The organism is Pseudomonas saxonica (genome assembly GCF_007858365.1).
GTDB classification, from domain to species: domain Bacteria; phylum Pseudomonadota; class Gammaproteobacteria; order Pseudomonadales; family Pseudomonadaceae; genus Aquipseudomonas; species Aquipseudomonas saxonica.
Map to the genome: position 1 here is coordinate 230,686 of NZ_VFIO01000002.1, position 57,671 is coordinate 288,356.

37 protein-coding genes (2 of these 37 only partly in view) are annotated in these 57,671 nt (G+C 57.5%); 15 read left to right on the plus strand and 22 right to left on the minus strand.

What is annotated here, in order from left to right; all coding sequences use genetic code 11:
- Positions 1-2,222 carry the 3' portion of a dermonecrotic toxin domain-containing protein gene (locus FJD38_RS08200; protein ID WP_146384795.1) on the plus strand. 2,464 nt of this gene lie to the left of the window's left edge, so the window shows 2,222 of its 4,686 coding nt (coding positions 2,465-4,686); its start codon lies off the left edge, out of view; the stop codon is at positions 2,220-2,222.
- 19 nt (positions 2,223-2,241) lie between these two features.
- Here FJD38_RS08200 and waaA read toward each other — a convergent pair whose 3' ends face one another.
- The gene (gene waaA, locus FJD38_RS08205) at positions 2,242-3,519 is read right to left on the minus strand and encodes a lipid IV(A) 3-deoxy-D-manno-octulosonic acid transferase (RefSeq protein WP_122785111.1); all 1,278 of its coding nucleotides are present in this window, start codon (positions 3,517-3,519) and stop codon (positions 2,242-2,244) included.
- A 166-nt stretch (positions 3,520-3,685) separates the two neighbouring features.
- Here waaA and FJD38_RS08210 point away from each other — a divergent pair, with 166 nt between their 5' ends.
- The 4 genes from FJD38_RS08210 to FJD38_RS08225 all read left to right on the plus strand — a co-directional run bounded on the left by FJD38_RS08210 (position 3,686) and on the right by FJD38_RS08225 (position 7,154).
- The gene (locus FJD38_RS08210) at positions 3,686-4,018 is read left to right on the plus strand and encodes a DMT family transporter (RefSeq protein WP_095004291.1); all 333 of its coding nucleotides are present in this window, start codon (positions 3,686-3,688) and stop codon (positions 4,016-4,018) included.
- An 87-nt stretch (positions 4,019-4,105) separates the two neighbouring features.
- A complete protein-coding gene (locus tag FJD38_RS08215; protein ID WP_146384797.1) occupies positions 4,106-5,281 on the plus strand; it encodes an NAD(P)/FAD-dependent oxidoreductase in 1,176 nt (391 codons plus the stop codon).
- Positions 5,278-6,090, plus strand: coding sequence for an aldo/keto reductase (locus FJD38_RS08220; RefSeq protein WP_146384799.1), 813 nt, complete (start codon positions 5,278-5,280; stop codon positions 6,088-6,090). The genes FJD38_RS08215 and FJD38_RS08220 overlap by 4 nt, the downstream gene beginning before the upstream one ends.
- 41 nt (positions 6,091-6,131) lie before the next feature.
- On the plus strand, positions 6,132-7,154 hold the full coding sequence (locus tag FJD38_RS08225) for a metal ABC transporter ATPase (RefSeq protein ID WP_146384801.1): 1,023 nt from the start codon (positions 6,132-6,134) through the stop codon (positions 7,152-7,154).
- A gap of 105 nt (positions 7,155-7,259) precedes the next feature.
- On the opposite strand, the gene hldE is transcribed toward FJD38_RS08225, so the two are convergent.
- Together hldE and msbA are read right to left on the minus strand one after the other, a co-directional pair.
- Entirely contained in the window at positions 7,260-8,681 is a 1,422-nt protein-coding gene (gene hldE / locus FJD38_RS08230; RefSeq protein WP_122785115.1) for a bifunctional D-glycero-beta-D-manno-heptose-7-phosphate kinase/D-glycero-beta-D-manno-heptose 1-phosphate adenylyltransferase HldE, read from the minus strand.
- 165 nt (positions 8,682-8,846) lie between these two features.
- A complete protein-coding gene (msbA, locus tag FJD38_RS08235) occupies positions 8,847-10,655 on the minus strand; it encodes a lipid A export permease/ATP-binding protein MsbA (RefSeq protein WP_122785116.1) in 1,809 nt (602 codons plus the stop codon).
- Between the two features lie 156 nt (positions 10,656-10,811).
- On the opposite strand from msbA, the gene FJD38_RS08240 reads away from it, so the two are divergent.
- Positions 10,812-12,680, plus strand: a complete 1,869-nt coding sequence (locus FJD38_RS08240) for a bifunctional O-antigen ligase/aminoglycoside phosphotransferase family protein (protein WP_146385074.1) — start codon at positions 10,812-10,814, stop codon at positions 12,678-12,680.
- Positions 12,677-13,885 carry an acyltransferase family protein gene (locus FJD38_RS08245; protein ID WP_146384803.1) on the plus strand — a complete coding sequence of 403 codons (1,209 nt, stop codon included), beginning with the start codon at positions 12,677-12,679 and terminating at the stop codon, positions 13,883-13,885. Before FJD38_RS08240 ends, FJD38_RS08245 begins: the two co-directional genes overlap by 4 nt.
- 44 nt (positions 13,886-13,929) lie before the next feature.
- Here FJD38_RS08245 and FJD38_RS08250 read toward each other — a convergent pair whose 3' ends face one another.
- The 6 genes from FJD38_RS08250 to FJD38_RS08275 form a co-directional block, all read right to left on the minus strand.
- Positions 13,930-14,814, minus strand: a complete 885-nt coding sequence (locus tag FJD38_RS08250) for a glycosyltransferase (protein WP_122785119.1) — start codon at positions 14,812-14,814, stop codon at positions 13,930-13,932.
- Positions 14,811-15,962: a glycosyltransferase gene (locus FJD38_RS08255; protein WP_146384805.1), complete on the minus strand. Its 1,152-nt coding sequence runs from the start codon at positions 15,960-15,962 to the stop codon at positions 14,811-14,813. The genes FJD38_RS08250 and FJD38_RS08255 overlap by 4 nt, the downstream gene beginning before the upstream one ends.
- A 2-nt stretch (positions 15,963-15,964) precedes the next feature.
- Positions 15,965-17,401 (minus strand): PIG-L deacetylase family protein, encoded by a 1,437-nt coding sequence (locus tag FJD38_RS08260; protein ID WP_146384807.1) that lies wholly within the window; start codon positions 17,399-17,401, stop codon positions 15,965-15,967.
- Positions 17,402-17,473: 72 nt separating this feature from the next.
- Entirely contained in the window at positions 17,474-18,370 is an 897-nt protein-coding gene (locus FJD38_RS08265; protein WP_146384809.1) for a GNAT family N-acetyltransferase, read from the minus strand.
- Positions 18,370-19,500, minus strand: a complete 1,131-nt coding sequence (locus FJD38_RS08270; protein WP_146384811.1) for a glycosyltransferase — start codon at positions 19,498-19,500, stop codon at positions 18,370-18,372. Before FJD38_RS08270 ends, FJD38_RS08265 begins: the two co-directional genes overlap by 1 nt.
- Positions 19,484-21,241: a carbamoyltransferase family protein gene (locus tag FJD38_RS08275; protein WP_122785124.1), complete on the minus strand. Its 1,758-nt coding sequence runs from the start codon at positions 21,239-21,241 to the stop codon at positions 19,484-19,486. Before FJD38_RS08275 ends, FJD38_RS08270 begins: the two co-directional genes overlap by 17 nt.
- A gap of 301 nt (positions 21,242-21,542) precedes the next feature.
- On the opposite strand from FJD38_RS08275, the gene FJD38_RS08280 reads away from it, so the two are divergent.
- Positions 21,543-25,850, plus strand: coding sequence for a membrane-targeted effector domain-containing toxin (locus tag FJD38_RS08280; protein ID WP_146384812.1), 4,308 nt, complete (start codon positions 21,543-21,545; stop codon positions 25,848-25,850).
- Between the two features lie 166 nt (positions 25,851-26,016).
- The gene (locus FJD38_RS08285; RefSeq protein ID WP_146384814.1) at positions 26,017-28,101 is read left to right on the plus strand and encodes a TonB-dependent receptor family protein; all 2,085 of its coding nucleotides are present in this window, start codon (positions 26,017-26,019) and stop codon (positions 28,099-28,101) included.
- A 9-nt stretch (positions 28,102-28,110) separates the two neighbouring features.
- Here the strand turns inward: FJD38_RS08285 and FJD38_RS08290 are convergent, their stop codons facing one another.
- The 9 genes from FJD38_RS08290 to glnE all read right to left on the minus strand — a co-directional run bounded on the left by FJD38_RS08290 (position 28,111) and on the right by glnE (position 39,103).
- The gene (locus tag FJD38_RS08290; RefSeq protein WP_146384816.1) at positions 28,111-29,550 is read right to left on the minus strand and encodes a lipopolysaccharide kinase InaA family protein; all 1,440 of its coding nucleotides are present in this window, start codon (positions 29,548-29,550) and stop codon (positions 28,111-28,113) included.
- Positions 29,550-30,302 (minus strand): lipopolysaccharide kinase InaA family protein, encoded by a 753-nt coding sequence (locus FJD38_RS08295; protein ID WP_146384818.1) that lies wholly within the window; start codon positions 30,300-30,302, stop codon positions 29,550-29,552. The genes FJD38_RS08290 and FJD38_RS08295 overlap by 1 nt, the downstream gene beginning before the upstream one ends.
- A complete protein-coding gene (locus FJD38_RS08300) occupies positions 30,299-31,033 on the minus strand; it encodes a lipopolysaccharide kinase InaA family protein (RefSeq protein ID WP_122785129.1) in 735 nt (244 codons plus the stop codon). The genes FJD38_RS08295 and FJD38_RS08300 overlap by 4 nt, the downstream gene beginning before the upstream one ends.
- The gene (rfaP, locus tag FJD38_RS08305) at positions 31,033-31,839 is read right to left on the minus strand and encodes a lipopolysaccharide core heptose(I) kinase RfaP (protein WP_122785130.1); all 807 of its coding nucleotides are present in this window, start codon (positions 31,837-31,839) and stop codon (positions 31,033-31,035) included. Before rfaP ends, FJD38_RS08300 begins: the two co-directional genes overlap by 1 nt.
- Entirely contained in the window at positions 31,839-32,960 is a 1,122-nt protein-coding gene (locus tag FJD38_RS08310; RefSeq protein WP_146384820.1) for a glycosyltransferase family 4 protein, read from the minus strand. The genes rfaP and FJD38_RS08310 overlap by 1 nt, the downstream gene beginning before the upstream one ends.
- Entirely contained in the window at positions 32,960-34,021 is a 1,062-nt protein-coding gene (gene waaC / locus FJD38_RS08315) for a lipopolysaccharide heptosyltransferase I (RefSeq protein WP_122785132.1), read from the minus strand. The genes FJD38_RS08310 and waaC overlap by 1 nt, the downstream gene beginning before the upstream one ends.
- Positions 34,022-35,056 (minus strand): lipopolysaccharide heptosyltransferase II, encoded by a 1,035-nt coding sequence (gene waaF / locus FJD38_RS08320; RefSeq protein WP_146384822.1) that lies wholly within the window; start codon positions 35,054-35,056, stop codon positions 34,022-34,024. It lies immediately after the preceding gene.
- Positions 35,057-35,114: 58 nt separating this feature from the next.
- Positions 35,115-36,038, minus strand: a complete 924-nt coding sequence (locus FJD38_RS08325) for a branched-chain amino acid transaminase (protein ID WP_122785134.1) — start codon at positions 36,036-36,038, stop codon at positions 35,115-35,117.
- Positions 36,039-36,160: 122 nt separating this feature from the next.
- Positions 36,161-39,103, minus strand: coding sequence for a bifunctional [glutamate--ammonia ligase]-adenylyl-L-tyrosine phosphorylase/[glutamate--ammonia-ligase] adenylyltransferase (gene glnE, locus FJD38_RS08330; RefSeq protein ID WP_122785135.1), 2,943 nt, complete (start codon positions 39,101-39,103; stop codon positions 36,161-36,163).
- 385 nt (positions 39,104-39,488) lie between these two features.
- On the opposite strand from glnE, the gene aceE reads away from it, so the two are divergent.
- From aceE to msrA, 4 genes are all read left to right on the plus strand, one after another.
- Entirely contained in the window at positions 39,489-42,134 is a 2,646-nt protein-coding gene (aceE, locus tag FJD38_RS08335; protein WP_146384824.1) for a pyruvate dehydrogenase (acetyl-transferring), homodimeric type, read from the plus strand.
- Between the two features lie 11 nt (positions 42,135-42,145).
- Entirely contained in the window at positions 42,146-43,783 is a 1,638-nt protein-coding gene (gene aceF, locus FJD38_RS08340) for a dihydrolipoyllysine-residue acetyltransferase (RefSeq protein WP_146384825.1), read from the plus strand.
- 392 nt (positions 43,784-44,175) lie between these two features.
- A complete protein-coding gene (locus FJD38_RS08345) occupies positions 44,176-46,857 on the plus strand; it encodes a sensor domain-containing phosphodiesterase (protein ID WP_146384826.1) in 2,682 nt (893 codons plus the stop codon).
- Between the two features lie 70 nt (positions 46,858-46,927).
- Entirely contained in the window at positions 46,928-47,578 is a 651-nt protein-coding gene (gene msrA, locus FJD38_RS08350) for a peptide-methionine (S)-S-oxide reductase MsrA (protein ID WP_122785139.1), read from the plus strand.
- Between the two features lie 160 nt (positions 47,579-47,738).
- Here msrA and FJD38_RS08355 read toward each other — a convergent pair whose 3' ends face one another.
- The 3 genes from FJD38_RS08355 to putP form a co-directional block, all read right to left on the minus strand.
- Positions 47,739-48,575 carry a 23S rRNA (adenine(2030)-N(6))-methyltransferase RlmJ gene (locus FJD38_RS08355; protein ID WP_122785140.1) on the minus strand — a complete coding sequence of 279 codons (837 nt, stop codon included), beginning with the start codon at positions 48,573-48,575 and terminating at the stop codon, positions 47,739-47,741.
- A gap of 89 nt (positions 48,576-48,664) precedes the next feature.
- Positions 48,665-49,006: a hypothetical protein gene (locus tag FJD38_RS08360; protein WP_122785141.1), complete on the minus strand. Its 342-nt coding sequence runs from the start codon at positions 49,004-49,006 to the stop codon at positions 48,665-48,667.
- A 229-nt stretch (positions 49,007-49,235) separates the two neighbouring features.
- On the minus strand, positions 49,236-50,723 hold the full coding sequence (gene putP, locus FJD38_RS08365) for a sodium/proline symporter PutP (protein WP_146384827.1): 1,488 nt from the start codon (positions 50,721-50,723) through the stop codon (positions 49,236-49,238).
- A gap of 448 nt (positions 50,724-51,171) precedes the next feature.
- Here putP and putA point away from each other — a divergent pair, with 448 nt between their 5' ends.
- Positions 51,172-55,116: a trifunctional transcriptional regulator/proline dehydrogenase/L-glutamate gamma-semialdehyde dehydrogenase gene (gene putA / locus FJD38_RS08370; RefSeq protein WP_146384828.1), complete on the plus strand. Its 3,945-nt coding sequence runs from the start codon at positions 51,172-51,174 to the stop codon at positions 55,114-55,116.
- Between the two features lie 71 nt (positions 55,117-55,187).
- Here putA and FJD38_RS08375 read toward each other — a convergent pair whose 3' ends face one another.
- Complete coding sequence (locus FJD38_RS08375) at positions 55,188-55,769, minus strand: hypothetical protein (RefSeq protein ID WP_122785144.1); 582 nt, start codon at positions 55,767-55,769, stop codon at positions 55,188-55,190.
- A gap of 291 nt (positions 55,770-56,060) precedes the next feature.
- Here FJD38_RS08375 and FJD38_RS08380 point away from each other — a divergent pair, with 291 nt between their 5' ends.
- Positions 56,061-57,671, plus strand: partial view of a potassium/proton antiporter gene (locus tag FJD38_RS08380; RefSeq protein WP_122785145.1) — the 5' portion only. Its footprint extends 132 nt past the window's final position; only the first 1,611 of its 1,743 coding nucleotides appear in the window; it begins with the start codon at positions 56,061-56,063; the stop codon falls past the right edge of the window.

Below are 57,671 nucleotides of genomic sequence, written 5' to 3' on the forward strand. Positions count from 1 at the left end.
CTCCACCCCTGATCGATGCGGGGCTGGTGGCGCTGCCGGGGGTATTCCCCAACACCGAAAGTACCCCGGTCGACTTCAGCTTCGCCAGTGCCCGCAACCAGCTGACACCCAGCCAACGGGAACGTCTGGCGGGTTTTAAAGCGACTCCCCCGCAGCCTCTACCGCCCGCACAACCCAATGGTCTGCACAAAGGGCTTTATCGCTTTGATGACAAGTGGCACGTACTGATTGGGGAAGACCTTTTCCCCGTGGACGTGGACCCTAGTGGCGCAGCCGTGATCGTCAGCGCTTCGGACACCAGTCTGTACGGCCCCGGTGTAAAACCAGACGGTCGAGGCAAATGGTCGTTGGATCTGCGACTGCGCCTGCAAGGTGGTATGCCGCCCCGGCGGATCGCCTCCCGCCAGCGAGAAAATGAAGCACGAATCCTTGAACTGAGGGGTGAGCTGAACGATTTTTATGCAGCAGAAGAATCGCTGTTCAGAAAGGTTAAAGTCACCTCCGAAGCGCTTCAATCTGCCTCAGCGGACCTACGTTTCCCACGGGCGCAGATTGCATCCCTGCGAGAAAGGCTCAACACAGCGTTGCAGGAACAACTGAATGCTTACTTAAAAATGCTCAACACCACAGAGGAGCGCATCCGGCTACATGTTCCTTTTACGACCTCCTCCTTAAACACGCTGCTTGAGAAAGCCTTCAATAACAGAGTCGTGGCCTTGTACCTGTCATCACTTGAGCGAAAAGCACTGACAGACAAATGGCCACAGTTCAGCACTCCCGGTCCCGAGCTTGACTGGGCGGGAGAGGACGACCCACAAGGCTTCAACCAGTTCCTTCACGAGTTGATAAGCCTCAACGGGCGCGCGATTGAGCGTGTTGAAAAAAGAAACTCATTGCTGGACGAGTTGTTTAACCAGGGCCCATCCGGCGTGACCTCTGCCACGCCCCTGCTCGAAGAAATTTCCAGAGAAGGTCTTACGCCGTTGAGCCTGAAAGCTGTTCAACTGAGTTGCCTTAAATTGGCCAGCACCAAAATACGGGTAGAAATCGCTGTTGAAGAAAGCTTGGACCATACGATCGATCCCCTTCAGGAACACGTGCAAACCCACAATGAACTCAACGTGCAGACGTTAGATAGCCACAAACGCCTCGAAGTCCTGGACAGCCTCGTGGAAAACTACGGTCAGGCGCTGGATGCTTTGCATGGCATCCGCATCGTGAACGCCGAGGACCTGGAGCCAGAATACTTCAATAAACTGGTGCAATTGCTGACAGAGCTTTACCAGGACGCCAGAACGTTACTGGCAGCCGAAATCAAACCTGAACCGAAAGCGCGAAAAAAGCCTCGTAGCCGTCCCTCCTCAGGGGGTACGCCCAAGAAGAAAGTCATCAGCGTAAAGGGTAGAGGCAAATTGATTGGCGAAATCAAACCCGCGGGTAAGGACTGGCCCATCGAGGTCATAGAAATACGCGATGGTTTCGAAAATAAATTGCTGTCGACTTACTCCCAGCATGGCGACGAATGGCGAGAAATCAAAGAAGCGGTGCGCCCTGTCACGGCCCCCTCACGCGCACTCAGCCTCATCAAGGGTGAAGCCCGCAAACTCTATCGCTTGTATGACGAAAATCTGTTCAAAGCCCGAGAGTTTCAAAAGCTCTGCCGGTATCCGGTAGAAATTGAAGAGCTGTTCACTAATGAAGGCAAAAAACTCGACAAACTGGCAACCGAAATGGACGTCGCCATGCAGAGTATCCCTGCCGAATCCCGCCGAGCCGATGATGTGTCACTGGTGGACAACATGCGCACAGCAGCCCGTAACTTTTTCAGCGAGGGCAAGGCTTTTCGTACTCAATTAAGCAGGGAACTCCCGCCCACCCACAGCAACCTTCAATATCTGCTTGGCGAGAACCTTGTACAAATTGCAGGTCTTGGGAAGCGCATCAAGTTACAAGGACCACGCCAAGACTTTATCCAGGAATACGCCGTCAATGACAGGGGAGGTTTTACGCTGTGGTATGCCCATTTTCACTACGCCGAAGCCCGAACACCAAAGCTCGAATTTGAAGTCGCTCACCTTAAAACAAAGGAACAGCGCAAATTGAGCTATTACTCGCAATTGGCGGACGCGCGTAGCGAGCAAGCGGTTGTCGATGTGCACTATGGCCGGATCGGCAAGGAGCTGGCTGAACGCTGGTTTCTGCCTTTGGCGGGTGATGAATAGCCCTGTTTAACTCGATGACTCAAGGTGGCAATAAGCGCCCCAAAGCATTCAGTAAACGTTGAAGTGCGCCTTGGTTGGCCTGCATTACCTTCAGGCCCGCCTCGGCCATTCGGTGGGCGTCTTGCGGCAGCTCAAACAAGCGCTGCACCGCCAAGGCCAAGCCTTGGGCATCTTCCACTTCCAGCAACGCACCGGCATCGCGTAACAACGCAGCGATGTCGAGGAAATTGAACAGATGCGGTCCGCTCAACACAGGCAAGCCCAAGGCGGCGGGCTCCAGCAGGTTGTGCCCGCCGTTGGGCACCAGACTGCCGCCGACAAAGGCGCTGTCTGCCAATGCATAGAGAAACAGCAACTCGCCCATGGTGTCGCCCAGCATAACCTGCGTTAGAGGGGTCACTGCGTCGCCACTGGAGCGGCGCACCGTGGCAAAACCTTCCCGCTGGCACAGCTCAAACACCGCGTTAAACCGCTCGGGATGACGCGGCACCAGAATCAATAGCGCATCAGGGTAACTGACCCGTAACTGCCGATGAGCCGCGAGCACGATTGAGTCTTCACCTTCGTGGGTACTGGCGGCGATCCAGACAGGACGGGCTTGTGCCTGCCAGTGTTCGCGCAATGCCCGGGCCTTGACCACCAACTGCGGATCAATACTCAAATCGAACTTGATGGACCCTGTCACCTCAACGCACTCAAGACGCGCGCCGAGCTCACGGAATCGTTGCGCTTCAGCTTCTGTCTGCACGGCGATGAGGCTCATTTCCTCAAGCATCGGGCGAGTCAGTTTGGCAAACCGTGCGTAGCCTTTAGCCGAACGGGCCGACAGCCGCGCATTGGCCAGCGCCACCGGAATGCCTCGTTTTGCGCATTGGTGAATATGATTGGGCCACAACTCGGTTTCCATGATGACGGCCAGTATCGGCTGCACGCGATCCAAAAAGCGCGCCGCCGCCCAAGGCAAGTCATACGGCAGGTAGCAATGCTGGATTCGCGGCTCATCGGCAAACAGGGCCCGAATGCGTTCTGATCCAGTGGGCGTCATGCAGGTCACTGTAATGGGCAACTGCGGGTAACGCTTGAGCAGCGCACGAATCATGGGCGCGGCGGCGATGCTTTCGCCCACGGATACCGCATGAACCCAAATTCCGCCCGGCTGCATAACCGGCAGATTGAGGGCGAAGCGTTCACCGATACGTTTGGCATACGCTGGCGCCTTGCGCGCCCGTAGCCACAACCGAATCGCCACCAATGGCAGCCCCAGATGAAACAGCAAGGTGTAGAGGGTTCTATTCATGGGCGCAGAGTTTACTTGAAAACGGGCGTTACGATGATGGCGCTTGATGGGCAGTCGTATTGTCGGAACGGCCCCTGAACAGGTCGCAATTAAAACCCGTACAGACTTTTACAAACACTAGACTGCCTTGCTGGTAAATTGCCCCGCCCCCATTCAGGACTTCTCCATGAACGCTTACTACTATCTGGCTATCGCCATTTGCGCCGAAGTGATTGCCACCGTTTCGATGAAAGCGATCAAGGGGTTCAGCACGCCACTGCCACTGGTGCTGGTGATTGCCGGTTACGCCACCGCGTTCTGGATGCTGACGCTGGTGGTGCGCACGATCCCGGTCGGTGTGGCATATGCCGTCTGGGCAGGCATGGGGATTGTAATGGTGAGCGTCGCCGCACTGTTTATCTACGGCCAGAAACTCGATGTTCCGGCCATGCTCGGTATGGGTTTGATCGTGCTGGGTGTGGTGGTGATCCAGTTGTTCTCTAAAACAGCGGGGCACTAAGCCTGCCCCTCAGCGGCGCCGACAGAACGTCAGACTCTGGATCACGTTGTATACTCCCGACCTTGTCTTTTAACACTGAGGTCGCCCATGCCATCCGTTATTTCCACCGACGTGCTGATTGTCGGCGCTGGTGTTGCCGGCCTCTGGCTCAATGCCCGCCTGCGTGGTCAAGGCTTCTCCACAATTGTGGTCGAGCGCGAAAGTCTGGGCGGCGGGCAGAGTGTGAAGTCCCAGGGCATCATTCATGGCGGTGCCAAATACGCGTTACATGGCGCGCTAACCGGCGCGTCCGAAGCCATTGCCGATATGCCGCGCCGCTGGCGCGAAGCCCTGGCCGGTGAAGGCGAACTGGATCTGCGCGGTGTGCGCATCCTTTCCCAAGCCCATTACCTATGGTCGCCCGGCACGCTAGCGGGCAATCTGACCAGCTTCTTCGCCAGCAAGGCTGTGCGCGGCCGGGTTGATCAGGTGAAAGGCGATGAACTGCCCCCGGCGCTGCAAGCCCCCCGTTTCAAGGGTAAGGTCTATCGACTGGCCGAGCTGGTGGTCGATGTGCCAAGCCTGATAGAGCGTCTTGCCGAACTCGCGCAAGACGGTTTATTGGCAGCGCAATCCATCGAGCCACTGATTGAAGACGGTGAAATGATCGGCCTGCGCATTGATGGCCGCGAAATTCACGCTCAGCGCATCGTGTTCAGCGCGGGCGCTGGCAATGCCGAGCTGCTGGCCAGTGCCGGTATCAGCGTGCCAGCGCAACAGCTGCGCCCTCTGCATATGGTGATGGTCAAAGGCCCAACGCTTAAACCGCTCTACGCCCACTGTCTGGGTGGCGGCCCCAAGCCACGTATCACGGTGACCACCCACCCCGCTGCCAATGGCGAGTGGGTATGGTATCTGGGTGGGGACATTGCCGAAGCCGAGGGCGTCGCTCGCGAACCGGCCGAGCAAATAGCGGTGGCACGCAAAGAACTGGGCAATTTACTGCCATGGATCGATCTGAGCCAAGCCCAATGGGCCACGCTGCGGGTCAACCGTGCCGAGCCGGCGCAATCGGGGCTGGTACGTCCGGATAACGCCTTTGTCGCCGACCAAGGTCGTTTACTGGTGGGCTGGCCGACCAAACTGGCACTGGCGCCGGACTTCTCGGATCGCGTGCTGATGGCGCTTGAACAAGATGGCATACAGCCAGGCAATCCCCCTGCCTTGCCACCATTGCCTCGCCCGCCTCTGGCGAAAACGGCCTGGGAGCAATTGTTGCCATGAGTCAGCCCACTCTGCACGACTTCCATCGCCCACTGGGTAGCACCGGCCTTGTGGTTTCACCGCTAGGGCTGGGAACCGTCAAACTGGGCCGCGATCAGGGCGTGAAATACCCCAGCGGCTTTCAGATCCCGGATGACGACGAAGCACGCAGGCTGCTCAATCTCAGCCGCGATCTGGGCATCAACCTGATCGACACTGCGCCGGCCTATGGCCGCAGTGAAGAGCGCCTTGGTCCTCTGTTGCGCGGCCAACGCAAGGACTGGGTCATTGTCAGTAAAGTGGGTGAAGAGTTTACCCACGGTGAGTCCAGTCATGACTTCAGTGCCGCCCATACCCGGCTGTCGGTTGAGCGCAGCCTGAAACGTCTTGAAACAGACTTCATCGATATGGTGCTCGTGCATTCTGATGGCAATGATATGGCCATTCTTGAACAACAGGATGCGTATGAAACCCTCGCGACCCTTAAACGCGAAGGCAAAATCCGCGGGTTCGGCCTCTCGGGGAAAACCGTTGAAGGTGGCCTCAAAGCGCTTGAAGTGGGCGACTGTGCGATGGTCACCTACAACCTGAATGAGCAGGCCGAGAAGCCGGTCATTGATTATGCCGCGGCCCATGGCAAAGCCATTCTTGTCAAAAAAGCGCTGGCCAGCGGGCATGTTTGTCTAAGTCCGGGGGTTGATCCGGTGCGCGCCAGTTTTGAACTGGTATTTGGCCATCAGGGTGTTGCCAGTGCTATTGTCGGCACCATCAACCCGTTGCACCTGGCCCATAACGTGGTCACCGTGGCGCAGATTCTGCGTAAACCTTGATGCCGCCGACGCGGCCGACCCCGACGCAAGAAGGAGCCGACATGCCGCGTTCGCTCATCCGCAAGAACCCCAACGACTTTAAAACCCTGTCCCTGTTTGTCGAGGCCACGCCGGAAGGCTTGAGCTATCAAAGCATTGGCATGCCACTCAACTTTGCCCAGACCTTGCATAAACGCCGTCAAGTCAACGTGACAGACACCCAGCGCTTTGGTGTGGAGTTGGCCAATCTCGGGGTATCGGTACGCCTGACGCTGAACTGGCAGGGCCGTGATTATTGGGTGCTGGTTCGCCAACGCCGTCAAGACCGGGGCGACGTGGTGCTCAAGTTGATCTCTGGCTATGTGCCGGCCCACGAGATCAACTTGCCGCTGCATACCGCCATCCAGGAAGTCGCTGAAGAGTGCTTGCTCGAAACCCCTGAAGGCTGGCTCAGCGGTCGCTTCAAGGAAACCTGGCTGCCTGCACCTTATGCCAGCGCGCTACATTATCGCGAGGCCCTGCCCTTTCTACTCACACCGTTGTCCGGCGCTGCGCTTGCGGTTCGTTGTGGCAGCCAAACGTTGCTGGAGCGCCCACGGGCGTATGTGCATTTGCCGACAGCTTCGCTGCAACTGATTTACGACTTGCGGCTGGAGGTCCCCAAAGAGGCTAAATCGCTCAGCCTGCTGCATGTCGATGAACGTCTGGAAGGCGACCAACTGGTGGCGCGGCTCAACCGCAAGCGTCCAGATCTTTACTTGATGCCGTTGACTGATGGATTGCCCTGCGCCGAGCTTTACACCCTGCACAAGGACAGGCTGCACTCGGTCAGTACGCGCGGGATACATTTGGCTGAAAGTTTTGCGCCGCAGGTGGGCTGGGTGGTCAGCGATGAACGTATTCGCTGGAAAGACTGGCTCAAGCAGCAGGGCTTGAGTGCGCCTGAGAAAGAATCAGGACTCAAGCGCCTGACGGGCAAGGCCCGACAGATATTCAGGAAGGTGGTGAAGCACAAAGCCCCTCACCCTAACCCTCTCCCTGAGGGAGAGGGGACTGACCGTACGAGCATTCAAGATCAACACTGATCAGCCCCCTCTACCAACGAGAGAGGGACTGACCGCACGCAGATTCAAGATCACCGCTAATCAGCCCCCTCTCCCTCTGGGAGAGGGTTGGGGTGAGGGCAAGCCTCACTGACCGCGTATTTTCTCGACAATAGCAGTGGTCGAGCTGTTCTCAACCAGCCCCAGCACTTTCACGGTGCCGCCATAAGCCGTCACGATGTCCGCACCGACCACTTGGTCAATGCCGTAGTCGCCGCCCTTGACCAAGACATCAGGCTTGACCTGAGCCAGCAAGTTTTCCGGTGTGCCTTCAGGAAAGCTGATCACCCAATCCACTGCCCCCAAACCGGCCAGCACCGCCATGCGACGGTCAACACTGTTGATCGGACGCCCCGGCCCTTTCAGACGGCTTACCGACGCATCGTCGTTAACCGCAACGATCAAACGATCGCCTTGGGCCCGCGCCTGTTCCAAGTACGTCACATGCCCGGCGTGCAAGATGTCGAAGCAACCGTTGGTGAAAACGATCTTTTCGTTGTGAGCACGAGCATCGTCAATCGCCAACAGCAATTGATCGAGGGTCACTACGCCTCGCTCCGAACCTTCTGAACGTTGAATCGCACGACGCAGCTCAGGAGCACTGATGGCCGCCGTACCGAGCTTGCCCACCACAATGCCAGCCGCCAGATTGGCCAACGCAACCGCGTGAGGCAGCTCTTCACCGGCAGCAATGGCCGCTGCCAAGGTTGAGATCACCGTGTCACCGGCACCGGTCACGTCAAACACTTCCCGGGCACGAGCTGGCAAGTGCATGGCCGGAAAACCCGGGCGCAACAAGGTCATGCCTGATTCACCGCGAGTCACCAGCAAAGCACCCAGATCCAGTTCTGCCATCAGCTTGGCGCCCTTGGCTACCAAGTCGCCTTCATCCACGCAACCACCGACGATGGCTTCGAACTCGCTGAGGTTAGGCGTGATCAGGCTCGCCCCTCGATAAATCGAGAAATCTTTGCCTTTCGGGTCTGCCAGCACGGGAATGCCACGGGCACGTGCGGCCTGGATAAGGACCTGATGGTTCTTTAACGCGCCTTTGCCGTAGTCGGAAAGCACCAGTACCTTGATGCCTTCAAGCAAGTTTTCAACTTCAGCCCCCAACGCCAGCGCGTCGGTGGCGAACGGTTCTTCGAAGTCGATACGCAGCAGTTGCTGGTGACGGCTCATGACCCGCAGCTTAACGATGGTCGGCTGATGCGCAATGCGCTGAAACAGTGCACGCACCCCCGCGCCTTCAAGGCTATTGGCCAAGCTATTGGCCGCCTCATCGTCGCCGGTCACACCCACCAGAGAAGCCGGTGCACCCAGGGCAGCGATGTTCAAAGCAACGTTGGCAGCACCGCCCGGGCGGTCTTCGATTTGCTCGACCTTGACGACCGGCACCGGCGCCTCAGGGGAAATCCGTGAGGTCCCGCCATGCCAATAACGGTCGAGCATGACATCGCCTACCACCAAGACAGGGGCTTGATCGAATCGCGGCATGGACAACTTCATGGAGAACCCACATACAAAATGAACAGGGGCGCGATATTAACACAGGGTGAACACAGGTCAGTTCACCTGTTAATCGCAGCGAATGAGAATCAGAGGTGGGCCTGGCAGCCCGACGAATCTTAATCAAACCTGCGGGAGTCGGCCCCCGCAGGTCTGGTTTACATCCTAGGTCATATCACCCGAGGTTTGCGGGGCATCAAGACCCATCGAATGCAACCGTGCGTAATATCCGCTCAGCTCCATCAATTCAGCATGGGTGCCGCGCTCGACGATCTGCCCCTGATCCATGACCAGAATCAGATCGGCTTTTTCGATGGTCGTCAGGCGGTGAGCAATCACCAGTGTAGTTCGACCTTTCATGACATGGTCGAGGGCCGCCTGAATATGACGCTCGGACTCGGTATCGAGAGCCGAGGTGGCTTCGTCGAGAATCAGCAACGGGGCGTTTTTAAGCAATGCTCGCGCAATCGCCAAACGCTGGCGCTGACCACCGGAAAGCAGCACGCCGTTCTCACCTACCTGAGTATCCAGGCCGTGGGGCAGTTGCTCGATAAAGTCCATCGCATAGGCATCGCGCGCAGCTTTTTCGATCGCTTCGCGCGGCGCTCCAGCCAAGTCACCATAAGCGATGTTGTTGGCCACCGTGTCGCTGAACAGGGTTACGTTCTGGGTTACCTGAGCAATATGGCGACGCAGGTTAAGCAAGCGATACTCTTCGATTTCCACGCCGTCGAGCAGGATTTCACCCGAAGTGTGGTGATAAAAGCGTGGGATCAGGTTGGCCAGTGTCGATTTGCCACTACCAGAGCGACCCACCAACGCCACCATTTGCCCAGGCTCAACCGAGAACGTTACATCCTTGAGTACCTGACGGTCGGTGTCCGGGTAGGTGAAGCTCAGGTTGCGCACATCAAGACGACCAGTCACCTGGTCACGCTCGATGGTGCCCTTGTCGACTTCAGGTTCTTCGTCTAATTGTTCGAAAATGCTTTCTGCGCCTGCCACCCCTTTCTGGATGGTCGAGCTGACCTCCGACAACTGGCGGATCGGCTTGGGCAGTAAGCCGGCCAAGGTGATGTAGGCAATCATGTCGCCAGCCGAGGCGTCACCGCGCAGGTACAGCACCAGAAACATCAGGATGCCCATGGCGATGTAAATCACCAATTGCAGCATGGGCGTGTAAATCGCTCCGGTCCGCGTCATGCGCAGTTGCTTTTCGGTGTTGCTGAGGCTGGCCTGAAGGAAGCGCTTCTCTTCGTAAGTCTCGCCACCAAAGCTGCGCACTACGCGATAGCCCTGGATGGTTTCAGAAGCCACGTGAGTCACATCGCCCATCGCGACCTGAATTTTCTTGCTCTGCTTGCGAAATTTCTTGCTGGCCGTGCTCACCATGACCGCAATCAGCGGCAAGATGGCGATCATCACCAGCGTGAGACGCCAGTTCATCCATAGCAAGGACGCGAACAGGAAGATCACCGTCATGCCTTCACGGATAACCACTTTGATAGCATCGGTTGCAGCACCGGTGACCATGGTTACGTTGAAGGTGATACGCGAAATCAGATGACCCGAGTTGTGCTTGTCGAAATATCGATTGGGCAATGTCAGCAGGTTATTGAACAATTGAACCCGCAGATCATGCACCAACCCCAACGACACCTTGGCCAGGAAGTAGTTACCCAGAAACGAACCAAAACCTTGCCATGCTGCGATCAGGACGATCAATATCGGCACAGCCTGTAACAGGCGCAGATCACGCAGGTAGGGAATAGTCGGGAACAACACCGCATCGGGGTTGGACAGGCCGTCGACGAAATACTTGAGGATGTAGCCAAGCATTGGCTGCGTCGAAGCGAAAATCAGAAACCCGACAATACTCAGCAGGAAGAGGCCGATATAGGGCCGGACATAACCTAAAAGGCGCAGGTATATTTTTACGCTCGATTGGCTTTCGCTGGGGCTGGATTCGGTCATATCACGCGGCGGTTAAGAAAAAAGGATGCTGACTTTATCACAGCTTCTCTGGTGTACTGCGTGCCGGTTAGGACGACGCCCCGTAGGGCAGCCAAAACGATATTAAAAGGCCACTACGCTAGTATGGCCGTCAAACTATGGAATGAACTTTACCGCATGCAATTCCGCGACTTGAGCTATTCAAAAAATCGGCTGTTTGACTTTATTTGCCTGTGGCTGCTGCCCATCGGCCTTTTGTTGCTGTTATCCGACCTATATTTTCTGCCTAACCGTAGCCTGCATCACAAACTGTATTACGGTTTTTTCAGCATTCCGACCCTGATCGCACTCGTCTTGCGCCCGCGCGAGCTGAAAGACTTTTTGCGTGAACCCATAATCCTGGGTTTTCTGATCTTTTGCGTCTGGGCCATGTTCAGTCTGATCTGGAGCAACACCGACGCCGGTTTCTGGAGCCAATTGCGTCCATCCCTGCACCTGCTCATGCTGTTTCTGGGCTGCTCACTGCTGCTCAAGTACCGGGGTGAAATCGTCCAGCCAGTCATGTTCGCCGCGGCGGTCATCGCCTTGATCGCCACCTTTTATAACCTTTACCTGTTTGTTCCTATTTATAACTCGCATATGCGCATGGTCGGCGCGGGAGCCTTCGACAATCCGCTGCTCAGTTCACACGCCTTCGGCTTCTTTTGTGTTTACTGGCTAACGCTGATCATGACCTGCAAGCGTGCGCCCATTCTGTTGATAGCGATCCCCGGCTTTATTGCCATGTTCGCGGCACTGGTCGCCACCGGTTCAAGAACCCCGCTGGTCGCAATCGTTCTGGCCATGGGCTGGCTGAGTTTTATGTGCTGGAACCGTCGCTCGGTCGTACTGATCGGCGCCTTGGTCGCAGGTGGCATTGTGGCCATGACCCTCTTCAGCGACATAATTCTGAGCCGTGGCAGCTCCTTTCGCTTTGAAATATGGGCCATGACACTTGACCTCATTGGCCAGCACCCCTTGCTCGGCCATGGTTTTGACGCGCACTTGTCCCTTATGCCGGCTGGTGCCGCTGAAGCCCTGAGTGAACCCCATAACTTCGCTTTGGGCGTGCTCTATTACGTCGGTATCTTCGGTTTGCTGCCCTGGCTGTTTATTCAGGTGTGGGCGCTATACAGCAGCTGGCGACATCGGGTGCAACCGTTGTTCATACTGGCATCCGCCTGGCTGGTGTACGGCATCGGGGCAGGCTTGACCGAAGGCGGTGGCATTCTGCCAAGACCTAAAGAACACTGGTACTTACTCTGGATTCCACTGGCCCTGATCGCGGCCCTGAGCATCAACCTACGCCTCAAAACCCTGCGCGACCGCCCCGTAAATCGGCTATCTGCGCCTGCGCTGAACAGCCTGATGACCCACGCTCAGGTGATAGAAGAGGACGGCCTTGGACCTAAAGTGCTGCGCCTGGAAAATGGCCATTTCCTCAAGATATTCCGCGCGCGCCCCTTCTACACCTCCGGTTACTTCAACCCCTATTCCGAGCGCTTTGCCGTTAACAGCGAGCGCCTACAGGCCATGGGCATTCCTGCTCCGAAAATCCTCGACCTGTACCTACTGACCGAGGGCAGCACTGCAGTGCTTTACGAGCCACTGCCCGGACAAACGCTGCGTCAGGTCTTGCAGTCGATGGGATCGCCTTCAGTACGGCAGGCGCTGGTGGAACGCTTCGGTAAATTTCTGGCCCAACTCCACAAACAAGGGGTGTACTTCCGCTCCTTGCACCTGGGCAATGTGTTGTTGATGGACGATGGCGAATTCGCATTGATCGATATCGCCGACATGCGAATCTTCCCTTCACCGCTCAGAATTACCCTGCGCCAAAGAAATCTGCGGCACATGCAGCGCTACCCTGAAGACCGCCGCTGGTTGTTCGAAGAGCAACTGCCAGAATTGTTGAAGGGGTACGCTACGCTGGCTTCGCGGGCTGAAGTTGAGAGTCTGCGCCTGCAAGTTGCACGCCTGCGGCCTGCGCAGGTGGCCACCTCATGAGCCTGAGCAGCAACAGCGTCCTGTGGGCCGTAATGGCTTATGCCTTGGCGATTGCCACCTCGAGTCTGTTGCTGCGCTTTTTTCCGGTAGTCAGACGCAACCTCGAGCACACCTCCAAAAACCGTTTTACCAGCGTAGATGGCCTGCGCGGTTATTTGGCATTCGGCGTATTTATTCATCATTCGGCAATTATCTGGGTCTTTGTGCGCACCGGCGTGTTTGATATGCCCAAAGACCCGTTTTACGCGCAAATCGGGCTGGCCAGCGTGGCGCTGTTCTTTATGATCACCGCTTTTCTGTTTTGGAGCCGACTGATCCAAAAAGGACGCGATTTCGACTGGCTGGGTTTCGCGGTATCCCGTGTTTTCCGCCTTTATCCGCTGTACCTGCCGTTGTTGTTGTTGGTTATTTTCAGCGTTTTTTATGTGCAGGACTGGACCTTCCATGACTCTGTGCTTGAAGTGGCGGGTCAGGTTTTAGCCTGGCTGGTTTTCGACCGGCCCGACATCAACCAATTCACACAAACCGGCGGGATGATCGCCAATGTCACCTGGACACTGAGCTATGAAGTGTTCTTCTATATGACGTTGCCGCTGTTCGCCATGGTGTTTTTGTATCGCCAGGGCTGGCAACAGACGGTGCTGTGCCTGATTGGCATTTATGCGCTGTATCAGTTGGTGGGTTGGGAACATTCGCTGAAAAAGCACATCCTGATGAGCTTTCTCGGTGGCGTAGCGGCCGCCTATTGGGTTCGGCGCCCGGCGCTGGTGGCCTGGAGTCAGACCCGTCAAGCAGGGGTTATTGCGCTACTGGTCTTGCTGATAGTGTTGACCCTGTTCCGCAAAAGCTTTGCGTTCTTCCCGTTGCTATTGCTGACCCTGCCCTTCTCGATCATCGCCTCGGGCAACATGTTGTTTGGGGCATTGGCGCTGCGTAGCATTCGCTGGATGGGAGAAATCAGCTACAGCACGTATCTGCTGCACGGCTTCCTGCTCTGGCTGATGATGCAGCGCTTGCCGCTGCTGTTACCGATCGATAGCAAGCAACCGCTCACTTTTGTGTTGCTGGCTGCACTGTGCAGCTGCCTGCTGATGGTGATCAGCACCCTGACCTTCCTGTACATCGAAAAACCCGGCATGGCGACCGGCAAGAAGGCCGCGAACTGGTTGCGCCAAAAAATGCAGGCTAGAGTGCAAGTCTTGTAGGTGCTGCCCTCGCGGGCACACTTGCACCCACCTGTCAGAGAGGGCTAGCTCTTTTCCAGCGGCGAAAAGAATAGCCGCCCCAGCCCGCGCCAGGTTTTGCCTGTCCATTGCTTGAAAGGGATCTGTGCCAACAACTCCCGCGCTAAAGCACGGTCGCGATTGGCCGTTTTCAAAAACATGGAATTGAGAAATTTGTACCGCACCTCGTCGTACAACGGGTGATCGCTGTACTGCGCGTAAATGCGCAGAATGCTGTCGATCATGAACCGGTGGTTCTTATAGGAATTGGTCGCGTGCTTGCGATACTGCGCCATCACCACATTCAAGCCGTCAATAAAGTACCCGGCATGGGTGATCTTCAGTTCGATATACAAATCCTCCAGGCGAATGCTCGGGTCAAACCCGCCTACCTTGTCCAGCGCCTCGCGACGGATCATCAAGGTGGTCGCCGGTGGATAAGGCTTGCGTTCCAGAAACATGTCGTCAAAGTCAAGACGGCGGAACGGCACATCACGGCGCTGACGCTTCTCTGGGTACAAGTTGCCCTCAGCGTCGATCAACTCGATGTTACCCGCACAAATCCCCACTTCAGGTTTGTCGTACAGGTAGTTGACCTGTATCTCGATACGCTCGGGCAGCATGATGTCGTCCGAACCGAACGGCACAATCAGGCTGCCCTTGGCCCGTGCTATCGCCCCGTTAAGGGTGTTGGTCAGCCCCTGATTCTGTTGCACCCGAAAATCAAAACCGTGGGCTGCTTGCAGGCGCTGAATGCGTTCCACACTGTCATCGGTCGAGCCATCATCAATGACCAGCAACTCAATATTGGGGTACGTCTGATTCAGAACACTCTGGATGCTCTGTTCGATATACGGCCCGTGGTTGTAGGAAGCAATGATTACCGTAACCAGCGGTTGCGACTCTGTCATGGGAACTCCTTACGCGCCTGACTCAGGCCATCCTCAATCAAATCCAGATACGCCTGCCGGAACACTTCGATGTCATGGTGTTCCTGCAAATAGCGGTAAGCCTGCTCACCCTTGGCCTGTAACGCTTCATCGGACAACCCCAGATACTCATCCAGTGCAGCCGTCAGTGTCGCGACATCGCTTGGCTTAACGGCCAGACCGCCGGCGCCTTCAATAAGGGGCAGCATGGCCGGCACGTCTGTGGCAATCACAGGCAGATGGCCGCTCATGCCTTCGAGCAGCGCCAGCCCAAGACCTTCAGCCAGTGAAGGCATGGTCCAGATGTCGAACGCTCTGACGTACTGCAAGGCATTCTCTTGAAACCCCAGCAAGTGCGCACGCCCAGTGAGGCCGAGCTGTTCGATTTGCTCACGCAAACGCGCTTGCTCACGCCCCGCGCCAATAATCGCCAACTGTGCTTGCGGGTATTTGTCCTTGAGCGCTGCAAAGGCCTGCAATAAAAAACGATGCCCTTTGATCGGCACCAGACGCCCCAACGCTCCAATCATCCGCGCATTCTGATCCAGGCCAAGCTTTTCACGGGCCTGCTGGCGAGGCAGCTGCAAGGCTTCGGCTTGCTCGATGTCGATCGCATTGGTGATTGCGAAGGTATTTTGCTCGGTGAACCCGCAGTTACAGTCGAGCAAGTACTGTTTGACTGCAGGCGACACGCCCACAAAGCGCCAGGCTTTATCAATCAGGCGTTTGGCCTGACTACGACGATAAAAGCGGTCATATTCGCCGAAACCGTGAGAAATACCCACGCACAACGGCACTTTCAGCCAGCGATTGAGTTGCAGCATCATGTTCACAGGCTTGAAGCGATTACAAATCACCACATCAAACTGCTCTTTGCGGCAAAACTTGTACAACGCCCACATGGCGCGCAGGCGCATGCCCTTGAGCGATTTGTCACTGAACTCGAAATACACCGAATGATCGGCTTTGCTCACTGGCTCGCCGGGGCCGGGGCGGCCGCGCAAAAAGGCTGCCGTGATTTCATAGCGCTCGCTGGGCAACGCCCGCACGATCTGTTCAGCGAGATCGGCAAAGTCATGGGATTTGACGTTGTAGTCAGGTTGCAACTGCAAAACCTTGGAACGCTTCATATCTATCCCTGCTGAAGTCCGGTGGTATCGATAACCCAAAACAGCTCATGGCGCCGCACTGCTTTACGAAAGAATTCATTTTCGCCGTAGGGCGAGGGCTTTCTGCCCGCCAAGAGCGTTTGTAACAAACGCCGAAGCCGCCGTTTGAACGGCGCGCGCGGTTGCAGGTCATGCATCATGCCCAGCGCCATGGCTTTGTCGCGTTGATGGGCGAGGTTCAGCGATACGCTGTAGGGCTGTAGCACCTGCTCAGGATCAAAAACCGGGGGCAAGGTGATCCCCTCCCCGCTACTCCCCATCGGCCAGCGGTCATTGTCGTGCAAGTGGTTGGCATACCCCAGGACAGTCAATGGCTGCCACTCAAGCCCTTGAAGCGCTTCGAGCACGGCCGCCTGTGCGCAGACATGATCCGGGTGCGGATCCAGAGTCGGGTGCGGCAAGACGATCACCTCAGGGCGAGCCTGCAGGATTAATGCACGCAAGTCCGCCAGCAGATTGTTCCAGGTGGGTGCACCGTCCACATCGCCGGGCAGCGGGAATGCGTTGAACTGGCGAAACAGCCGCGTATCGCACAGGTCCGCTTCGCGAGAAACGATCGCTTCGTCTGGCGCTGCCTGCATGGCTTGCAGTTGCATGCAAAAGTAGCCCAGTTGCGCACACTGGGTTTCGGGTACGCCCGCCCAACGCGGCACGGCCAAACTGTCCCAGGCGCGCAGACGCCCTTTTAGACGCGCAGCCTCGACATGACACAGGCCCATGTCCTGATAATGCTCAGTTTCGATTTCGCCTGCCGTCAGCGTGACGATCCAGGCCTCTTTAGCCTGGCTGTACAGCCCGTAGGCAGCCAACTCGGCATCGTCGGCGTGAGGCGCAATGACCATCACCCGCTGCTGACGGTAATCAGGCTCGCGAAAAATCCAAAGCTGCGGGGTTTGAAAACGACAAAAATGCCCGCGAAGACTCAGCTCCCCGGCGCTCAGCGCTGAAGCACTGCCACTCAAATTCAGATAACGCAGGCCATTGACCCCACGTTCGAAGGTCTGCTGATCGTAAGTCTCGCCGCCCGTAATCGTCACATACGGGTCGAGAAAACGTCCAAGCCAACCACTTTTAACCGTGAGCGCAAGGATAAGGGTTTCATCACCCTCCAGACTCAGAGGCTGGTCCACACGCAAGCGACCGTTCTCCAGCCGGACACCAGGGCCCTGGCTGTGCGCCGCAAACTGATACTGGTAATCATCCTTGGGCGAGTAAAACAGGTGGTCGGCAAACCAGGCTTCATGAGCCACCCAACTCAGCACCGCAACCAGAACGCTTACCCACCAGGGCAACAGCACGGCACAGACGGCTAACACCAACAAGGCCACCAGCAGGCCAAACCGTTTGTTTCGCCGATGACGTTTGAGGAGTTGTTGCTTGCGACTGACAGGTTGGCTCATGAAATGGCTCTTGTAATGTGTCCCGTAGCAGGCGCTGACTGCCAGCGCCCGCCAGTTTTACGTTGCCTCGACTCACACTCGGTAGACAGGCACCGGGTTGCACCAACGCTCCTTGTACTCTCGGTCAGCACGACCGAAGGAGAAACGCAGAGGTTTGTCGACGTTGCGCGCCTGCTCCCAAGCGGACTGGGTGTTGAGAAAGCTCAACACGCTACCGGGGCTGAAGGCTCGTGTTTCGGGGTCTACGCCACCGTTGACGTATTCGACGCTGACCCACTGCGGCGACTCGACCCGATACACCAACTGAATGGCTATGGGCGCATCGTTGAGGTAGATCACCGAGCCGATCAGCAGTTCACGCAAAAGCTCGATCACCTCGGCCATACGTTCGGCCCCGGTCGCTACAAACCCCCAGCGGCGCAGAAACAGATCGCAGTAGATCGTCGCCAGTTCGACGCTGGACAGCTCGCTAACAGGACGTATCACGCCTCCGGCCTCTTCCAGCAATCGCAATTCACGCCGCTGGTTGTAACGGAATTTCTTCGACAGTTCTTCCGGAGTGCGTGACATCGCCAATAGCTCGGCTTGCAGCACTAGATGGCTGAAGCGCCCTTCATTGAGCTGCGACAAATAACGGCCACGATGACGTAAAGGCGCGGCCGCATCAGCCGCCGCAGGCAAGATAATCTCGGCGTTGCCGAGGTCAAACAGGCCTTTTTTGCCCTGACGCTTAAGCACGTCCTTGGACAATGCCAAATCCCGCCCCCAGGTCGGGATAGCCGCTTTTAGATCGCCGCCTTGCTCCCACGCCAGATAGCGCACCGGGATCCCGGCCAGCTGGGCCAAGCGCTCAACCACCATGGGATGGGTCGCGACGCTGCCGCCAAAACGCTGCCAGGCATCGGCATAGGCTGGCGCGTCAATCACGCTCCAGCCACGCTCGCGCCAGCCTTGAAAACGATTGAGCATCAAGACTCCGCAGTCAGGTCGGTGACTTGCGGCAAGCGCCAGAACGCATCGCGAACGGCTTCATCACTGAAGCGCTCATGCAGACGGCCCAGCATGCGCTCGGCGCAGTCTTCTCGCTGCTCTTCGGTGAGCACTGCCAGATGTTGCAGGCCTTGGGCCAAACGTTCGGCATCGCCCAGCGGGAACAAAATGCCCACACCTTCAACCACTTCGATTGCCCCACCGCAGGCAGTCGCCAGCAAGGGGACACCGGCCGCCATGGCTTCAAGCAGCACCATGCCAAACGGTTCATGGTCGGAGCTGAGGGCAAATACGTCGAAGGCACGGAAAAAACGACGGGCCTCGGGAACCTGGCCAAGGAATTTCACTTGATCGCCAATGCCAAGCTCGCTGGCCAGTTCTTTAAGGTCCTGCTCCAGACGGCCTTTGCCCAAAATGGCCAATAGGCTGCCCGCAGGCAAGTTCGCCAGAGCGTTGGCAAACCCCTTGATCAGCGTGGCCTGATCCTTGTCAGGATGCAGCCGCCCGACGTTACCAACGATAAAGGCAGCGGCAGGCAAGCCCAAGGCCTCTCGGGCCTCAAGGCGGGGCAGTTGGCTGTCCTGAACGGCGTCGATATCAATGCGGTTATAGAGCGTGCTGATGCGGCCTTTCGGCCACTTTGGCAAGCTTTTACGCAGGTCATCGCGCACAGCGTTGGACACACCGAGCAGGCTCAAGCGTTTGCGGAACAGGTGGGCAAACAGCCGGCGGCTGCGGCGCTGATAGTCGCCAAACGCGTGATGCACACCAATCACCGGCAGGTTTGTTGCCAACAAGGCAACATAAACCGGCTTGAAGCGATGGGCGATGCAAAAGCTGAAATCACGCGAGGCCGCGATTTTACGCAGCTTGCCAATGGCACCCAGCTTCAGGCCACGAATGTCCCGAGAGCTGAATTCCATAAACAGCACTTCGTCAGACGCGCAGCCCTCGGCCACCTCGGGATCGGCCGCCCCGGTCAAAAAGACCGTGGTGACCCGATACCCGCTGCCGGCAAACAGGCTGGCGTACTGGCGCGCGCAGTCCAGAAACGGCCCGTCATAGCCGTGACAGAACTGCAGCACATGACGCTCAGTCGAGCGATTCATAAGTCGGCGCACCTTCTTTAACGACCAGAATGTCTTCCATAATCAGGTACTGAAGATCGGAACCGAAAAACATGTTCAACGCATCGGTCGGCGAGCAAACCATCGGCTCACCGCGACGGTTGAGCGAAGTGTTGAGCGACACACCGTTGCCGGTCAGGACTTCAAGCGCCTTCATCATGTCGTAGTAACGAGGATTATATTCGCGTTTGAGCACCTGGGCACGGGACGTACCGTCCTCATGCACAACCTCGGGCACGCGGGTCTTCCACTCTTCAGCCACTTCAAAGGTGAAGGTCATGAACGGCGCCGGGTGATCGACCTTGATCATCTGCGGGGCCACGGTGTCGAGCATCGACGGGCAGAAAGGCCTCCAGCGCTCGCGGAACTTGATCTGCTCGTTGATCCGGTCAGCCACGCCCGAGCTGCTTGGGCAGCCAATGATCGAACGCCCGCCCAACGCACGAGGACCGAACTCCATACGGCCCTGGAACCAAGCCACCGGATTGCCGTCGACCATGATCTTGGCGATGTTCTCAGGGGTGTTGTTGATTTTGCGCCATGCAGGGTTGCCCGGATGACGGGCACACGCGGCAATCACGTCTTCGTTGCTGTACGCAGGGCCGAGGTAGACATGCTCCATCTTCTCGACCGGCACGCCACGTGCGTGGGACACATAGGCCGCAGCGCCGACCGCGGTGCCGGCATCTCCGGATGCAGGCTGAACGAACAGTTCTTTCACGTCAGGACGGGCAATGATCTTCTGGTTCAGCTTCACGTTCAACGCGCAGCCACCCGCAAAAGCCAGCTTGCCAGTCTCTTTGAGAATGTCGCCCAGATAATAATCAATCATTTGCAGCGACAGCTTTTCAAACAGCGCTTGCATGCTGGCCGCGTAGTGGATGTACGGCTCGTCGGCGATATCGCCTTCGCGCTTTGGCCCCAGCCACTCGATCAGTTTTGGCGAGAAGTAGAACCCCTTGCCGTTTTCTTTGTAGCGGCGCAGGCCGATGACGTTGGCGTACTCGGTGTTGATCACCAGTTCGCCGTTTTCAAACGAGGCCAGACGCGAGAAATCGTACTTGCTGGCGTCGCCGTACGGCGCCATGCCCATGACCTTGAACTCGCCGTCGAGCATCTCGAAACCGAGGAACTCGGTAATCGCGCCATACAGGCCGCCGAGGGAGTCTGGATCGAAGAATTCCTTGAGCTTGGTAATCTTGCCGTTTTCGCCATAACCGAAGAAGGTCGTGGCGTATTCGCCCTTGCCATCGATGCCCAGAATCGCGGTTTTCTCTTTGAAACCCGAGCAGTGGTAAGCGCTGGAAGCGTGGGCCAAGTGGTGCTCAACCGGTTCAATCTTGATTTTCTTCGGGTCAAAACCCAATTGCTCAAGGCAGAACACAATCTTGTTGCGATAGCGCTTGTAACGACGGTTGCCCATCAGGATCGCGTCAAGGGCGCGGTCCGGGGCGTACCAGTAACGCTTGGCATAGTGCCAGCGTGCCTTGCCGAACAAGCTGATCGGGGCGAACGGAATCGCCACCACGTCAACGTCAGACGGTTTGATACCCGCTTGCTCAAGGCAAAATTTCGCAGACTCGTAGGGCATGCGGTTCTTTGCATGCTTATCACGTACGAAGCGCTCTTCCTCAGCCGCCGCTACCAGCTTGCCGTCGATATAGAGGGCTGCGGAGGGATCATGGCTGAGGGCGCCGGACAGGCCAAGAATCGTCAATGCCACTGGGTTAGCCTCTTTAGAGTGCAGGCAGGCGGCAGGCGCCTGAAAAAAGGGTGCACTGCGCGCAAAGCGCAGAAACAACTAAAGGGCGGGATTATAGCGTAAAGACGCCAAGAATGACCCAGCGCGATTTGCCACGCCCAACCCATCCATCGTATGCACGTTCCCACGAGCGTGGGGCTACCCCCCAGCGAGCACATTGAGGGAGCACAATACGTATATAGGCCCTGTTCGCCCGAGCTTTGCGATTCCCTGTGAGGACATCCTCACGTGCATCTGCACACGTCTAAAACAGGAACACGCAATGTCCACTTACCTGGAACAATTCAAAAACGCTCATCGCGAATTACTCGAACTGCACAGCGCTACCCCTGACCTGACCCTCTCACTGAATCACCGACTGCGGGCGTTCTTCCCGAGACTGCCTGAAAAAGCGCACACCGATTTGCTTTACCTCACCCATGAACAACCACCGCTCCCGGGACAAGCCCCGGTTATCGTCAGTCAAACGCTTGGCGCGATGATTGAAGAGTGTTACCTCACAGGTCAGGTGCCTACTTTCGAGCAAGGCTCGATTCATATTTACAATCAGGCGCTAACGCTGGATGAGCGGCATCGCACCCGGGGGATCACCCCGCACGAACTCGAGCGGTATCTCGATTACGCGACTAAATACATGGAGCGATGTGTAATTGATGCACTGAAAGATTTTTGGGAAACCCCACAGGCAGACTTCGATGGGCTCACTGCGAAAAACAAACTGGACCAGATCTTTCTCGATTTGCTCGTCGCCGAAAGCCACCTGCGTCATCAGGACAAAACTCTGAGCAAGGCCGCTCTGGACGCCATCATTCAGGTCTTTGATCCACCTATAACGCTCCCACCAACCCCTCCTCAAGACACACTCGGCCTCTACAGCGTGGCCTTGAAAAGCGATCAGCAGCAGATCGGCACACCGCTCAACGGGGTCTTTATCATCAGCGATGCAGACCTTCCGGGGATACACCCCCCGAGACGAGCCGCAGGTATGGACGATGCCTCTGACGAAAAGTCAGCAGATGATCCAACTGCTCGCACGGTGGTCCTTTTCACCCCGGCCAACGGACTGGAAACCTTCGAGTCCCTCAAAGACCTTACGCAAGAGTTAAAGGCAAGACTGCGTGACGTCCATCAACGCGAGGCCTTGCTTGACTGCGTGTTGGCCCAGGATCGAGCGCGCGCCCTCACACAAGGTGTCGTGGAGTACCGCACGATCACCCAAGATACCGGGACGTTTTACAGTCAGGATCTGATCCATAAACAACACCACGATATGCGCCATGCCTGGGCAGAGGCGCGGACAAATAAAGCAGACCTCAGCCTTGAGCAACTGTTTGAATGCGTCAAACACTCCCTGCACTCAAGCCTGCCCCTCAAACCCGAGCGCATCTTGCGGGCGCGCCAAACCCGTCTGATTGAGGCGCAATTGCCGAGCTGGCTTAAAAACGCCTCCGATGCCGATAAAGTTCAATGGCGACTGGCCGTTGAGCGCCTCAATTTCGAACGTCTGGCCTCGGAAAGCTCACAGGCTCAGTCCATCACTGAAAGCGGGAAAAAAAATACGCTGCTGGGTTATGCCCGCCTGCAACTCAAGCAAACAATAAAAGCGGATCACAGCATAGAGGTCGACCCCGACACCATTATCATCTCGACCACCGAAGCATTGCAGACAGGCGCCGTGATTAACCCGTTCGGTGGTTCCGCGTTCGCCGCAGGGTTCAGCACTGATCGAACCGGACCAACCATTACGTATAAAAATACGCGTCACCGCTTGACCGAACTGGCGCTCCTCAATGTGGGGCAACTCGACACCACCTTTTCCCTGACGGCACAGGTGCTTGACGCCAACGGCAATACACACCCGATACTCACCCACAGCTACATCAAGAATTTAGTCCGCAGGATCGATGTGGGGGAACGCTACAAAACCAAACTCAACAACTTGCTAGTCAGGTCCCCGCATGCGCACTGGCGCAAGGAACGCTACGTCGCACTCAAGACCGCGCAATTGAAGTTGGACCTGATAGAAGCCCAGTTATCCGGCACCCTTAACAATGAACAGGCGGCATGGGTCAGGACGGCAATGGAGCACCCCGTCGACAGCACCCGACCTCTGTTCAACGGCGCAAAAATAAAAGTCCATCTGCCGATGTTGCGCTACAAACCCTTGCCAGGGTTACTGGCCTTTAGCTCTACAGGCTCGAGTGGCCTGGTGTGTTACCTCCCGGATGCACCTGACCGAAACTGGTTCGTGGTCGCCACATCGCGCAATGAGTTGGCGCGCAAGCTGTCGTCGCAGGTTTTACGCCCCTACCTCTTGAACCGCGTGACAGCCTCTCAACGGCCCTATATTCAGACGCTCCTCAATGACGGCCTGACTGATACCGACCTGCGTTTTCAAATAGTCGAGCACCAGCAGTTTTATGAAGCGTCGTACGACACCGAGGCCATGTACGCCATCAGGGAGGCCGACGAGCAATCGACCTCAACCTATGAAAGCAATCTCAACACGGCCAAGGAAACAATTCTGACAGCGATTGATGTGGTGTCTTTTGTCTTGCCCACCAAAGTGTTGCTGCCCATCGTGATGTTGCGTTTTGCTTACCAGATTGGACTCGGCCTGGATGCACTCGCGCGCGGAGAAGAGCACGAGGCATTTCTGAACTTCATAGAGTCCATCGCTCACCTGACAGATGGTGCCTCAGACTTCGCTGGCTCAGCGGTGTTTGGGCGAGCCATTCGCCAACGTGCCCGGCTGCCGGCACCTGCCCTCAACCCCAACGCAGCCACGCCACCTCCCAGCAGCGGGCTCACGTTACGCACAGGTGAGGAGTACGGCACTGGCGCCTACGAGCTCACACGGGTGAGCGATGGCCGAACCCAGAGCACGCACTACCTAAAAGACAGCCGTAACAACTACTACCGCTGCCAGTACGACAGCCTGGACGCAACATGGCGGGTGATTGATACCCGTGAACCCAGCGCGTTTTATCGCCAGCCGGTCAGTCAACTGTCGTCGGGAGACTGGGATCTAAACCAGACATTGGCAGCGATCAGGCAAAGGATCGCGATAGAGGAGGTCATCGAGAGCGCTCAGGTTTCAGGCATCAACCTGGCCGGTAAAACGCCTGATGAACAAGGCATCTATCGTCTGTCCAACATGAGGTATATCGAACAAAGTGGCTTGGTGTTTGAAGTCCGCAGTGGCTGGTTAGGACGCGACTGGTACTTGCACATACCAGGAGGGTCTAGCCACACGACCTCCTATAAAGTTCGGCGTGTATCCGATCACTGGGAAATCAAACACCGCCTATCACCCACCACGAAACGCTGGGAACTGCTGGTACGTCAAGGTGTACAGCTGCCCCCTGCGCCCGCTGTCGTACTTCACACGCCGCACGACGTAGCCCTTGAATACAACACCGACGTGCAAAACTTGCTGACACACAGCAGAAAACTGCTGATCAATGGCGTAACTTCAAGTGACCCCAAACTTCACGACGCTGCTACGTTCTTCAAAAGGCACCGGGCAAACCTGCTAGCGGATGCACAGGCGTTCCTCAACACGTCACCCACCAAACCTCGCCCCTTAAAGCCTGATCTTGCGGCCAATGAAAAGGCGAGCGTCATATTTGACCGTTTATATGAAAACACCCAAGGCGTGATCATTGGGGAAGCACACGCCAGCCAGTCAGGCAAAAAAATACTGATCGAACAGATGGCCCACCTGGCCAGAAACAAAGTCGACACCTTATTTTTAGAACACCTGCAAACAGATGCACATCAAACCTACCTGGATGATTTTTCTGCACGTAAAAAAATACCTGCCGGGCTGGACAAATTTCTCAAAGAACAAGATGCAGGCCACGGAGTTGACACCGCCAGCGCCCATAATTACAGCAACCTGGTGCGCTGCGCCGTGCAACACGGCATTAAAATCAAAGCCCTTGATTGCATGGCCAGTTACCACCTGAACGGCCTCGCGCAAGGTCATCAACCCCGGGTGCGCTACGAAATGTTCAGCTATACCGCTTCGCAGATCATTCGAGCGCATACCGCACAAAACCCTGGCCAAAAATGGATCGCCCTTGTGGGCAACTCTCACGCCAATACGTTCGTGGGGGTTCCAGGACTGGCAGAGCTGGAAGGCGCCATAGGGCTGCGTGTACTGGATGCGCCCCCTGGCAGCAGCCCCACATTAAAGAAAGATTTCAGCGAGGTGATAGCGCCGCAATACCCGAAAACGGATTACTTTTATTTGAAAAACGACTACGTGATGGAAATGGAAATCCCCGGGACAACACCACAAAAAGCGCCCCTGTCGCCCGCGCAAATTGAGCAGAAACTCAGCCAGCCCGGCCTTTACATAGTTGAAAATAACCCAGTCGATGGTGCTCAGCTCATCCACCGTTCAAACAACAATCAAATCATCCGTACCCGACTGCAAGCCGATGCTCATGGCGAGCTTTTTATAGAGCGCCCTAACTGGCAGGGTATTCATTTGGTTCGCTACAAAGACATGAATGAACTGACCATAGCTTTGTATGAATACGGTCTGCGCCAGCTCAAATAACCTATAGAACTCAGTCACTCACACCTTCGCAAGGACGACAGAACGTCGTCCTTGCCTGTTACTTTTACTGGCTATAAGACCCTCACCCGTTAAACTTCATCTTCTCTGCTAGCCTGATACCCATCGCCCAAGACGGGTCGCGTCCCACGGAACTCCGATATCCCTCATGAATTTTTTTGTTCCCGCTCACTTTGCCCTGCTTCTGCCGTGCCTGGTGCTTACCCAAAACAGCCACGCTGAACCCGCACCGCTGGAGCTCGACCCCAGCGTGATTACCGGTTCACGCAGCGTCAGCCCAAGCTTTGATCTGCCGTACTCAATCGATAGCATCAGCCAGGCGCAAATCCAGGATGGCCAACTGGGCATCAATGCCTCTGAGGTGCTGACCCGCGTACCAGGGCTGGTGGTGCAGAACCGTCAGAACTACGCACAGGACTTGCAAATTTCGTCCCGTGGTTTTGGCGCTCGCTCAGCGTTCGGGGTGCGGGGGATCAAGCTGATTGCCGACGGCATCCCGGCCAGTACTCCGGATGGGCAGGGCCAGGCGGCCACCTTTAACCTCGACACCGCCGAGCGCATAGAAGTGCTGCGTGGCCCGGCTGCCACGCTGTACGGCAGTAATGCGGGCGGGGTGATTCAAATGTTCTCCCGCGACGGCGAAGGCCCGCCACGCATCGGTGCTGAAACCCTCGTAGGCAGCGACGGCATGAGCAAAAACCACCTGACGGCCGAAGGTGCGGTTGATGACGTGGGCTTTGTGCTCGACGCTTCGCGCATGGACACCGACGGCTATCGTGACCACAGCGCCGCCCGCCGCGATCAGACCTTTGCCAAGCTCAATCTGAAGCCCGACGAAGACAGCAAGCTGGCCCTGATTTACAGCAGCCTTGAGCAAAACGGCACACAAGACCCACTGGGCCAAAGCTGGGCCGCTTATAAAGCCGACCCCCGCTCAGTGACACCCAACGCCCTGATCTACAACACCCGTAAAAGCATCGACCATCAGCAAGTGGGCATGAACTACGAACGCTACATTGGCGATGCGACGTTACAGGTCAATGCGTACACCGGCACACGAAGCGTGATTCAGTATTTGGCTATTCCACCTGCCGCCGCCAGCAATAAACAAGGCGGCGGTGTCGTGCAGTTCGACCGCAAGTTCTATGGCGGCAGCCTGCGCTGGATGCAACCGGTCGATGGCGTACCGGGTGACCTGACGGTGATTGGCGGCCTGGACTACGACCAAAGCCAGGACAGCCGCCACGGCTACAATAATTTCGTCGGCGATCAACTGGGTGTCAAAGGCGCCTTGGTGCGTGACGAAATCGACACCGCGCGCAGCCTCGACCCGTATGTACAGGCCAACTGGGCGCTGGATAACTGGACGGTGCAGGCCGGCTTGCGTTACAGCACGATGGAAATGGACGTCCATGATCAATTTTTGAGCAACGGTGACGCCAGCGGCACCAAACGCTACGAAAAAGCCACGCCGTCCATCAGCGTCATGTACGCCTTCACTCCTGAACTGCATGGCTATGTCAGCGCGGGCAAAGGGTTTGAAACTCCAACCCAGGCTGAATTGGCCTACTCGCCGAGCGGCGACGGGTTCAACTTCGGGCTTAAGCCTTCAGAAAGCACTCAATACGAAATGGGTTTGAAGGCTCAACTCAACAACACCCGCATCAATGCCGCCATCTTCCAGATAACGACAGAAGATGAACTGGTGGTGCTGAGCAACACGGGTGGCCGCACCACCTATCAAAACGCCGGTCGCACCTTACGTCGAGGCTTCGAACTGGGCGTCGAAAGCCAGCTTGCCGAACACTGGACCACCACCCTCGCCTATACCCGCCTGCAAGCCACTTACGACAGCAACTTCACCAGCGCAAGTGGCACGATCGACAAAGGCAACTACCTGCCGGGCGTACCGCAAACCACCTTGTTTGCCGAAGTGAACTGGAAACCCACTGACTGGCTAAGCACGGCTGTGGAAGGCATGTACCGCAGCAAGGTCTATGTGGAAGACACCAACACCCAAAAAGCGGCCCCGGCCTACACCGTCTTCAACTGGCGTGCGCAATTTGAACAAAAGGTCGAGCACTGGACCTTCCATCAGACCCTGCGACTGGACAATCTGCTGGATCGCCAATACGTGGGCTCCGTAATCGTGGGTGACACTAACAATCGCTACTACGAAGCCGCACCGGGCCGTTCGTGGTACGCCGGTGCCGGAGCGCAGTACAGCTTTTGATCTGTTGCCTCACACGTCTTTCGGCAGGCGCGCATCAATCACTTGATGCAGCGCACTGTCCGCAGGCCAGTTGCGCATAAAGCGCGCACGGTCACGGGCATAGGCCGGCGCAAAGCTGCCTGGGGATGAGTGTTGGCACATAGAATCCAGATCAATCAACGCCCAGCGCCCATCGTCCCAGAACACGTTATGACCCTTGAGGTCACCGTGGCTGATGCGCTCTCGAATCAAACTGGCAAACAATTGATCCAGCGCCTGTAACTCGGCTTCTGGTGCATTCCCGTGTTCAACATAGGGGGCAAAACGCGCAATGATGTCCGGGCCCGACAGGTAATCGGTCACCAGAAACGCTTTGCCGCGCAACCACAAAAATCGGGTTTCAAGCAGTGCCAGCGGCTTGGGCGTGGCGATGCCAAGGAAGGCCAGCCGATTGCCTTCACGCCACGAATGCCAGGCCCGGCTCGGCCGCCAAAAGCGGCTCAGCCAATGGGTGAAGCCTTTGATGTTGTAACGCTTGAGTACCAGCGGGCGCCCTGCCATTTCGATTTTGCCCACCGTGGCTGTGCCACCGGTTTTGTACAGATGGCTTTTATCGAGCAAAGCATCGGCATGCACCAGTACAGGCAACATGGCCGCCTCCTCTTCGCGACGCACGGCGCGCAAGGCAAACGCCCCGCGTTGCACGCTGAACAGGGTGCAATCACGGCCCGTCTTGTTTAGAAAATCATTCAAGCGCCAACTGCGCACTTTTTCGACCTGTTTTAGCAGGGCTTCAAGTGGCAACGCGTTTTCGCCGTTGCTCAGCAGGTAATGCACCAGCAGCTCTTCGGTAAACGGCTCAAGGGATTTGGGCAGTTGCGCAAAAAACACCCCGAGGTTTTCCAGCACTTTGTCACGAGACAGGGGTTTGCCGGCCTGCTCGACACAAATACCGGCGCCATCAATCAGATACAACTGACCGTTGTGACGCAGCAGGTTGTCCAGGTGCAAATCTTCCTGCCATACGCCTTTGAGGTGCATCTGGCCAATCGCCGCCAAGGCTTGCCCCAGCACCGCTTGCTGTTCATCGGCCAGCACCGGCAAATCCTGCACCGCCTTCCAGGCCTCATCGAGGCTTTGCGCGCCGTCCAGAAACTCGAACAACAACCAGCCGCCCTCACCTTCCAACAAGCCATCGGCCAGCAATTGAGGCGTGGTCAAACCTTGCTCGGCCAGCAGTTGCACACCGGCCAGCTCACGCCCGAACTCACGCGCCGCTTTGCTGCCGACCATCAACTTGGCCAGCACCGTACGCCCACGCCAGACGCCTGCACCGACATAACGCTGACCCGGCAGCACACGCAGCAAGGTCAGCATCTGCAACTGCGCAGGCCCGGCAGCGTCAGCCAGTTCAATGCTCAGCGGCAAGCCCGGCGTACGCCCGGCGTGTTGCAGTTCGGATAAGCGCATCAGCGAGTTTCCTTATGTGTGCGACGACCGTTCAAACGCTCAAGCCAGGTGTTCACCAGAGCGCTGTCGTGCGGCTGATCGAGATAGGCGGCCAACAGCGCGCGCACTTCAGCCTCGCCCCAGGCATGGGCGCGGCGCAGCAACGGTTCGAGGTCTTTGACACGGTCGCGCTGGCCCAGCAGCAATGGCCGGGTTTTCTCTAGGTCGATCAGTTGCGCGCGGTAGGCATCGCCGTTTGGCTGCAAGAAAATATGCTTGGGATAGAAACACCCGTGAACCTGACGCAAGCCGTGCAGCTGGCGCGCCAGTTGGCCGCAGGCCAACACAATCGCCTGCTGCTGTTGCTCGGTCAGTTGCGGCCATTGGGCCAACAGCGAATCGAGGTCGTTCCAGCCATCCAGCGCACGGGTCATCAAAATGGCCCGACGCTCACCCGGCACTTTTCGCTCACCAAAAAAGACCGCTTCGAGCGCAGGAATACCTAACTGCTGATAGCGCTGGATATTGCGAAACTCGCGGGCAAAGCTGGGCTCGCCCAGTGGGCTGTGCAACGTACGGGTCAAGTAGTTGCTCTGGCGCTTGAGATAGAAACCCTGACCTTCGCAATCCAGTCGAAACACACTGCTCCAGCCATCGCCACTGGTGTTGGGTTCGTCCACCGCATCAAGCTGCACGTTCCACAAGGCATCAAAATTGGCCAGACCATTGCGCTCTAGCAAGGCGCGGTCAGCGGGCGTCACAAAATCAGTCATTCCCGGCCCTCAAAAAAACGCACGATATGGCGGACTCGTTCCTTGTCTGCGGCGTTGAGCGTCGTTCGCCCGGTGTATTGAAAATAAAAGCGTAAACGCTGAGTGTAAGACAGGTGGTATTTAGCCACTTTATCCAGGCACGCCAAATCTTTGGTAATGCGGTACTTGAGCCAGAAACCGCGCCAGAAATCACCATTCGGGCAATCGATCAGGTACAGCTTGGGCTGGTCGTCGATCAGCAGGTTGCGCCACTTCAAGTCGTTATGCGTAAAGCGATGGTCATGCATGGTCTTGGTGCAATGCGCCAATTGGCGACTCACGCAATCGACCCAGGCACGGTCCTTGAGCAACGGATCGTAGTTGTCCGCCAAGTCCGACAGGTCTCGGGTGTTGGGCAATTCGCGAGTGATCATGGCGCCACGGGAGTAGGCAAAGCCACTGCGCTCAAGACCCCACGCCACCACTTCAGCCGTGGGAATACCCCACTTGGCGAAGCGTTTGAGGTTCTGCCACTCCGACTTCACCCGCGGGCGTCCCACATAGCGGCGCAAGCCTTTGCCTGCGCCGGTGTAGCGTTTGACGTAGTAATTGACCCCGCCACGCTCCACACGAATCACTTCAGACAAGGGGTCACGGGTCAGGTGCACGCCCTGCAAGGCAAACACCGCATCCAGGCTGCCAAAATCCGCGGCCAACTCACTGTAAGCAGGGTCCAGATTCCATCCCGCCATTACAGTGCATCTCCGTGACGCAGTTTGCGTGCGTAAAGTTTGCTCGCCTTGCTTTCCAGCCATGTCAGCAGTCTGGCTTCATCGCGCAGAATCTGACGCAACGGCTGCTGGAAATAACCCCGCAGGAAGCGCAACTTGTCACGTTGCGTCAGACCAATGTCCAGTGCCGAGAAATACAACGCAGCCAGATCCTTATTGCGCCAGCGGTTGCTGAGCACCGTGTGGATCTGCGCGCGATGCAGATCAATGATCGACAGGCGTAGCTGAGTCACCGTGACCGGTGTGTCGGTGTGCAGCAAAAAATGGCAGATGTAACAGTCGCGATGGTTCACACCTGCGCGGTGCATCATGCCGGTCATGCGTGCCACTTCAGCAATCAGTGCGCGCTTGAGCGGCGGCTGTGGCGGCTGCTTGACCCAATTGAGGGTGAAGTCTTCCAGGCTGATAGTCGGCGCCAGCTCTTCAGTGACAATGAACGAATGCTGGGTCGCCGGGTTGCTACCTTTTTCGCCATACGCGACAGCCGTCATGGTGGGTACGCCGACTTCTGTCAGGCGCTGGATTGCACGCCATTCCTGGCCTGCACCCAACACGGGCAGCTTGGCCGACAGCAGGTTTTTGAACACCTCACCCCAGCCAATGCCACGGTGAATTTTTACAAAATAACCACGCCCGTCGACGACGGTACGCAAGGTACGACGCCCTTCCAGCTCGCGGTATACCTCACCCTCCAGGCGCTCGACTTCGGCAAAGGCATCGCGCCCGGCCCACAGGCTCTTGAACGGTTCAGCCAGTATCAGTTTCATCAGTGTTGCTCCGCCAGAATCACATCCGCAGCATGTTGCGGCATGCTATAGAGGTCGGCCGTCTGCGCGTAGGTCAGGCCGTTACGGCTCCAGGCTGCGCGCGCAGCATCATCGGACAACATGTGAGTCAAATAATCATTGAGTTGCGACTGTTCGAACGGCTCGTCCAGTACGCGGCCTGCATCAGCATCGGCGATGTAATGGGCATAGCCGCACACCGCGCTGACCAACACAGGCAAGCCCGCCACCAATGCTTCCAGGAGTACGGTGCCGGTGTTCTCGTTATAGGCCGGGTGAATCAGCAAGTCAGCACCCAACAGGAAGCGCGGAATATCGCTGCGCCCTTTGAGAAACTGCACATGCTCGCCCAGCCCCAGCGTCGCGCTTTGCAATTGGAAAACCTTGGGATCGTCCTGACCAATGACAAACAAACGCGTACGTTTTTTCAGCTCGGCCGGCAACGCCGCCAGCGCCTTGAGGCTGCGGTCGACACCCTTGGTCTTGAACCCCGAACCGATCTGCACCAGCAGCAGATCGTCGTCTGCCAGCTTGAATTCGCGGCGGAACTCGGCACGAATCTCGGCCGCATTGGGCGGCGCACGACGGTCCAGTGCAATACCCGGCGGCAGCAAGTGAAAGCGCTCTGCCGGGGTGTGGTAATGCTTGATGAACAGCGGTTGCTGGACTTCGGAAATCATCAGGATTTCAGTCTTGGCGTCCTTGTCGAACACCGCACGCTCGTACTCGGCAAAATGCTTGTAGCGCTTGAAATAGCGGTAGAACGAATGACGCAGGTTCTGCGCCTTGTCTTCAAAACAACCATCGGCGGCGTAGTACACGTCCAGCCCCGGCATTTTATTGAAGCCAATCAGGCGGTCGACCGGGCGCTTGGCCAGATCGGCCTGCATCCAGGCGAGCATTTTCTCGTTGCGGGTGTGATTGTGGAACGCCTTGACCGGCGCGACCAACACTTCAAAACCGGGCGGAATGTCACCTTCCCAAATCATCGTGTACACACGGATTTGATGGCCACGCTGCTGGCATTCCAGCGCGATGCGCATGAAATCGCGTTGCAGCCCGCCAAACGGGAAATATTTGTACAGTACAAAAGCCAGTTGCATCAGCGCAGTTCCTCAGCCAGTAACAACGTGCTTAATCGACTCGCGACACGCTCAGGGTTCAAACGGGTGAAGCACAAAGGCCACTCGTTTTTCAGATCAAACCGCTGCTGGTCCTGTGCAGTCGGAGTGTAGGTGCATTTTTTTTGCAGGCACGGCGCACACGGAAAATCGCTGGCCAAATGGATTTGTGCCTTGCCATAAGCACCGGTCAGGCCGGGATTGGTCGGGCCAAACAGGGAAATGGTGGGCACATCCAGTGCCGCCGCCAAATGCCCCAACCCGGTATCCACTGCCACACACGCGCTGGCACTGGCCAACACTTTGGCAACGCCCGCCAGGTTCAACTTGGGCAACACCACGGCATGCGGCAGACCGCTGGCAATGCGCTCGGCGCGAGCCTTTTCAGCCGGGTTGCCCCAGGGCAAACGCACCTCGACACCCAGATGACCCATGCGAATGGTTAAATCGCGCCAATACACCTCCGGCCAGTGCTTGGTGTCCCACGTGGTGCCGTGCAGAAACAATACGTAGGGTTTCTTGCGCGGTAATTCAACCAAGCGATCAACGTCGAGGCCGTAATCACCCAGCCCTTTGGGCAGGTCGTAACCCAGCGCAACGGCAAATAACTGACGCAAACGCTCAACCGCGTGCTGCCCGCGAGCCACGGCCAGGCGACGCTGATAAAAACGGCTGGCCAAGGGTTCCCGGGCCGAGTTTTTGTCCAGCCCGGCCACCGGTGCGTTGACGTAACGGGTCAGCCACGCGCTTTTTACCAGCCCTTGGGCGTCAATCACGAGGTCGTATTTTTCGGCGCGCAGGCTTTGTTTAAACCGCTTCCACTCACCGCTCTTGAGGGTTTGCCAGATATTTTTGCGCCAGCGACGAATGGCCACCGGGATCACCTTGCCCACCGCAGGGTGCCAGGTCGGGATCTCGGCAAAGCCTTCTTCCACAACCCAGTCAAAGGTAATGCCCGGAATCGCCCGCGCCGCATCGGTCAACGCCGGCAGCGCATGAATCACATCCCCAAGGGATGAGGTTTTCACCAACAGAACGCGCACCTAGTTGACCTCGACCACAGAACCCTGCAACCGCTGCAAGGCTTCAAGCACAGGCGCAGGCATCAGTTCACGCAGGCAGTTGTAGTGCCCGAAACGGCAGGTGCGATCAAAACAAGGGCTGCATTCAAGACCCAGACGCACAATCTCGACCTTGTCGGCCAAGGGCGGAGTGAAACCCGGCGAGGTCGAACCGTACACCGCCACCAGTGGGCGATTGAGCGCCGCAGCCACGTGCATCAGCCCGGAATCGTTGGACACCACGGCGTCCGCGCACGACAGCAAGTCGATGGCTTCAGCCAGTGACGTCTCGCCACTGAGGTTGACGGACTCTTCACGCAGGCCGGGAATCAAGCGTGCGCGAATGTCTTCACCCACGCCATGATCGTTTTTGGAGCCAAACAGCCAGACTTGCCAGCCTTCGCGGATCTTTTGCTCGGCCACTGCAGCGTAGTGCTCGGACGGCCAGCGCTTGGACTCACCGAACTCGGCGCCAGGGCACAGCGCCAGCACTGGCCGGTCCATCGTCAGACCAAACTTGTTCAGCGCGCCGTCGCGGCTCACCGGGTCAATTTGTAAATCAGGGCGCGGGTATGGCCGGGGCAAGTCTGCGCCCGGCTCATACGCCAGCGCCATAAAGCGCTCGATCATCAGCGGGTAACGCGCTTTATCGAGCGTGCGCACATCGTTAAGCAGGCCGTAACGGAACTCGCCGCGCCAGCCCGTACGTTTGGGGATGCCGGCGAAAAACGGCACCAGGGCCGATTTCAACGAGTTAGGCAGCAGGATGGCCTGATCGTACTGGCCCTTGAGGGACTTGCCGATCTTGCGCCGCGTAGCCAGTTCCAGCACGCCGTGGCCGAGCGGAAAGCTCAAGGCCTGGCGCACTTCAGGCATGCGCTCAAGGATGGGCCGGCTCCACTCGGGGGCCAGCACATCGATTGCACACTCTGGGTGACGCTGTTTCAGGCACTGGAACAGTGTCTGCGCCATCACCATGTCACCGACCCAGCTGGGCCCAACGATCAAAATATTCATAAGTTTCCATAAACAAGCAAGGGAGGCATTCGCCTCCCCGCTGTGATGCCATATCGCTTTATTTGACCAGTGTACGCCACTCTGGGTGGTTCGATGTTTTGCCGGTCACTAGATCAAAGTAGGCTTTTTGCAGTTTTTCAGTAATCGGGCCACGACGGCCGATACCAATTTGACGACCGTCCACTTCGCGAATCGGCGTTACTTCAGCGGCGGTGCCGGTAAAGAACGCTTCGTCGGCGATGTACACCTCGTCGCGTGTAATACGTTTTTCAACAAACTTGTAGCCGTGCTCAGTGGCCAGCGTCAGGATCGTGCTGCGCGTGATGCCGTTCAGGCACGCCGTCACGTCCGGGGTGTAAATCACACCGTCTTTGACCAAAAACACGTTCTCGCCTGAACCTTCGGCCACAAAGCCTTCCGGGTCCAGCAACAGCGCTTCGTCAGCACCGCCGGAAATCGCTTCCTGCAAGGCCAGCATCGAGTTGATGTAGTGACCGTTGGCCTTGGCGCGGGTCATGGAAATGTTCACGTGGTGACGGGTAAAGGAGCTGGTGCGCACCTTGATCCCGACTTCCAGTGCTTCGGCGCCCATGTAGGCACCCCAGCTCCACGGCGCAATGATCACATGAACCTTCAAACCGGTGGCGCGCAGGCCCATGGCTTCAGATCCGTAGAACACCATCGGGCGGATATAGGCGCTGTCGAGGTTGTTTTCACGCACCGCCAGGCGGGTCGCTTCATTGATTTCGTCTTTGCTGAACGGGATCTTCATGCCCATGATGTGGGCCGAATCGAACAGGCGGTCGGTGTGCGCCTGCAAACGGAAAATCGCCGCGCCTTGCGGGGTTTCGTAAGCGCGCACACCTTCAAACACGCCCATGCCGTAGTGCAATGTATGGGTCAGCACGTGGGTTGTGGCATCGCGCCACGGCACCAGCTTGCCGTCATACCAGATCACACCATCACGATCAGCCATCGACATCATTACGCTCCTCAAAGAATCCAGCACCTGCACCACACGGCATCAGGCAAATTGGACGGGCCTTATGGACCCGCCGGATACGTTCTTACAGCTTTAACTCTGTGTGTGAGCCAACTCACTCGTTAGCTCAATCCTAGCTCGGACCAAATGCGCCGTACGTGTTGGCGTTCGACCACAAATTGATCCCCCGTGACCACCCCGGCCTCCTTCTGCAAGGCTTGCCGGTGGGCGACGGCGCGAAAGGCTTTGTAAGCCTCGCGCAACAGACTGGCATCAGCAGCAGGCATCAGCCCGGCGTCTTCCAGCCCTTCCAGAATGCGGATGTTATCGGTGTAGCGCAGTAACGCCGGGTGTTCCCTGGACCACGCCAGGGCCGCGTATTGCACCATAAATTCAATATCGACGATACCTCCGGCGTCCTGCTTGAGGTCGAAGGGCACCGTGGGCTGGAAGGCATTTTGCGCCGTACCGGCAACCGTGATGCGAGTGCCCAGGTTGTCACGCATTTTGGCGCGCATCTCGCTGACTTCCTGGCGCAGCGTCGGCAGGTCGCGCTCACGCTCCAGCACATGGGCGCGGACCTTCTCGAACGCCGCACCGACCTGTTTACACCCCACCAACACGCGCGCCCGCACCAACGCCTGATGTTCCCAGGTCCAGGCTTCGTTTTCCTGATAACGCTCAAAGGCGCCCAGCGAACTGACCAACAAGCCCGAAGCCCCTGAAGGACGCAAGCGCATGTCAACTTCATACAGCTGACCGGAGTTGGTTTGTGCGGTCAGTAAATGAATGATTCGCTGGCCCAGGCGGGTGAAAAACTGCGCCCCGTCGATCGGTTTGACACCATCGGTTTCGGCATTGGGGTCGCCGTCGTGAATAAACACCAGATCCAGATCCGAGCCATGCCCCAATTCGATCCCGCCGACCTTGCCATAGCCGACAATAATAAAGCCGGGGTCGCACAGGCTGCCGTCGCTGCGCAGCGGCGTACCGTACTTGGCCACCGTCTGGCGCCAGGCCAGTGCCAGCACTTGTTCCAGAATGGCTTCAGCCAGCCAGGTCAGGTAATCACTGACTTTCATCAGGGGCAGGCTGCCCGCGATTTCCGAGGCCGCCACCCGCAAACGGTGCGCCAGCTTGAAGTTACGCAGCGCTTCCATTTGCTGTTCAAGGTCGTCTTCGGGAATGCGGGTCAAACGCTCGCGCAGCTCGGCAGCCAATTCAGGCGCCAACGGTGGCTTGAACAATCGGCCCTCGTTAAGCAATTCGTCGAGCAACAGCGGGAAGCGGGTAATTTGCTCGGCAATCCACGGGCTGGCCGCGCACAGGGTCAGCAAACGGCGCAGTGCATCGGGGTTCTCTGTCAGCAACACTAAATAAGCTGAACGTCGCGCAACCGCTTCAACCAGCGGCAAGACCCGCTCCAGCACCAGATCGGGATTGGCGTGCTCCACCGCCTGAGCCAAGAGCCGCGGGATAAAGGCATCGAGCCGCTCGCGCCCCAAACGCTGCATCGCACGCAACTGCGGGCTGGCACGCAGCGCGGCCAGTTGCTTCAAGGCTTTGGGGGCATCGACAAATCCGGCTTCTTCAAGCTGGGCGCAGGCGGCAGCATCGTCTTGAACCTCTTCCCACAAGGGCAGCCACTCACCACCAACGATCAGCTCACCTTCGTCGATGTCTTCATCCTCATCCGGGTCGGCAATGACCTGACGGAAATGCCAGTCGATACGCCCTCGCCATACCATCAGTTGCTCATGGAAAGCAGCCCAACTGTCGAAGCCCATCATAAAAGCGATGCGCGCCTGATCCTGCTCAGTGTCCGGCAGCATCTGGGTCTGACGGTCAGCAATGGCCTGTATCGCGTGCTCGGTGTAACGCAAGAATTCGTAACCTTCGCGCAACTCGCTCACCACAGCGGCTGGCAAATAGCCCTGCCCTTCGAGGATTTTCAGCACTTTAAGCAGCGGACGCTGCTGCAAGCTAAGGTCGCGCCCGCCGTGAATCAGTTGAAACGCCTGCGCAATGAACTCGACCTCACGAATGCCGCCCGCCCCCAACTTGATATTGTCGGCCATGCCTTTGCGCCGCACTTCCTGCTGAATCAGCTGCTTCATGGTGCGCAGCGCTTCAATGGCCGAAAAATCGAGGTAGCGTCGATAAACGAAGGGCCGCAGCAAATCGAGCAACTGTGCGCCCATCACCTGATCGCCGGCCACCACGCGGGCCTTGATCATGGCGTAGCGCTCCCAGTCGCGACCTTGATCCTGGTAATACTGTTCCAGCGCATTAAAGCTCAACACCAGCGCACCCGACGAACCATACGGGCGCAGGCGCATGTCGACGCGAAATACAAACCCGTCGACCGTCATCGGATCCAGTGCTTTGATCAGCCGCTGCCCCAGGCGGATAAAAAACTCCTGGTTATCCAGCGGGCGTTTGGCACCCACCGTCTCACCGCCCTCGGGATACGCAAAAATCAGGTCGATGTCGGACGACAGGTTCAGCTCTACCGCGCCGAGCTTGCCCATGCCCAGAATCACCATCTGCTGCGGCTCGCCGCTGCGGTGCCCCGTAGGCGTACCGAATTGTTGGCAATGGCGCTGATACAACCAACGGTAGGCCTGGTCTATAGAGGCGTCAGCCATGTCCGACAGATCGCGACAGGTTTCAATCAAATCGGCCTGCCGGGTGAGATCACGCCAAATAATCCGGATTTGCTGGCGAGTACGCTGACGGCGCAGCTCACGGCCCAACTCATCATCAGTGCTGGCCTGCTCAACCGCACCGCCAATCTGCCCGCACAGTTCACCGGGGGCATAACTGCGATCCAGCTCCCCGGAGCTCACCAACGCCAGAAACATCAAAGGGTCACGTAAGGCGTGCTCAATAAAGAAGTCACTGGCAGCACTGACCCGATTAAAGTCAGACCACCGATCCGACGACCAGTCATCCAGCCCGTGCCCGCCCGCAAGATCTGCGACCGCTGCGCGCCACGCGTGCTCTGCGCGGCTGGCAAGTGGCAACAAAAGGCTTGGAATGGGGACTAGCGAGGGAAGGCTCATGGTCTATCCTTGATCGGCGATAGGGTTGCCGGGTACCGTGACAGGAAGAAACAGCGGTTAAACCCGACTGTCTAACAAAGGTTATAAATAGCTTAATTTTTATCTTTATTGGCAGCAAACATGTACGCCAATCGCTTTCAAGTCAATATCCAACCAACATTATCGATTTTCCGCACAACACAACGGACCGCCAGCAGAGCACTTCGTGTAGTTTTACTACTGACCTGAACACTCGAAAGGCTGAAATGGCCGACGATTTGTAGTAAAACTACACAACGCCGGAAAACAAGCTTTCGGCGATCCAAGAATTTATGTCGTCTGCCCACAAGGCCAGTCGCAAACTCAGGCAACCGATTCTGGAAGCCTTTCCGCCCTGGAGCAAGCCATGCAAGACCTCGATCCCGTCGAAACCCAGGAATGGCTGGACGCCCTCGAATCGGTTCTCGACAAAGAAGGCGAAGAACGCGCTCACTACCTCATGACCCGTATGGGTGAGCTCGCTACCCGCACCGGTTCGCAATTGCCGTACGCCATCACCACGCCATACCGCAACACAATCCCCGTTACCCACGAAGCACGCATGCCTGGCGACCTGTTCATGGAACGCCGCATTCGCTCGCTGGTACGCTGGAACGCCATGGCGATGGTTATGCGCACGAATCTGAAAGATTCTGACCTGGGCGGTCACATCTCCAGCTTCGCCTCCAGCGCAACCTTGTATGACATCGGCTTCAACTACTTCTTCCAGGCCCCGACCGAAGAACACGGCGGCGACCTCATCTACTTCCAGGGCCATACCTCTCCAGGCGTTTACGCCCGTGCGTTCATGGAAGGCCGCATCACCGAAGACCAGATGAACAACTTCCGCCAGGAAGTCGACGGTCACGGTTTGTCGTCTTACCCGCACCCTTGGCTGATGCCTGATTTCTGGCAGTTCCCAACCGTCTCGATGGGCCTTGGCCCGATCCAGGCGATCTACCAGGCACGCTTCATGAAGTACCTGGAAGCACGCGGCTACATTCCAGCCGGCAAGCAAAAAGTATGGTGCTTCCTGGGTGACGGCGAGTGCGACGAGCCAGAATCCCTGGGCGCAATCTCCCTGGCTGGCCGTGAAAACCTCGACAACCTGATCTTCGTCATCAACTGCAACCTGCAGCGCCTCGACGGCCCGGTTCGCGGCAACGGCAAGATCATCCAGGAACTCGAAGGCGTGTTCCGCGGTGCTCAGTGGAACGTGACCAAAGTCATCTGGGGCCGTTTCTGGGACCCGCTGCTGGCCAAAGACGTCGACGGCATCCTGCAACGCCGCATGGACGAAGTCATCGACGGCGAGTACCAGAACTACAAAGCCAAAGATGGCGCATTCGTGCGTGAACACTTCTTCAACACGCCAGAACTCAAGGCGATGGTTGCTGATCTGTCCGACGACGAAATCTGGAAACTCAACCGTGGCGGCCACGACCCGTACAAGGTCTACGCGGCGTACCACGAAGCGGTCAATCACAAAGACCAGCCAACCGTCATTCTGGCCAAGACCATCAAAGGTTATGGCACGGGCGCCGGCGAAGCGAAAAACACTGCGCACAACACCAAGAAGGTTGATGTTGAAAGCCTGAAGCTGTTCCGCGATCGCTTCGACATTCCGGTCAAAGACGACGAAATCGAAAACCTGCCGTTCTTCAAGCCAGAAGCAGGCAGCGCTGAAGCGCGTTACCTGATGGAGCGTCGCACAGCACTGGGTGGCTTCGTGCCGCAGCGTCGCGCCAAGAGCCTGAGCATTCCGACCCCGCCACTGGACACCCTCAAGGCCATCCTTGACGGCTCCGGCGACCGTGAAATTTCCACCACCATGGCCTTTGTGCGCATCCTGGCACAGCTGGTGAAAGACAAGGACATCGGTCAACGCATCGTTCCGATCATCCCGGACGAAGCCCGTACCTTCGGTATGGAAGGCATGTTCCGTCAGTTGGGCATCTACTCGTCCGTTGGCCAGCTCTACGAGCCAGTCGATAAAGACCAGGTGATGTTCTACAAGGAAGACAAAAAAGGTCAGATTCTCGAAGAAGGCATCAACGAAGCAGGCGCCATGAGCTCCTTCATCGCGGCCGGTACTTCGTACTCCAACCACAACCAGCCGATGCTGCCGTTCTACATCTTCTACTCGATGTTCGGCTTCCAGCGTATTGGCGACCTGGCCTGGGCTGCTGGCGACAGCCGCACCCGTGGCTTCCTGATCGGCGGCACCGCCGGGCGTACTACGCTCAACGGTGAAGGCCTGCAACACGAAGACGGTCACAGCCACATTCTGGCTTCGACCATCCCGAACTGCCGCACCTTCGATCCGACCTACGGCTATGAGCTGGCGGTGATCATTCAGGACGGCATGAAGAAGATGACCGAAGAGCAACAGGACGTCTTCTACTACATCACCGTGATGAACGAGTCTTACCAGCAGCCTGCCATGCCGGCCGGTGTTGAAGAAGGCATCGTCAAAGGGATGTATCTGCTTGAAGAAGACACCAAGGAAGCTGCTCACCACGTACAACTGATGGGCTCCGGCACCATCCTGCGTGAAGTGCGTGAAGCCGCGAAAATCCTGCGTGACGAATTCAACATCGGTGCAGACGTATGGAGCGTGACCAGCTTCAACGAACTGCGTCGCGACGGCCTGGCCGTTGAACGCACCAACCGCATGCACCCGGGCCAGAAGCCTAAGCTGAGCTACGTTGAAGAATGCCTGACAGGCCGTAAAGGTCCGGTCATTGCTTCGACTGACTACATGAAGCTGTTCGCTGAACAGATTCGCCAGTGGGTACCGGTCAAGGAATTCAAAGTACTGGGCACTGACGGTTTCGGCCGCAGCGACAGCCGCAAAAAACTGCGTCACTTCTTCGAAGTAGACCGTCACTTCGTGGTGTTGGCAGCCCTGGAAGCATTGGCTGACCGTGGCGACATCGAACCCAAGGTGGTTGCAGAAGCCATCGTGAAGTTCGGTATCAACCCGGAAAAACGCAACCCACTGGACTGCTGAGGAGAATATTTGTGAGCGAACTCATTCGAGTACCTGACATCGGCAGCGGTGACGGTGAAGTCATCGAACTGTTTGTAAAAGTCGGCGACCGTGTAGAAGCGGACCAGAGCATTCTGACGCTGGAATCGGACAAGGCGAGCATGGAAATCCCTGCTCCCAAAGCCGGTATCGTCAAAAGCCTGAAAGTAAAGCTGGGCGACCGCTTGAAAGAAGGCGATGAATTGCTGGAGCTGGAAGCCGAAGGCGACGCTGCGGCACCTGAAGCGCCAGCCGCTGCCCCAGCGGCCGCTGCTGAAAAGCCAGCTGCCGCGCCAGTAGCCGAGGCCCCAGCGGCCCCGGCTGCTGCACCTGCAAGCTCGACAGTTCAGGACATTCACGTCCCGGACATCGGCTCGTCGGGCAAAGCCAAAATCATCGAGATTCTGGTCAAGGCTGGCGACACCGTTGAAGCTGATCAATCGCTGATCACCCTCGAATCCGACAAGGCCAGCATGGAGATTCCATCGCCGGCAGCCGGTGTGGTGGAAAGCATTGCAGTCAAGCTGGACGACGAAGTCGGCACTGGCGACTTCATCCTCAAGCTTAAAGTGGCGGGCGCTGCGGCGCCTGCGGCACCGGCCCAAGCTGCGCCAGCACCTGCTGCCAAAGCTGAAGCGCCTGCCGCTGCTGCACCTGCGCCAACCGCCAAAGCCGAGGCTGCTCCTGCCCCGGCCGCAGCGCCTGCGCCAAAAGGTGGCAAGGTTCACGCCGGCCCTGCCGTGCGTCAACTGGCCCGCGAGTTCGGTGTTGAACTGAGCGCCGTGCCGCCAACCGGCCCGCACGGGCGCGTCATCAAGGAAGACGTACAGGCTTACGTCAAAGCCATGATGCAGAAGGCCAAGGAAGCACCGGCTGCCGGTGCAACCGGTGGCGCGGGAATCCCGCCAATTCCGACCGTCGACTTCAGCCGTTTCGGTGAAGTGGAAGAAGTGGCCATGACTCGCCTGATGCAAATTGGCGCGTCGAGCCTGCATCGCAGCTGGCTGAACATCCCGCACGTGACTCAGTTCGACCAGGCTGACATCACTGAGCTGGAAGCCTTCCGCGTTGCGCAGAAAGCCGTCGCAGAAAAAGCCGGTGTGAAACTGACCGTACTGCCTCTGCTGCTCAAGTCCTGCGCGCACCTGCTCAAGGAAATGCCGGACTTCAACAGCTCGCTGGCGCCAAGCGGCAAAGCGATCATCCGCAAGAAGTACGTCAACATCGGCTTTGCCGTAGACACCCCGGATGGCCTGCTGGTACCTGTGATCAAGAACGTTGATCAGAAGAGCCTGTTGCAACTGGCAGCCGAAGCTGCGGCACTGGCTGCCAAAGCCCGTGACAAAAAGCTCACCGCAGACGACATGCAAGGCGCCTGTTTCACTATTTCCAGCCTCGGCCACATTGGCGGTACCGGCTTCACGCCGATCGTCAACGCGCCGGAAGTAGCGATTCTGGGTGTTTCCAAGGCAACCATTCAGCCGGTTTGGGATGGCAAAGCCTTCCAGCCGAAACTGATGCTGCCTCTGTCGCTGTCCTACGATCACCGTGTGATCAACGGCGCCGCGGCTGCACGCTTCACCCAGCGTCTGAGCCAGTTGCTGGGCGACATCCGCACTATCTTGCTGTAAGCCACGTCCCGGCCTTCCTCACCGAAGGCCGGGGCTGCGCACTGTTTTCCGAGCGCCACGCTCGTACCTCAACCCCGCTCTTTTGGCGGGGCTTTTTTTGCCTGCGATTTATGAAAGCCCCTCACCCTAACCCTCTCCCAGAGGGAGAGGGGACTGAACGGTGGTTGATTCAAGTCTTGCATAAATCAGCCCCCTCTCCCTCCGGGAGAGGGCTGGGGTGAGGGCTTAAGCAAAAGGAAATTCCAGAATCTCACCGACCTGCCGATAGCCTTCTATAGCACTTAGCCTCCTTGCTGACTTGTCAGCGCAGCGAGCTTGATGCAACCTTGCCGCATACCACAGGATCAGGGCACCTGCCCGTGCGCCATCCGCATTTGTGAAGCGAGTGTTCAATGAAAAGCCAGCCCGATGCTGCCGTGCGCATAGCATCCGAGGTCGTAACCCAGTTACCCGTGCCTTCGCGGCTCGGCATGCTGCGTTTCGAGCGGCTTAATGACGCCAGTTGGGCACTGCTTTATCTCGATCCTAATTGCGAACGCCATTTCGGCGCGTCAGCGAACGATCTGTGCACGCAAGTCATGTCACCCTATGCCAGCTTGATGGAGCCCAAAGCCCGTCATCACCTGCATGAGTCCATTACCCGGCAACTCACCAACGAGCCTCACTACGTCGTGCATTACACCTTGCACACGCAGCAGGGCCTGCTGAAAGTGATGGAAGCGGGCGAAACCTACAAACACCACAACCGTCAGTTACTACGTGGCTACCTGTTGGTGCTTGAAAACCCGCCGCCTTCAGCCTTGACTGAGCCAGAATCCCAGAACAGCCGACTGCATATGGCACTGGAGCTCAATCAACGCGCCCAGCAAGAACAACTCCAGCACCTGGAGCGCGTACGCGCCCAACAGGATTTGATTCTGCTGCTCGCCCGTCACCGCTACAGCCAGCACAACTCGCTGCAAGAGGCGGCTGAACTGATCACCCGCAGCGCTTGCGACATGTATCAAGTTGATGCCGCGAGCCTGTGGAACCTCGAAGGGAACTACTTGCACCCGGTTTCTGCCTTCCAGCGTGAAAGCCAGAGCTTTGTGCCGCTCGACACACTCGACATCAGCAACTTCCCGGACTACCTCGAAGCCCTGCACACCAGCCGCTCCATCGATGCGCACAACGCCAACCGCGACCCGCGCACCCGTGAACTCATCGCCACCCAGAGCCGCCACGACACCAATGCCATGCTGGACGCCAGCATCCGTATCGATGGGCAGGTCGTGGGCGTGCTGTGCCTTGAGCAAACCGGTAAAAGCCGGGTGTGGCAATCGGACGAGATAGCTTTTGCCGGTGAGCTGGCCGACCAGTTTGCGCAAGTCATCAACAACCACAACCGGCGCACTGCCACCAGCGCCTTGCACCTGTTTCAGCGGGCTGTCGAACAAAGCGCCAACGCCTTCTTGCTGGTCAACTGCGAAGGCGTGGTGGAATACGTCAACCCCAGCTTTACCGCCATTACCCAGTACAGCTCCGACGAAGTTCAGGGCCAGAAGTTGAGCGAGCTGCCCGCACTGGAGAACCTCAGCGACCTGTTGTTCGATGCGCATTCGAGCCTGAGCAAAGGCAACAGCTGGCAAGGTGAGTTCAAAAGTCGACGCAAAAACCTCGAACCGTACTGGGGTCAAATGTCGATCTCCAAGGTGTACGGGGACAACCGGGAGCTGACCCACTACATCGGCATTTACGAAGACATCACCGAGTCAAAGCTGGCGCAGCAGCGCATTGAACGTCTGGCCTATACCGATAACCTGACCAGCCTGGGCAATCGTCCGGCCTTCATCCGCACCCTGGACGAGCGCTTCGCCCGCACCAGTACCGACCCTATTTGCCTGCTACTGGTCGATATCGACAACTTCAAGCGCATCAATGACAGCCTCGGCCATCAAACCGGCGACAAATTGCTGATCAGTCTGGCCCGACGCCTGCGCAATACCCTTAGCCCCGCAGATATTCTGGCGCGGTTCGCCAGTAACGAATTTGCCGTGCTCCTTGATGACACCGGGGTAGAAGCGGGCCAGAACACCGCCAACCAACTGCTCATGACCCTGGACAAACCCATGTTTGTCGACAACCAGCTCATCAGCGTGACCGGCTCTGTCGGCGTTGCCTGCGCACCCGTGCACGGGCTCGACCCGCAAACGCTGATGCGCAATGCCGGGCTGGCCCTGCACAAAGCCAAAGCCAACGGTAAACATCAGGTACAAGTTTTCACCGAGGCCCTGAACGCTGAAGCCAGCTACAAACTCTTCGTCGAAAACAACCTGCGCCGCGCGCTCACGCAAAACGAACTCGATGTGTTCTACCAACCCAAGCTATGCCTGCGTTCCGGGCGCTTGCTCGGCATGGAAGCCCTGCTGCGCTGGAACCACCCTGAAAAAGGCATGATCCGTCCGGACCAGTTCATCAGCGTGGCTGAAGAAACCGGGTTGATTATTCCGATTGGCAAATGGGTGGCACGTCAGGCCTGCCGCATGAGCAAGCATCTGAGCGACAACGGGCTGGGCAATTTGCAAGTGGCGATCAATCTGTCGCCCAAGCAGTTCTCCGACCCCGATCTAGTAGCCTCTATCGCCAGCATCCTCAAGGAAGAACAACTGCCTGCTTGCCTGCTGGAACTCGAACTGACCGAAGGCCTGCTGCTGGAAGCCACAGATGACACCCGCTTGCAGCTCGATCAGTTGAAAGAGATGGGCCTGACCCTGGCGATGGACGATTTCGGCACCGGCTATTCCTCGCTGAGCTACCTGAAGAAATTCCCGATCGACGTCATCAAAATTGACCGCAGCTTCGTCAAAGACATTCCCGACAACCAAAATGACATGGAAATCACCTCCGCAGTGATTGCCATGGCCCACAACCTCAAGCTCAAAGTGGTCGCCGAAGGGATCGAAACCGCCGCACAGCTTGCGTTTCTGCGTCGCCACCGGTGCGATGTGGGCCAAGGTTACCTGTTCGACCGCCCTATCCCGGGCGACGACCTGATGGAAAAGCTCAAACGCTATCCACGCGGCCCTTCGGCCTGACAGCATTGCAACACTCGGGCACACTGCTAGCCTGACTTCCACACTCACTCTGACTGAGAGGACATGAACAATGGTCTTGCGCTCGGAAATTTTGGTGAATAAAAACGTGCTACCTACTCAAGAACAAGCCCTGCCGGGCCGCGAAACACCCATGCAACTGCCTGAGAAGCACTACGTATTCAAAAACACACCCTTGCTGGGGCCGTTTCTGGACAATGTCGGCTTCGCCATTTTTGGTCTGGGCTGCTTCTGGGGCGCTGAGCGCAAGTTCTGGGAGCGTGAAGGCGTAGTCAGCACCGTCGTAGGTTACGCCGGTGGTTACACACCTAACCCAACCTACGAAGAAGTGTGCTCGGGGCTGACCGGCCATACCGAAGTGGTATTGGTGGTCTACGATCAGGACAAAGTCAGCTACGCCGACCTGCTGAAAATGTTCTGGGAATTGCACAACCCGACCCAAGGCATGCGTCAGGGCAACGACATCGGCAGTCAATACCGTTCAGTCATCTACTGCACCACACCAGAGCAACTGGAAGAAGCAAAGGCCAGCAAAGACGCTTATCAGGCAGAACTGGACAAAGCCGGCCTTGGCCAGATCACAACAGAAATCGATGAAGCGCCAACGGTCTACTTCGCCGAGGCATACCACCAGCAATACCTGGCGAAAAACCCGCAGGGTTATTGCGGCATTGGCGGCACTGGCGTGACCTGCCCTATTTGACGAAAACGATCTGCGTAGCCGCTGCCGCAGGCTGCGTCCGGTTGCGAAGCAATCGTTAAATCAGACAGCTCGGTTGTGCTGAAACACCGTGCTTCCGGATTTTGCGACGGCTGCGCCGCCGAACGCAGCCTTCGCCAGCGGCTACGAGGCCCATTGCAGCTTACTCAGCGATCAACCATTCCATCTGCCAGCCACCCTGGGTTTGCCCCAGTTTCTTGGCCAGCCACGGCATCAGCTCACGCAGCTCTTCTTCCAGACCCCACGGTGGATTGGCAATCGCCAAGCCAGAGCCATTGAGGCTGTTGGGGGTGTCCAGTGGGTGCACGAACAATTCGACCTGCAACAGCTTCGGCGCGCCAGAACCTGCCAGGTCCTGATAAAAACGACGCAGCTGGCGCTTGTCCTTGATCGGGTACCAAATCGCTACCACGGTCTGACGCATACGGCTGATCGCATCTTTCAACGATTCAGCGCAGCGTTTCATCTCGTCCAGCTTTTCAAACGGCGGGTCAATCAGCATCAGCGCGCGCTTTTCGGCCACCGGCAGCAACGCCCGCGGTACATGCCAGCCTTCACCCAAATGCACGGCCACGCGACGGTCGCCTTTCATGTTGTCTTTGAGCATCACACCGTCTTCGGGGTGTTTCTCGTTCAACAAAATACGGTCTTGAGAACGGGTCAAGCGCCGCGCCCACTCAGGCGAACCGGGGTAATAGCGCAACTCGCCGTCCGGGTTCATCTTGTGCAAGACCTGCATGTAATCCGCGGTGATAGCGGGCAGGTTTTTTTGATCCCACAAGCGGGCAATGCCTTCCAGGTACTCGCCGGTACGGTTGGCCTGATCACCTTTAAGGTCATACAAACCAATCCCGGCATGGGTATCCAGATAGGCAAATGGCTGCTCTTTACGCGACATCAAGGCGATCAGTCGGGTCAAGACAATATGTTTGAACACGTCGGCGTGGTTGCCGGCGTGGAAGGCGTGACGATAGTTCATGGTTGCTCCTGCGCAGGGGGCGAAGTTTACCCTGCGCAGCGAGCTGCGTCAGGCGTTAAGCCTGAGGTGGCGCCAGACGGCGGTCTTGATCAAATGTACTGAGGCTGCAAGACCAGTTGTTGCACCGTGGGCGCGTCGCCTTGACTGTCGACCGGAAAACGATGATCGGCATCCGCGATCAATACCTGACCATCCAACACCTCAACGCGAAGATCGTACCTGTGGAGGTCATGAGCCATCAGATGATCATCAACATGAAACATAAAGGCCCACGGCTCTTTGATTTCGGTGGGCTCACTGATAAAGCCCAGTTGCTTGCGGCTGCCGTCTGCTTTCACGCCAGTGAGCTGTATGGTCCAGACGTATTGACTCTGGAACTGGAAAGGAATCTCACGAAGCGAGATCTCTCCTTTTATAGTTTTGCTGCCCATAGAAATGCTCCTTGATAAGGCGTCCGAAAGCGGACGCTGACGCAAGGCTAGCCGTACTTTAACGCTCGCCAGCACGCTCAGACCTTTCTCCACAAACACCCTGCCTGTTCATGCAATGAGCACTGAAAAAGCTTACGGCTTTGGGCAAGACCCAAACAAAAACGGCCCGCATCCATACAGGAGCGGGCCGTTTTTTATGCGCTGTTTAGCGAGCCAAGGCTCAGGCCAATCAGCTGTTCTGCTGGAAATCTTTCTCGGCAGCGTCGAAACGCTCGATCATCTTCTTGCTTGGGCCTTGGCCCAGCGCGCTGACCAGCCAAATGGCCAGGCTGGCGAAGATAAAGCCCGGAATAATTTCGTACAGACCGAACAAGGCAAAGTGTTTCCACACAATCACGGTGATTGCACCGACCAGAATACCGGCCAGCGCGCCATGACGCGTCATGCCTTTCCACAGTACCGAGATCAGTACCACCGGGCCGAATGCAGCACCGAAGCCTGCCCACGCGTAGCTCACCAGACCCAACACACGGTTCTCAGGGTTAGCGGCCAATGCAATCGCGATCAGAGCAACCACCAGCACCATGATCCGACCGACCCATACCAGCTCGACCTGGGAGGCATTTTTACGCAGGAATGCTTTGTAAAAGTCTTCAGTCAGGGCGCTGGAGCACACCAGCAACTGGCAGCTCAAGGTACTCATCACCGCCGCGAGAATAGCCGACAACAGCACGCCGGCAATCCACGGATTGAACAGCAACTTGGCCAGCTCGATGAACACCCGCTCAGGGTTCTCAGTCACAGGGCCAGCCAGCTCCGGATGGGTCGCGAAGTAGGCAATACCGAAGAAACCTACGCCAACCGTACCGGCCAGACACAGGATCATCCAGGTCATCGAAATGCGACGCGCCTTGGCAATCGACTTGACCGAATCCGCCGCCATGAAGCGAGCCAGGATATGCGGCTGACCGAAGTAGCCCAAGCCCCAGCCCATCAACGAGATGATGCCAATAAAGGTGGTGCCCTTAAGCATGTCGAAGTTGCTTGGGTCTTGCGCTTCGATCGCCAGGAATGTGGTGTCCACACCGCCCGTCGCCAGCAGCACGATGATCGGCGTGAGGATCAGCGCAAAGATCATCAGCGTGGCTTGAACCGTGTCGGTCCAGCTAACAGCCAGGAAGCCGCCAATAAAGGTGTAAGCAATGGTCGCCGCAGCACCGGCCCACAAAGCTGATTCGTACGGCATGCCGAACGTGCTTTCGAACAGACGGGCACCGGCCACGATGCCAGAGGCGCAGTAGATGGTGAAGAACACCAAAATCACGATGGCCGAAATAATCCGCAGCAGACCGCTGTGGTCTTCAAAACGGCTGGAGAAATAGTCTGGCAGCGTCAAGGCGTCGCCGTTGTGCTCGGTTTGTACCCGCAGACGACCGGCCACGAACAGCCAGTTCAAGTAGGCACCGGCCACCAGACCGATGGCGATCCAGCTTTCGGACAGGCCGGACATGTAGATTGCACCGGGCAACCCCATCAACAACCAGCCACTCATGTCGGAAGCGCCAGCAGACAATGCCGTCACAACGCTGCCCAGGCTGCGGCCACCCAGAATGTAGTCAGAAAGATTGTTGGTGGAGCGATAGGCCATAAGGCCGATGAGGACCATTGCCGCGATATAGATCACAAACGTGATCAGGGTTGGGTTACTCACACTCATTACATTAAGCCCTGGCATTGTTTTTATGTTTAGCAGCGGTCTGGTTGAACGCTCACAAACGTCCTGTTTGAGACGATGAACAAAGCCCTGCATTTATGACTGACGTTCCCCCAGGAAAACCATCAGTTGGTGCCCCGGCATTAAAGCGGTTGCACCTTGGCTGCGAATGCTATGCAACAAAGCAAATAAGGTGCAACCAGTTTTTTCCAGGCAAGTTGCACCTTGTCGCCTTTTCGTCTCAATTCAGGAGTTTTGCGCCTTTTCGGAGCAAGAAACCTGCAAGACAGACTTGGAAGCACCAAGGATGTGCACGCAATTCCTCCGCCAGGAAAAATCCTGACGAAGCGCAGAAAAAAACGGGTTGCACTAGGTTGCACCTCTCTCAGCGCAGCGCTAATCTTGCCGCCAGCTGCTGCCGCGCAACTGCGGCACCCATGAGGATAAAAATATGGCTACCACCACCCTTGGGGTCAAACTTGATGACCCAACTCGCGAGCGCCTCAAAGCTGCCGCGACCTCGATTGATCGCACGCCTCACTGGCTGATCAAACAGGCAATTTTCAATTACCTGGAAAAACTCGAGGGTGGTGCAACCCTGACCGAGTTAAGCGGTGTACCTGGCGACGACGCCGACGATGCCCCCACCGATCACACCCATCAGTGCTTCCTCGAATTCGCCGAAAGCATTTTGCCGCAGTCCGTCCTGCGTGCGGCAATCACCTCGGCCTACCGCCGTCCAGAACCTGAAGTCGTGCCCATGCTCATCGAACAGGCTCGTCTGCCTGCGCCGATGGCTGCGGCCACTCAGGCCCTCGCCGCCTCGATCGCCGAAAAACTGCGCAATCAGAAGAGCGCGGGGGGTCGTGCAGGCATCGTTCAAGGCTTGCTGCAAGAGTTCTCCCTGTCGTCCCAAGAAGGCGTGGCCCTGATGTGCCTGGCCGAAGCACTGCTGCGCATCCCGGACAAAGGCACCCGTGATGCCCTGATCCGCGACAAGATCAGTACCGGCAACTGGCACCCGCACTTGGGCAACAGCCCGTCGTTGTTTGTAAACGCCGCGACCTGGGGCCTGCTGCTGACCGGCAAACTGGTCTCGACCCACAACGAAGCGGGCCTGACCTCTTCGCTGAGCCGCATCATTGGTAAAAGCGGCGAGCCGATGATCCGCAAGGGCGTCGACATGGCCATGCGCCTCATGGGCGAACAGTTCGTCACCGGCGAAACCATTGGCGAAGCCTTGGCCAACGCCACGCGCTTTGAAGCCAAGGGCTTCCGTTACTCCTACGACATGCTCGGTGAAGCGGCACTGACCGAGCATGATGCACAGAAATACCTGGCCTCTTACGAGCAAGCTATCCACTCGATTGGCAAAGCGTCCAACGGCCGTGGCATTTATGAAGGCCCGGGCATCTCGATCAAATTGTCGGCCCTGCACCCTCGTTACAGCCGCGCCCAGTACGAGCGCGTGATGGACGAGCTGTACCCGCGCCTGCTGTCACTCACCGTGCTGGCCAAGCAATATGACATCGGCCTGAACATTGACGCCGAAGAAGCCGATCGCCTCGAAATCTCCCTCGATCTGCTTGAGCGCCTGTGCTTCGAACCGCAACTGGCGGGCTGGAACGGCATCGGCTTCGTCATTCAGGCGTATCAGAAGCGTTGCCCGTACGTGATCGACTACGTCATCGACCTCGCGCGCCGCAGCCGCCATCGTTTGATGATCCGTCTGGTAAAAGGCGCGTACTGGGACAGCGAAATCAAACGCGCCCAAGTCGAAGGCCTGGAGGGTTACCCGGTTTACACCCGCAAGGTGTACACCGACGTGTCTTACCTTGCTTGCGCGAAAAAATTGCTGGCCGTGCCTGAAGCGATTTACCCGCAGTTCGCCACGCACAACGCCCAAACCTTGTCGGCTATTTACCATATTGCCGGTCAGAACTACTACCCGGGCCAGTACGAATTCCAATGCCTGCACGGCATGGGCGAGCCGTTGTACGAGCAGGTTGTCGGAAAATTGGCCGAAGGCAAGCTGAACCGTCCGTGCCGCGTGTACGCACCCGTCGGCACCCACGAAACCCTGCTGGCATACCTGGTGCGTCGCTTGCTGGAAAACGGCGCGAATACCTCGTTTGTTAACCGCATCGCCGACCACACCATTTCGATTCAAGAGTTGGTTGCCGACCCGATCTCGCAGATCGAACACATGGCGGCGCAGGAAGGCGGTTTCGGCCTGCCGCACCCGCGCATTGCCTTGCCCCGTGATCTGTACGGCAGCGAACGCGCCAACTCCAGCGGCATCGACATGTCCAACGAACATCGCTTGGCGTCGTTGTCCTGCGCCTTGCTGGCCACCGCGCACAACAACTGGAAAGCGGCACCGATGCTGGGATGCGCTTCCAGCAGCGAAACGCCTGCGCCGGTACTCAACCCGTCCGACCTGCGTGACGTCGTTGGCCATGTACAAGAAGCCACGGTTGAAGATGCCGATAACGCAATCCAGTGCGCACTGAACGTTGCCCCTATCTGGCAAGCCACGCCACCGGCCGAACGTGCCGCGATTCTGGAGCGCGCGGCTGACCTGATGGAAGGCGAAATCCAGCCGCTCATGGGCCTGCTGGCACGTGAAGCGGGCAAGACCTACGCCAACGCCATTGCGGAAGTCCGAGAAGCCGTCGACTTCCTGCGTTACTACGCAGTGCAGGCGCGCAACGACCTGACCAATGACGCCCACCGCCCACTGGGCCCGGTGGTGTGCATCAGCCCTTGGAACTTCCCGCTGGCGATTTTCAGCGGCCAAGTCGCTGCCGCACTCGCTGCCGGTAACCCGGTATTGGCCAAACCTGCGGAGCAAACACCGCTGGTGGCTGCGCAAGCCGTACGCATCCTGCTCGAAGCCGGTATCCCTGAGGGTGTGCTGCAACTGCTGCCGGGGCGTGGCGAAACCGTGGGCGCACGCCTGGTGGGTGATGATCGCGTCAAAGGTGTGATGTTCACCGGTTCCACCGAAGTAGCGCGCTTGCTGCAACGCAATATCGCGGGCCGCCTTGACGCACAAGGTCGCCCAATCCCGCTGATCGCAGAAACCGGTGGCCAAAACGCAATGATCGTCGACTCCTCGGCGCTGACCGAGCAAGTGGTCATCGACGTCGTGTCTTCCGCGTTCGACAGCGCTGGTCAGCGTTGCTCGGCTTTGCGTGTACTGTGCCTGCAGGAAGATTCGGCAGATCGCGTGATCGAAATGCTGAAAGGCGCCATGGCTGAATCGCGCATGGGCAATCCGGAGCGGCTAAACGTGGACATTGGCCCGGTGATCGACGCCGAAGCCAAGGCCGGTATCGAGCAACACATTCAGGGCATGCGCAACAAAGGCCGTAGCGTCTACCAAATGGCCATCGCCGACATTGAAGAGTGCAAACGCGGCACCTTCGTCATGCCGACCCTGATTGAACTGGAAAGCTTCGACGAGCTGGAACGCGAAATCTTCGGCCCGGTGCTGCACGTGGTGCGCTACAAGCGCAAAGATATCGACCAGTTGATCGCGCAAATCAACGCATCGGGTTACGGCCTGACGCTGGGCGTGCACACCCGCATCGACGAAACCATTGCCAAGGTGGTCAACAACGTCAATGCCGGTAACGTCTACGTTAACCGCAACATCGTCGGTGCCGTGGTCGGCGTGCAGCCGTTCGGCGGCGAAGGTTTGTCGGGCACAGGCCCTAAAGCCGGCGGCCCGCTGTACTTGTTCCGCCTGTTGTCGACCCGTCCCGCTAACGCGATTGAGCAATCATTCGCCAAGACCGACGCCATCACCGTGCCTGATACTCAAGCACGTGACGCGCTAAGCAAACCGCTGAAGGCTCTGCAAGACTGGGCCAACAGCAATCAGCAAGCGGCGCTGGCCGAGTTGTGCGACGAGTATGCCGCCCACTCGCAAAGCGGCATCACTCGCCTGCTCAATGGCCCTACCGGCGAGCGCAACAGCTACGCCATCCTGCCGCGCGAACATGTGTTGTGCCTGGCCGAAGTCGAAGGCGACCTGCTCACCCAACTGGCTGCTGTGCTGGCAGTGGGCAGCTCGGCGGTACTGCCGGACAACGAGCTGAGCCAAACCGTGATAGCGCGCCTGCCTCAAGCCGTGCAAGCACGCATCAAGCGGGTTGCAGACTGGACCAAAGACGATGTGATGTTTGACGCCGTCCTGCACCACGGCGATTGCGATCAACTGCGTGACGTCTGCCAGAAAGTGGCTAAACGCGCAGGCGCCATTGTCGGTGTGCAAGGTCTGTCTCAAGGCGAAACCTCTATTGCCCTGGAACGCCTGGTGATCGAGCGCGCACTGAGCGTCAATACCGCTGCTGCGGGGGGCAACGCAAGCTTGATGACCATCGGCTGATAGCAGGCTGAAACATCAAGAACCGGGCACCTGAAAAGTGCCCGGTTTTTTTGTGCGCCACCTCCGGGCAATTAACTGGTGCGCACCAACACGCAGAACCCCAGAAGTGTTACTGACACCGCCCCGACTAACGTCCAGCACACATTGCTCACACTAAAATTGCAATTACTGAACCCCAGGCTGTCATCGGCCAAAAGATTGATGGCGCGTTGAGCGCCGACAAACAAGAACACACTCAGCGTGATCAGCAAGGTATTGGCTATGAAAACCAAACCGGCGTCTGCCGGGCTATCAAAAAACATCGCAAACAGGGTCGAGATCATGACCATTAACATAATCAGTAACGCCCTGGGTTCGGGGTGCCACCGGCAGGGCCGGCCGGCCAGTTCCAGACCGTTCTGAATTTTGTCGAAGAGCTCAAGAATAAAAAACGGCCACAACACAGCGCGTACAAGCGGGCAGATGTCAGCCCCGACTCTTTGTTTATAGGTCGCCCAGTTGCGGTATGACCAATAGACGATGTACCCACCGCCCGTGAGTAAATACATCACAACAAACTTGGTGACAGACACGACGTACAACGCGCTTGGACCCAGACCCAAGAGTCGATTTTCATCAGACACCGGATCACTGGTCAAAGGGGTAGGTTTCATGACTCATCCATTGGCATTAGAAATGTGACATAGAGATACAATTTGCCGGGCCAAAAAAATGCAGTCTTAATCCCTCTCTCTTGTAAGAAAAAGCCTCAGACCTAACTGCAATCACTTAGCAATGCCGTAGGTGCAACCCATTCAATGGGCATGAAAAACGGCTGCGCGCACGCAAGTTCATATCCTGAAAACCTTTTTGACAGCTGGCCAATCGCGCAGGTTAGAATCGCTGGCACGTAGACTGCATACGTCGTCTACGCCTCGTCTTTTAAGCCTTCTGGAGTACTGCCTTTGAATGCAACGACCATCAACAGCCTGTTCTTGATCGGCGCGTTGCTGGTAGGTGCAAGCATTCTCGTCAGTTCACTGTCCTCACGCCTGGGCATCCCGATCCTGGTCATCATCCTGGCGGTCGGTATGGCCGCAGGCGTCGATGGCGGCGGAATCATTTTCGACAACTACCCCACCGCGTACCTGGTCGGCAACCTCGCTCTGGCGGTGATCTTGCTCGACGGCGGCTTACGCACTCGGGTGTCGAGCTTTCGCGTAGCGTTATGGCCGGCGTTATCGCTGGCCACGGTCGGGGTCATGATTACCACGGGCCTGACCGGCTTGATGGCCGCCTGGCTGTTCAACCTCAACCTGATTCAAGGCCTGCTGATAGGCGCTATCGTCGGTTCCACCGATGCCGCGGCAGTGTTCTCACTATTGGGCGGCAAAGGCCTGAACGAGCGGGTGTCGGCCAGCCTTGAGATCGAATCCGGCAGCAACGACCCGATGGCGGTGTTCCTCACGGTCACGCTGATCGACATGCTCGCCAGCGGTGAAACCAACCTGCACGCCAGCCTGCTGCTTAACCTGCTGCGAGAGTTTGGTATCGGCGGCGCGGTCGGTCTGGCCGGTGGCTGGCTCTTGCTGCAAATGGTTAACCGCATCCATCTGGCCAACGGTCTGTATCCGATTTTGGTCATTGCTGGCGGGCTGGCGGTCTTTGCCCTGACCAACGCCCTGCACGGCAGCGGCTTCCTTGCGGTCTACCTGTGCGGCCTGGTGATCGGCAACAGTCCGATTCGCAGCCGCCACGGCATTTTGCATATGCTTGACGGCATGGCCTGGCTGGCCCAGATCGGCATGTTTCTGGTCTTGGGCCTGCTGGTCACCCCCCATGACTTGCTACCCATCGCTATCCCCGCCCTGGCCTTGGCGCTGTGGATGATCCTGTTCGCCCGCCCCCTGTCGGTGTTCGTTGGCCTGCTGCCGTTCAAAGCCTTCCACGGCCGCGAAAAGGTCTTTATCTCCTGGGTAGGGCTGCGCGGTGCGGTGCCTATCATTTTGGCGGTATTCCCGCTAATGGCTGGCTTGCCCAACGCGCAGCTGTATTTCAACCTGGCGTTCTTTATCGTGCTGGTGTCCCTGCTGGTGCAAGGCACCAGCCTGCCGTGGGTGGCCAAGTTGCTCAAAGTCACCGTGCCACCTGATTTGGCGCCGGTGTCTCGCGCAGCCCTTGAAGTTCACCCCACCAGTGAGTGGGAACTGTTTGTTTATCGTCTGGATGCACAAAACTGGTGCGTCGGCGCTGCGCTGCGGGAACTTAAAATGCCTGATGGCACCCGCATCGCCGCCCTGTTTCGCGACCAAAAACTGCTCCATCCGTCGGGTAGTACCACCCTCGACATTGGCGATTTGCTGTGTGTTATCGGCCACGAACACAACTTGCCGGCCCTCGGCAAACTGTTCAGCCAGCCCCCTACTCGCGGCCTCGATCTGCGCTTCTTCGGCGACTTCGTTCTTGAAGGTGACGCCCGGCTGGGCGCGGTCGCGGCTTTGTATGGCTTACAGCTCGACGGCATCGATCCCGATTTGCCGCTCAGCCGTTTTATTGCACAAAAAGTGGGCGGTGCT

Bases quoted from the DNA above. Each gene is read 5' to 3' on its own strand.
- waaA (WP_122785111.1), bottom strand. From the start codon at position 3,519: ATGAATAGAACCCTCTACACCTTGCTGTTTCATCTGGGGCTGCCATTG.
- FJD38_RS08210 (WP_095004291.1), top strand. From the start codon at position 3,686: ATGAACGCTTACTACTATCTGGCTATCGCCATTTGCGCCGAAGTGATT.
- FJD38_RS08215 (WP_146384797.1), top strand. From the start codon at position 4,106: ATGCCATCCGTTATTTCCACCGACGTGCTGATTGTCGGCGCTGGTGTT.
- FJD38_RS08220 (WP_146384799.1), top strand. From the start codon at position 5,278: ATGAGTCAGCCCACTCTGCACGACTTCCATCGCCCACTGGGTAGCACC.
- FJD38_RS08225 (WP_146384801.1), top strand. From the start codon at position 6,132: ATGCCGCGTTCGCTCATCCGCAAGAACCCCAACGACTTTAAAACCCTG.
- hldE (WP_122785115.1), bottom strand. From the start codon at position 8,681: ATGAAGTTGTCCATGCCGCGATTCGATCAAGCCCCTGTCTTGGTGGTA.
- msbA (WP_122785116.1), bottom strand. From the start codon at position 10,655: ATGACCGAATCCAGCCCCAGCGAAAGCCAATCGAGCGTAAAAATATAC.
- FJD38_RS08240 (WP_146385074.1), top strand. From the start codon at position 10,812: ATGCAATTCCGCGACTTGAGCTATTCAAAAAATCGGCTGTTTGACTTT.
- FJD38_RS08245 (WP_146384803.1), top strand. From the start codon at position 12,677: ATGAGCCTGAGCAGCAACAGCGTCCTGTGGGCCGTAATGGCTTATGCC.
- FJD38_RS08250 (WP_122785119.1), bottom strand. From the start codon at position 14,814: ATGACAGAGTCGCAACCGCTGGTTACGGTAATCATTGCTTCCTACAAC.
- FJD38_RS08255 (WP_146384805.1), bottom strand. From the start codon at position 15,962: ATGAAGCGTTCCAAGGTTTTGCAGTTGCAACCTGACTACAACGTCAAA.
- FJD38_RS08260 (WP_146384807.1), bottom strand. From the start codon at position 17,401: ATGAGCCAACCTGTCAGTCGCAAGCAACAACTCCTCAAACGTCATCGG.
- FJD38_RS08265 (WP_146384809.1), bottom strand. From the start codon at position 18,370: ATGCTCAATCGTTTTCAAGGCTGGCGCGAGCGTGGCTGGAGCGTGATT.
- FJD38_RS08270 (WP_146384811.1), bottom strand. From the start codon at position 19,500: ATGAATCGCTCGACTGAGCGTCATGTGCTGCAGTTCTGTCACGGCTAT.
- FJD38_RS08280 (WP_146384812.1), top strand. From the start codon at position 21,543: ATGTCCACTTACCTGGAACAATTCAAAAACGCTCATCGCGAATTACTC.
- FJD38_RS08285 (WP_146384814.1), top strand. From the start codon at position 26,017: ATGAATTTTTTTGTTCCCGCTCACTTTGCCCTGCTTCTGCCGTGCCTG.
- FJD38_RS08290 (WP_146384816.1), bottom strand. From the start codon at position 29,550: ATGCGCTTATCCGAACTGCAACACGCCGGGCGTACGCCGGGCTTGCCG.
- FJD38_RS08295 (WP_146384818.1), bottom strand. From the start codon at position 30,302: ATGACTGATTTTGTGACGCCCGCTGACCGCGCCTTGCTAGAGCGCAAT.
- FJD38_RS08300 (WP_122785129.1), bottom strand. From the start codon at position 31,033: ATGGCGGGATGGAATCTGGACCCTGCTTACAGTGAGTTGGCCGCGGAT.
- rfaP (WP_122785130.1), bottom strand. From the start codon at position 31,839: ATGAAACTGATACTGGCTGAACCGTTCAAGAGCCTGTGGGCCGGGCGC.
- FJD38_RS08310 (WP_146384820.1), bottom strand. From the start codon at position 32,960: ATGCAACTGGCTTTTGTACTGTACAAATATTTCCCGTTTGGCGGGCTG.
- waaF (WP_146384822.1), bottom strand. From the start codon at position 35,056: ATGAATATTTTGATCGTTGGGCCCAGCTGGGTCGGTGACATGGTGATG.
- FJD38_RS08325 (WP_122785134.1), bottom strand. From the start codon at position 36,038: ATGTCGATGGCTGATCGTGATGGTGTGATCTGGTATGACGGCAAGCTG.
- glnE (WP_122785135.1), bottom strand. From the start codon at position 39,103: ATGAGCCTTCCCTCGCTAGTCCCCATTCCAAGCCTTTTGTTGCCACTT.
- aceE (WP_146384824.1), top strand. From the start codon at position 39,489: ATGCAAGACCTCGATCCCGTCGAAACCCAGGAATGGCTGGACGCCCTC.
- FJD38_RS08345 (WP_146384826.1), top strand. From the start codon at position 44,176: ATGAAAAGCCAGCCCGATGCTGCCGTGCGCATAGCATCCGAGGTCGTA.
- msrA (WP_122785139.1), top strand. From the start codon at position 46,928: ATGGTCTTGCGCTCGGAAATTTTGGTGAATAAAAACGTGCTACCTACT.
- FJD38_RS08355 (WP_122785140.1), bottom strand. From the start codon at position 48,575: ATGAACTATCGTCACGCCTTCCACGCCGGCAACCACGCCGACGTGTTC.
- FJD38_RS08360 (WP_122785141.1), bottom strand. From the start codon at position 49,006: ATGGGCAGCAAAACTATAAAAGGAGAGATCTCGCTTCGTGAGATTCCT.
- putP (WP_146384827.1), bottom strand. From the start codon at position 50,723: ATGAGTGTGAGTAACCCAACCCTGATCACGTTTGTGATCTATATCGCG.
- putA (WP_146384828.1), top strand. From the start codon at position 51,172: ATGGCTACCACCACCCTTGGGGTCAAACTTGATGACCCAACTCGCGAG.
- FJD38_RS08375 (WP_122785144.1), bottom strand. From the start codon at position 55,769: ATGAAACCTACCCCTTTGACCAGTGATCCGGTGTCTGATGAAAATCGA.